A 57242-nucleotide genomic window follows, 5' to 3' on the forward strand; every position below is an offset into this window, starting at 1 on the left:
GGTCGAGGGGGACGGACCGCGGCGCAGCCGTGTACCCGGACCACGGGGGCCTCAGCCGGGGTGGAAGGCGACCCGGACGTTGTCGTCGAAGGGGACGATCAGCCCGTTGCCCGCCTCCCAGGTCCAGTCGTGCGGGACCAGGAACATCCGGCCGCCGGCGTAGGCCAGCAGCCTCAGGCCCTCGTAGCGGTAGCGGAACCGCGCCCCCTGCTCCACGTCGGGCAGCACCGTCTCGCGCACCCCGGGCCACCCCAGGTGGAGGCGCTCCGGGGTGTCGAGGACGACCGCCGGACGCCGGTAGAGGTGGTGGGCCAGCTGCTCGGCGTCGGCCGTGCCCTTGTACTGGGCGTAGCCGCCGACCGCCCAGAACGAGCAGAGCACGATGATCGTCACGCTGATGCCCAGCGCGGCGCGCTCCCCGGTCAGCGGGTACGGCGCGCCGGTGCTGCGCACGTACATCATCCGGGCCAGGACCCCGAGCAGCAGCGCGCCGCCGATCAGGAGCGGGGTGCCCATCGGGCCGGCGTCGAACGCCTCGAAGCCGGCCAGGAAGCCGAGCACCAGCAGCGGGACGGCCGCCACGGTGACGGCCAGGCAGGCCCACCGCACCGTCCGGGCGCCGCCCCCGCCTCCCCCGGCCACCCTGGTCGCGAGGTGGTAGACCAGCGCGCCGACCAACGCGCCGACCAGCGCGACCCCGGCCGGGGCGTAGAGCGCGGGGGAACTGCGGAGCAGCAGGTCCTGGGTGACGAAGCCCATCGTGCCGGCGTCGATGCCGAAGTAGCCGTAGAGCGAACTGGTGTAGGCGTAGCCGAAGAAGAAGAGCAGCGCGGCGAGGAGGGTGGTCGGGGCGGCCCAGGTCGCGAGCTTGGCGATCCACTCGCCCCAGGGGCGCGCCTGCGGCTGCGTCGGCCCGCCCGGGGGTTCCTCCTCGACTGGGCTCAGGGGTTGCTCCCGGCGCCGGTGGAAACGCCGCCGTTCGGGCTGGACCCGCCGCCGGGAGTCCCTCCGTCGTAGGACGTCGGTCCGTTGCCGGGGGTGGAGCCGTTGCCGGGGGTGGAGCCGTTGTCCGGGCTGATGACGTCCACCGAACCCGCGGCCTCGATCCGCTTGGTGGAGTCATCGGCCGTCACGGTGAGGCACACGGTCCGGCTCGTGGTCCCGGGCTTCCACTGCGGGAGCTGGAACTCGACCTGACCGGTCGTGCCGTCGGTCACCTGGACCTGCTTCCAGGGAGGGCTCGCGTACGCCGAGCTGCCGCAGTCGGCGACCTTGCTGATCGTGGCCGGGAAGCTGGTCCTCGACGGGAAGGACAGGCTGATCAAGGCGGTGTTGTCGCTGCCCTGGACGTTCGCCGAGGGCTCGCCGGCGTTCCGGAATCCGCCCTCGTTGCCCTCGTCCTTGGTCCGCTGGTCGTCCGGCCGGCCCGATCCGCTGTTCTGACCGTTCTGCCCGGCCTGGGTGGCGCCGGCCGACCCGGAGCCGCCGCCACCGCCGCAGGCCGCGAGGGCCGGAACGAGCAGGACGGCCACCGGCCACCGGGCCACTCGGCGGTTCCTGCCGCCTCCGAAGTGCCGGGTCCCGGGCATGCGTTCTCCCATCCGCTCAGCGAGCAGGGGCCGCTCGGCCCCGCCGCACGGTAGCCGTGCGCCCACGGCCCGGCGCGCCGCCGCGCCGCCCCCGGCCGGACCCGCCATCCGTTCGGGGCAACCCGGACGGGAGCCTCCCTGGCATAGAGTCGGACCGGAACGGACGAACCGTCAGCAGACCGGAAGGACCCGACCCGTGAGCACGGACACCCGCCCGGTACCGGAGCTGGCCGCCGAGGCCGTCGAGCAGTGGCGGGCCGAGGAGGCCGAGCTCGTCGACCTGCTGGCCCGGACGCAGCGCGGCGTCGGCGGCGTCGCCGCCTTCCGCCTCGGCCCGACGCCGACCGTCCTGGTCACCGACCCGGCCGCCGTGCAGCACGTCCTGGGCCGCCACCCGGACCGGTACGTCAAGCGCTCGCACCGCGCCCGGATGCTGGTCGGGGACGGCGTGCTGTCCGCCACCGGCGACGCCTGGAAGCGTCAACGGCGGCTGCTGCAGTCGCAGTTCACCGGCACCGGGATGCGCCGCTACGAGCGGCGGATCGCCGCGGCGGCGCGCCGCACCGCCGAGCGCTGGGAGGGGTACCGCCGCAGCGGGGAGACCTTCGACGTCGGCGAGGAGATGCGCGGCTTCGCCCTGGACACCGTCTGGCGGGCGCTCACCGGACTGCCGATGGACGACCGGACGGATCACGAACTCCGCTCGGTGGAACGGGTGGTGGCTGCGATGCCGACACTGCCGACCAACGCGGCGGACGCCCGGGACGCGGTCGCCGGGGACCTGGCCCGGATCGACGCGGTGGCGCACGCGGCCATCGACGCGGCGCGCTCGGCCGGCCCGGCCGAGGAGCCCGGCGTGCTCCGGGTGCTGATCGAGGCGGGCGAGCAGTACCCCGAGTACACCGACCGGCTGATCCGCGACGAGCTGGTCACCCTGCTCGTCGCCGGCCACGAGACCACGGCCACCACGCTCACCTGGCTCTTCCTGCTGCTCGACCGCCACCCCGGGGCCCGGACGGCCGATCCGCAGGCGCTGGTGAGCGAGACGCTGCGGCTCTACCCCTCCGCCTGGCTGCTCCCCCGGCACGCCGTCGAGGACGACGTCATCGCGGGGCACCGCATCGTCGCCGGGACGGACGTGCTGGTCTGCCCGTACCTCACCCACCGCGACCCGGCGCTGTGGCCCGACCCGGAACGCTTCGACCCCGCCCGCTTCGCCCCCGGCGCGGACCGCCCCGGGCAGCTCGGCGCCTACGTCCCGTTCGGCCTCGGCGCCCGCGCCTGCCTGGGCACCCAGTTCGCGCTGCGCGAGACCACGGCGCTGCTGGACCTCCTTCTGCCGATGGGGCCGTTGGCGTTCCGGTCGCGACCGACGGGGGCGGCGTACAGCATCACCGTGCGGCCGGACGGGCCGACGCCGGCCGTGCTGGGCTGAGGCCTTTCGCGGTGCGGCGCCGGGTGTGGTGCCGTCCGGTTGCGGGCTGTCCCACTGTCGACCGACCACTCGTCTCGGCATAGGCTGATCCGCGCCCGAACGGACTTTCGTCCGATCGTCGGGCCGGCGGGCCGGCATGCCTGAGGGGGCGAGCCCGCCGCACACGATGGATCGCAGGGGGGACGGGGCCATGTCCGGAGAACGGAAGAACGACAGGTACGACGAGTACGACCAGCGCGACGCGGACCGCGGACACGACGGGCAGGACGGGTTCCTCCAACAGGACGGGCTCCCCGGGCACGACGGCTACGGTGCCCACCGGGAGTACGACGAACTCGCCGACGACGACAGCGCGTACGACGCCTACGACGAGGACGGCGAGGACGACGACGAGGCCCCGCGCGGCTCGACCACGCGCCGGGTCGTGATGGTGGCGGCCGGCGGGGTGTTCGCCGCCCTGCTGGCGGTCGGCGGCTACGGCGCCTACAACGTGATGAACGCCGTGACGGACAACGGCCCCTCCAGCGGCCACCAGGGCTCCGGCACCGTGGCGAAGGCGCCACAGGACCCGCCGACCGCCGAACAGGCCGAGTCGGCGGCCAAGGAATTCCTGGCGGCCTGGAGCCGCGGCGACATCACGGCCGCGGCCGGCCTGACGGACCGCCCGGAGTCCGCCCGCGCCGCGCTGACCACGTTCCACGAGCAGGTGGGCGCCCGCTCGCTCGCCCTGACCGGGACGGGCCGCGCGCCGGCCGACGGCCCGAGCGAGCCGGCCCTCGGCTTCCGGGTGAAGGCGGAGTTCGAGGGCACCCCGGACGCCTGGGAGTACGACAGCGTACTGAGTTTCGTCCGCTCCCAGGACGGGCGGGCCGTGGTGCGCTGGAAGCCGTCCGTGATCCATCCCCAGCTCACCCCGGGCAGGAGCATCGGGGTGAAGGCGATGCCCAACCCGGTGTCCAAGCCCACCGACCGCAAGGGCCGGCCGCTCGACACCTTCCCGTCGCTGCGCGCCGTCCTGCCCCAGATCGCCCCGCCGGACGGCGCCGACGCCGTCACCGGACGGGCCGTGGTGCTCTCGGACGGCAGCGGTGGCAAGCCGGAGCAGCTGTTCGTGCTGACCCCGCCGAGCGCCCCGCAGGTCAAGCTCACCCTGGACGCCGACCTCCAGCAGGTCGCCGAGGACGCGGTCAAGCAGCAGTCGGCGAACGGCAATCCGGCCTCACTGGTGGCCATCCAGCCGAGCACCGGCCACATCCTGGCGATCGCGAACGCCCCGCAGGGCGGGTTCAACCGCGCGGTCGCGGGCGGCCAGCCGCCCGGCTCGACGATGAAGGTGATCACCTCGGCCGCCCTGCTGCAGGCCGGGGTGAGCCCGGACACCGTGGTGCCCTGCAAGGACACCACCTACTCCCCGCGCGCCTGGCACAACGACGAGCGCGGCGACTTCCCGTCCTACACCCTCACCGACGACTTCACCCACTCCTGCAACACCGGCTTCATCGACAAGGGCCTGGAGAAGCTCCAGCCCGGCGCCCTCGGCCGGGTGGCCCGGGAGCAGTTCGGCCTCGGTCTGGAGTGGCACATCGGCATCCCCAGCCGGGACGGCACCATCCCGGCCCCCGGGAACAAGGACGAGGCCGCGGCCCAGTACATCGGCCAGGGGCAGATCCAGGTCAACTCGCTGCTGATGGCCTCGGTCGCCGCCACCGTGCAGAACGGGACGTTCCGTCAGCCCGTGCTGCGCGAGGACGCCAAGCGCGTGACGGCACCCGACAAGCTCCCCGCCGACGTCGCCCGGGACCTGCGCGCCATGATGGCCAAGACCGCCACCCAGGGCACCGCCCGTACCCCGATGGCCGGCCTGTCCGGCCAGATCGGCGCCAAGACCGGCACCGTCGAGGCGGGTGGCCAGGCCAACAACAGCTGGTTCATCGCCTACCGCGGCGACCTCGCTGTCGCCGCCGAGGTCGAGGGCGGCGGGCACGGCTTCAGCGCGGCGGGCGTGGCCGCGGCCCAGGTGCTGAAAGCGGGCGGCAAGGGCTGAGCCGGCGGCCGACGGCCACCAACCCGGACCGAGGACGGCCGCCGACCTACGCCTTCGCCGTGGTCGGCGGCCGGTAGTCCGCCCCCAGGCCCATCCGGTCCATCAGATCCCGCATCAGCATCTCGAACATCGGCTCCTGGTCGACGATCAGGGGTGCGAAGTGAGCGAAGACCTCCAGCGCCACCTGGCCGTAGATCGAACGCCAGCAGGAGAGCATCACGACCACCGCACCGAGCGGCATCTCCACCCCGGTCGCCGCGCGGTACGCCGCCATCTGTTGCCGCAACAGCGGCTCGAGTTCATCGTCGGCCAGCACCGGATAGGGGCGGGCGTTCCAGAGCTGCACGAACACCGGGCCCCAGACTTCGGAGAGCCGGCGGACCCAGTCGCTGGTCATGTCCGTCTGGGCATCCGCCGCAGCGGCCGTCGGTGTGCCGAACAGCAGGTTGAACTCCTCGCGGTGGGCGAGCGCCCAGCGGCGGAAGGACCGGGTGGGGGCGATCAGCCGGGCCGCAAAGTCGGTCTCGGGCTCCGCGTCGACCGCCGCCTGGAGTTCGAACGCGAGGTGGGCGACGATGTCGCGGGCCGTGTGCCGGACAATGTCCGCCAGGTTCTCGAAGTGCCGGTAGAGCGCCGCCGGGGTGACCTGCACCCGCCGCGCGATCTCGGCGAGGCTCAGGGCGTCCACCCCGTGCGTCGCGATGATGTCCCGTGCGACGGCCCGCACGTCCTCCGACATCTGGAGGCGGAGCCGGTCGCGCCGCGTCAGCGTGTTCATCTTCCCGCTCTTCCCAGGCCTCGACGATCGCACGTTCGAATGCGTCGTATGGTACCGACCTCGGGGCCGGACATGTCGTGGCCCGGCCCCGCGTGGCCCCGCCGTCAGGCCAGGGTCACCGCCACGACCCCGGCGGTGACGTAGAACAGCAGGAACAGCACCGGGATCCACAGCTCCACCAGCGTGAGCGGAAGGTACTGCCTGATCGTCTTCCCATCCCCGAGTTCCACCCACTCGGCATCGTACGCGCGGGCCGGCAGTCGCTCTTCCAGTGCGCCGATGACCCGGTACTTGGCCCGGTTGAGCTGCCGGTAGGAGGCGATGAGGAGGATCCAGGCCACGCACTGCCCCATCGCCACCAGGCCAGCCACCACCAGCCCCCAGGTCGGCAGCCCGTGCAGGACGCTGCCCCGGACCGCGCCGACCGCCGCCAGCAGGGCCGCATTGACGGTCAGGAAGAAGGTGTTGGTCAGGCTCCGGCGGGCGCTGATCCGGTCCGCCATCTCCACATACAGCTTGTACTGCTCCAGGACGGCCGCCTGGTACTTCTCGCCCGCCGAACCGTAGTCCTGCACGCCGACCCGGCTGTTCCACAGCCTCGCGTCGAGCGCGGTCGGGGTGATAGGCGACACCTGGCCGGGCATCACCACGCGGGCACCTCCGCCACCGTCCCGCCTTCCGACGCGAGTTCGCCCTCGACTTCGCTCACCCGGATGTCGAACAATCCCGGCTTGCTGCGGGACGGCCTGACGTCGTCGACGACGACCAGGACCCGCCGTCCCTCCGTCAGCCGGCCGGCCTCCAGTTCCCCGCGCAGCAAGGGCGACATCCTCCGCGCGTGCAGCAGGGCCAGCGTGGGCAAGTCCGGGTAGCCGTCCAGCCTCACGAGCAGGTACGACTCGAAGGGACGAACCACGGTGGCCCCCTGCCGGTCCCCGACCCGGGGGTACTCGTCCATGGACGGGGCCTGGGGCGGGACAACAGGGGCGGAGATGACAGCCGGCTGCGGGTGCGCGGCCGCGATCTCGATACGCTGCCGCATCCGGTCGACCCGCCGGATGACGACGGGAACCTCGTCGTTCTGCTTCAGCCCCGTCGCCTCGTGCTCCCGCAGCCGGGAGCGGCCGCCGCCGGGCAGCTCCACCCAGACGCCCTTGTTGTTCAGCTCGTACACCCGCGCGGTGAACCTGGCGCTGCGCTGGTACGTGCGCTCCCACTCGTCCCAGGGGTCCTCACCCTCCTGCTGCGTGAAGACGAGGGTATTGTCCCGGTACACGAAGAAGCCGTCGACCTCCCTGCCGACGAAGAACCTCGTCGACATGTGGTCAGGGATGTCCATCTGATAGCTGACGTCCCGTTTGTGCATCTCCGCGATCCGGCGCGGATTGCGAACGTCGCGGACGCGGATGTGGTCCTCGCAGACCTCCTCGACCCTGGCCCTGGCCCGCTGACGGTCCTCCGGCGTGTAGGGCCGCAGGTCCATCTCCGGCACGCGCCGCTGTCGACGCAGGGCCTCAACCTCCGTTTGCAGGCTGTCCTTCAGGTCCATCAGGCCCCTGGTGTTCCACACGTACCACACGACGCGGAACTGGCCTCGAACATTGGTGGGCACCTCGGCCCCCTTGTGTGCGATCACCACCACCCGTTTCCGCAGACACAGCGCCCAGGCCAGTTCCATGGCCACGGAGGTCGACGGAACGGACAGGTCGACGACCACGATCCCCGCCCGGTCGATCCCAGACCAGGCGACGTCCAACGCGCTCTCGGTGGTGCCCGGAACCTTGTCGGCGCGCTCGGCGCGCATGTCCCACTTCTCAGCCCACTCCGCGAAGTAGCCCTGGTACAGGTCGTCGAAGTTCTCCAACCGGCCGTCCGGCAGCGGCTTCTCGTCGTACGGCATCGCGAAGAAGACCATGTCCTCCTCGACGGACCCTTGACGGCGCAGATCCAGTGTCAACGTCCCCTCCCGACTTCCTGATGGTCAGTTACAAAGTAACGGGTATTTACACCCTGCGGCAGGGGCCACGCAATGCGGAGGGCGAGAATCCGGCGCGGACCGCCCGCGTGCGCGCCGGGGCGCGTGCGCGGGGGCGGCGGCCAGGACAAGTACGTCCAGCCAGTGGCAAGTTCGGCGGTGCACACCGGGAACGGCCGACTGTCCGGACCAAAGGCCTGGCCGCGCTCGGGCATGGTCGGCTCTATCGTTCGGCCTCCTGATCCGGCGTCACCGACTCCTGGCGGCGGGTGCCGTCAGGCCGCTTTCGGGGGCTTCGCGACAGCCGCCCGTTCGTGCGTGCGGCTCAGCCGGTACCTTCGCCGTGGGTCAGGCGGAGGTTCCGCAGGCCGGGGAAGGGCGGGGTGTGCTCCGCCTCCCGGTCGGCGATCAGGTCGGCCGACTGCCGGGCGCCCATGGCGCGGAACGCGGCCTTGCGCTCCTCGTCGGCCTCCTCCTCGCCCGGGTAGAGGACGACGTGAACGGCGTCGCCCTCACCCTCCCAGGTGTAGCTGCGGTACGGGGGGATCCGGGGCCCGTCCGTCGCCTCGGGCTCGTCGGCCATGGGGAACCTCCGGTGGTCGTCCGCGGGTGGTCTGCCGCCATGGGCAACGAGTCGGGAGCAAGAAGGGCCCGGCGCTGCGGCACGATTCCCCCGTCCGGTACGGATGCTCAGCTGCCCGTGATGCGGAAGACGGGGTAGCCGGGGGCGACCCGGAGCAGGTCCTCGGCCGGGGCGTCCGGGCCGATCCCCTCGAAGAAGTAGCCGACCTCCCACTTCCAGCGGCGCAGGTAGGCGCGGAGCACCTCGGACTTGTCGGCGTCCGGGAGTTCGGTGGCGCGGAAGACCTCGGTGCGGCGGCCGACCCGGAGTTCGCCGGTGCCGGCCGCCCGGAGGTTGCGGACCCACTGGGTGTGGCCGCGCGGTGCGACCAGGTAGCGCTCGCCCTCGTGGGTCAGCAGGTTGACGGGGGTGGTGCGCCACTCGCCGCTCTTGCGGCCGCGGACGGCCAGCACCCGGGAGCCCCAGAGGCTGACGCCGGCCTTGGTGAGGGCGGCGACCATGCCGTTGAGCAGCTTTCCGGTGGCGATGCCGAGGCGGGTGGTCGGCATCAGCAGACGGGTGGTCGGGCTGGGCAGGTGCTCGGCGCGGGACATCGGGGCTCCTCGATTCCGTGATTACTGCTTCTTTTCGAGAGCACTGCTCTCTCTTCGGCGCCTCCAGCATGGCACCGGCGGGCCGATGAGACAAGAGCAGTGCTCTCACTCGTGTGCAGCGCTCCGACCTGTGGCAGGCTGTCCCCATGCCAGCGATCCGGACCGCCCGCGAACGGGCCCGCGAGGAACTCACCCGCGAGATCAAGCAGGAGGCCCGCCGCCAACTCGCCTCCGCGGGCGCCCAGCAGCTGTCGCTGCGCGCCGTCGCCCGCGAGCTGGGCATGGCCTCCTCCGCGCTGTACCGCTACTTCGCCAGCCGCGACGAGCTGCTGACCGCGCTGATCATCGACGCCTACAACGAACTCGGCGACGCCGCGGACCGCGTTCTCGCCGCCACCGGAGCGGGTACGTCACGGGACCGCTGGCGGGCCCTGTGGACCGCCACCCGTGACTGGGCCCGGGCCAACCCGCACGAGTTCTCGCTGGTCTTCGGCACCCCCGTACCGGGCTACGCGGCACCCCGGAGCACCGTCGAGCCCGCCGCCCGGCTGCCGCTCGCCCTCCTCGGCGTGGTCCGCGACGCCGAGCTCCGGCCCACCCCGCCCGGCCCGCCGCCGCAGGGCGCCCTGCCCGAGCAGCTCACCCGGCTCACCGCGGACTTCGCCCTCGGCCTGCCGCCGCACGTCCTCGCCCGGAGCATCGGAGCCTGGGTGCAGTTGATCGGCCTGATCGGCTTTGAACTGCACGGCCACCTGGTCGGGTCGATCGACCCGGCGGACGACTTCTTCGCCTGGACCACCGAGCAGACGGCCGACGCAGTCGGACTCTGAGCACGATCGGACACCGAGGACCGGGACCGGGCCGCGACGGACAGGACCGGGCTCCGAGAGGTCGGAGGCGGGGAGCAGCCTCACCGGGCCGGACGCACCCGGCCCGCCCGTGCCTCCAGGTACCGGCGCTCCGCGAGGCTCGCGGTGGCCCGGGCGGCGCGCCGGTAGTACTCGTACGCCCCGGCCGTGTCGCCGGCCCGCTCCAGCAGGTGCGCCCGGACGGACAGCAGCCGGTGGTGGCCGGCCATCCGGGTGTCGGCGTCCAGGGTGGCGAGGAGGGCCAGGCCGGTCTCCGGGCCCTCGGTCTCGGCGAGGGCGACGGCCCGGTTGAGGGTGACCATCGGGTTGGGCGCGATCCGCTCCAGGATCAGGTACAGCGCGTACACCTGCCGCCAGTCGGTGTCCCCGGCGGAGGCCGCGTCGGCGTGGGTGGCGGCGATCGCGGCCTGGAGCCGGTACGGGCCGAGCTCCGGACCGGCCAGCGCCTCCTTGACCAGCGCCGTTCCCTCCTCGATCAGCGCGCGGTCCCACACCGTGCGGTCCTGCGCGGCCAGCGGGACCAGGTCACCGGAGGCCGTCGTCCTGGCCGCGCGGCGGGCATGGGTCAGCAGCATCAACGCGAGCAGCCCGGCCACCTCGCCGTCCTCCGGCAGCTGTGCCCGCACCATCCGGGTGAGCCGGATCGCCTCGCGGGCGAGATCGAGGCGGTGCAGCTCCCCGCCCGAGGAGGCGGTGTAGCCCTCGTTGAATATCAGGTAGAGCACGTGCAGGACGACCCGCAGCCGTTCCTCGCGCTCGTCCGCCGGTATCCCGCCCTCCGACAGGGACCCACCGGGCAGCTCGAACGAACCGCCGGCGGCCCTGATCCGCTGCTTGGCCCGGCTGATCCGGGCCGCCATCGTCGCCTCCGGCACCAGGAACGCGCGGGCGATCTCGGCCGTGGTCAGCCCGCCGACCGCGCGCAGCGTCAGGGCCGTCTGCGAGGCGGCGGTCAGCGCCGGGTGGCAGCACAGGAACAGCAGGAGCAGCGTGTCGTCGGTGTCCGGCACCTCCTCCGGCACCACTTGGGCGGCCGCCGTCGCCCGCTCCCGCTCGCGTCGCGCGCTGTCACCGCGCACCTGGTCGATCAGTCGCCGCGAGGCGACCGTCACCAGCCAGCCGCGCGGGTTGTCCGGCACCCCCTCGGAGGGCCACTGCACGGCGGCGGCGAGGACGGCCTCCTGCACCGCGTCCTCGCACCCCTCGAAGCGGCCGTACCGTCGTACCAACGTGCCGAGGACCTGCGGCGTGAGCCCACGCAGCAGGTCCTCGAAGTCCGGTGCTGTCATGCCTCCAAGTGTCCGTCGGAGAACATCACCTGTCGCACTTCGACGCCCAGGCCCTCGATCGCGGTGTCCGGGATGCGGGCGGCCAGTTCGATCGCGCGCTGCCTGTCCTCGCAGTCGATCAGGTAGAAGCCGCCCAGGAACTCCTTGGCCTCCAGGAACGGTCCGTCGGTCACCACCGGCTGGCCGTTGCGCACGGTCACCACGGCGGCCTGCGACGGGTCGACCAGCGCCTGGGTGAGGATCAGCTCGCCGGACTCCTTCAGATCCTCGATGAACCGGCCGTGTCCGGCGCCGATCGCCGCCTTCTCCTCGTCGGTCAGGGCGTCCAGCACGGCCGGGTTGATGTGCAGGCTGATCAGGAACTTCATCTCGTCCTCCTCGGGTGTGCGGCCCCGGCGGGGCCGCCTTCGGCCGGGTGTCGGTGCGGGCGCCGCGGTCTTGACGTCCTCCGACGGAGAATCTCCCACGGATTTCCCGCCCCGCTCCGTCGCGCCACCCGACGGCCGGGCGAGCGAAGGCAGGCGACCGACCGCCGGAACCCGGGAGCGCGACGCCGAGAAACCGCGCGCCGTACCGGAGTTCGAGATGGCCCGCCCGTAGCCGACGGGTGCAACCGGACGGCTGCCGGGAGGCCGGTTTCCGTACGCCGACCGTCCACTTAACGGGACGCCGGTCCCTGATAGCGTCGACCGTGACGCCGCGTCACCACGGCGCTGCACCACCGACGAAACGAGAGAGGGTCACATGGCCCCCAGGACGATCCGCCGAGCCGTCATCCCCGCCGCCGGGCTCGGCTCCCGCCTCCTGCCGCTGACCAAGGCCACGCCGAAGGAGATGCTGCCGGTCGGCGACAAGCCGGTGATCGAACACACCGTGCGTGAGCTGATCGAGAGCGGCATCACCGACATCACCATCGTCGTGAACGGCGACAAGGGCCTGATCCAGGAGCACTTCCGTCCCAACCCCGTCCTGGTCGAGCAACTGCGCCGGGACGGCAAGGCGGCGTTCGCGGACGCGGTCGAGGAGGTCGGCGAACTGTCCCGCAAGGGCCACATCAGCTACCTCTACCAGCACGGCCCGTACGGCAACGGCACCCCGGTGCTCAACGCCGCCCGCCACTTCGGCGACGAGCCCTGCCTGGTGCTCTGGCCGGACGACGTCTTCGTGGCGGAGGTCCCCCGCGCGCAGCAGCTGATCCGGGCGTACGAGCAGACCAACGCGCCGGTGCTCGCGCTGATGCCGATGGCGCCCGAGGACTCCTACCGCTACGGCGTGCCGGTGGTGAAGGAGGACCTCGGCGGAGGCTCGCTGCGGATCACCGGCCTGGTCGAGAAGCCGAAGCCGGCCGACGCGCCCTCCGCGTACGCGGCGATCGGCGGCTACGTCATCACCCCCGGCATCGTCGACGAGCTGCGCGAACTGACCCTCCGGTGGCACGAGAAGCCCGAGGACGAGGTCTACCTGACCGACGCCATCAACGCCTACGCGGCCCGGCGCGCGGTCTACGGGCAGGTCATCGACGGCACCTGGTACGACACCGGCAACCCCGCCGCCTACCTGCGCGCCCAGTTCGCCGCCGCGCTCGCCAACCCCGAGTACGGCCCCGAGCTGCGCCGGCTCGCCGCGGAGCTCTCCCCGGCCGCCGCCCGGTAGAGCGGCACGGGACGGCCCGTACCCGGTCGCCCGGGCACGGGCCGGCACCGGGCGCCTTCCCGGTCAGTAGTCCGGCAGGTCGAAGGCGAGCGCCGCCTGGAAGGCCGCCTCCAGCTTCGGGTCGGTCTGTCCGAGGTTCGCGACGCTCTCGGACCGGGCCTTCCGGTCCCCGGTCAGCTTGAGGATCGCCTGGTTGGCGGCCACGTGGTCGCGCAGCCGCCGCTCGTAGGCGGGGTAGGCCGTGTGGTGGTCGCCGTCGGCCGCGTGCAGTTCACCCGCCAGGACGTAGGCGGCGGTCAGGGCCACGCTGGTGCCCTGACCGGTGGCCGGGGAACAGCAGTAGCCGGCATCGCCGAGCAGGACGACGCGGTCCTCGGACCAGCGATCCATCCGGATCTGGGCGATGACGTCGTAGTGGAAGGCGTCGGTCTCCCACATCGCCTGGAGGAAGCGCGGCAGCTCCCAGCGCGCACGGGCGGAGCGCTCGGCCACCAACCGGCGCTGCCGGGCGGGGTCGCGCGGGAGCATGCGGTCGAGCGGCTCGTCGGTGTGGAAGCCGACGAAGACGCGCAGTTCACTGTTGTCGCGGACGGTCATCGCCATGCAGAACCAGTCGGGGTCGTCGCCGGCCTGGTGGGCGACCTCCCAACGGTCGAGGCCGAGGTGGTTGGGCGCGCTCCAGACGGCGAGGTAGGTGCCGATCGGGTTCAGGTAGTCCGTTTCGGGGCCGAAGACCAGGCGGCGGGTGTTCGAGTGCAGGCCGTCGGCGCCGACGACCAGGTCGAAGGACCGCTCGGTGGCGCTGCGGAACCTGACCTCCACGCCCTGCGGGTGCTGCACCAGGGTGTCGATCGCGTCGTCGAAGCGGTACTCGACGCCGGGCCCGGCGGGTGTGCCGTTCTTCTCCGCTCCGGCGATCAGCTCGGCGAGCTCGTCGCGCAGGATCTCCACGTCCGGGCCGCCGACCGGCCCGCCGCTGGCCGTCCACTCGGTGGTGCGGCGCAGCTCGTGGCCGTCCGCGTCGACCACCGACATCCCGCGCAGACCGGTCCGGCGGGCTCGGACCTCCTCCAGCAGACCCATCCGCTCGACCACCGTCAGGGCAGTGCCGCGGATGTCCACGGCCTGCCCGCCGGCACGCAGCGAGGGGGCCCGCTCCACGACCGTGACGCGGAAGCCGTAGCGGTTCAGCCAGTAGGCGAGGGCGGTGCCGGCTATCCCGGCGCCGGAGACCAGGACGGAGGTGGTGCGGGTGCCGGAGTGCGGTCGGATGCTGTTCGACATGGTGACCTCCCACGAGTTTCGCTCTTTCAACACCAGCGTGGGGCAGGCCACTTGCAGGACACGGACAGGACGCAGGCACGGCACTGTCACCGCCGGCAGGACACCGGCGCCGCGCTGACCGGACGGTGGCGTCCCGCTCTCCGAATGGGAACCCCGGCGCACGGCGCCCGTCAGTCACTCCCTAAGGTCGGTGCCATGCCGAGAACCACACCCCCACGCCCGCTCGACATCGAGGCGCTCTTCCCCGAGCTGGCCCGGCATCGGGGCACCACCACCCGGCTCCACCCGCGCCCGGGACGGCCGGACGCCTCGGCCAGCTCCGTCGGCGGCCCGCTGCTGTGGCCCTCGGACGAGCCCTGGCCGGTCTGCACCGACCCCCACCCGCATGCCCGCGGCCGGCGCCCTGCGGACATCCACCGCTCCCGGGAGGTCCTGGCGGCGGCCTGGAACCGCGAGCAGGACCCCGGTCCGACGGACGGGGAACGGCAGCTGCTCGACGAGCTCGGCCGCCGCCACCGCGTCGAAGGCGCGTCCGCGGACGACCCGTTGCCGCTGATCGGCCTCGCGCAGTTCTACCGGCGGGACATCCCCGACCTGCCGGCCGGGCCGGACGACTGCGACCTGCTCCAGGTGTTCTGGTGCCCCTTCGACGCCCACGGCCCGGGCCGCACGGGCATGCTGCTCGACCTCCGCTGGCGCCGCTCGTGGGAGGTCACCGAGGTCCTGGCGTCGCCCCCACGGCCGGAGGTCGTCGGCTTCGACGGGTACGTGCCCGAGCCCTGCGTGCTGCACCCCGAGCAGGTGACCACCTACCCGTTCGCCGGCCTCCTCCCGGAGGACCTGTGCGCCCGCATCGGCGCCTGGGAGGAGGCCCGGGAGGAGGAGGCCGAGGGGGACGGGGAGGACGGGGAGGACGCCGGCCCGCCGCTCTACCAGTACGACCTGTCCATCCCTCCCGGCTGGCGCGTCGGCGGCTTCGCCTCCTGGCACAGCACCGACCCGGCCCCGATGGACTGCCACAGCTGCGCGACCCCGATGCACCTGCTGCTGACCATCGACAGTTCGGAGTGGGACGGCGGCAGCGGCAGTTGGCGGCCGTTGGAGGACCAGGCGTCGGCGGACCTCCACGACGCCTCCACGCCGACCGAGGTCACCGTCGGCCGCTGGGGCGAACTCAACGTCTTCGCCTGCCCCGCCGACCCTCGCCACCCGCACCGCCGGAGCATCCAGTAGCCGGGAGTCTTCACGACGTCCGACGAAACCGCGCACTCGCCCACCCTGCGCACCGGTCTCCTGACGGCCCGGATCCACCGGCTGACCACCGTCACGCCCCCCGCAGGGCCCCCTCCACCACACCCGGCTGACCGCTTCGCGGCGCGTCGGCGTCCTGCCGTCACCGTGCGGTGGACGGTGTGTCATGAGTCTGCAACAGCCCTCCGACCAGGCGCGATAGGAATTGCCCAGGCACCGGAGCGCCCGTATGGTGCTCGGACGCCGTCGCGCGGACGGCTCGGGGGACGCACGAGGGGTGAACCATGGCGCAGGGGTCGGGGTACGCGATCCAGGCCGGCGGGGCCGAGGGACAGGCGAAGGCGCTGGACAAGGCGTCCGGGGACGAGGGGACGATCGGGACAGCGATCAGCGATCCGGTGTGCTACACCCCGGACGTGTTCGGGGGCGAGGACGTCGATCCGGCGTACCGGAACTTCAGCACCGCCTGGCAGGCGGAGACCGCGACGATCAAGAGCGCGCTGAGCGAGCTGGCGGGCAAGGTGCGGGGTTCCTCCGCCGGCTACCAGTCGGCTGACGGCGCCGTGGTGAAGGACCTCGCGGCGGCCTCGGGCAGCGGCGGGTACCGGCCCTTCGGCTGAGGCCCGGCGGGCGGGAGCGGGGCAGACGGAAGTCCCGGCAGGCAGGAGCGGGGCAGACGAAGTCCCGGCAGGCGAGCAGCCTTACGGATGAGCAGCCGAGCAGCTGACGAGCGGCCGGCGAGCAGCAGCAGGAACGACACCACGGGCAACGGGAACAGGGGGCGAACGAGCCGCCATGGCAGGCGAATCCACCACGCAGCGCTGCAAGGCGCTGAGCGACCGGCTGAAGGACGTCCGCGAGGCGGACAGCAAGAACGAGCTGATCTCCGCGATCAGGGGCGCGCTCGCGGTCCACGCACCGGTCGGGGACCCGGGCACCATCGAGGCCACCGGCAACCGCTACAAGAACGCGGCCGCCGACTCCAACCAGCTCCACCAGGACGTCCTGGCGGTCGCCACCTCCGGGCTGCCGGACGTCTGGACCGGTTCGACGGGTGCCAAGGCCGCCGAGGTGGTGGCCGCCGCCGCCCGCGCCGTCGACCAGCAGACCACATCGCTCCACAACGGCGGGATAGCCCTGCTCCACCTCGCGGACGCGCTGCGCACCGCCCAGGGCCAGGACGGCGCCGCGAGGTCCGCGCTCCAGCAGGTGCTGAACTCGCTGGGCAGCGAGGACGGCTGGTTCGACGACTGGTTCGAGGGCGACGACGAGGAGGCGGCGCGCAAGAAGGCACAGCAGGCAGCCGTGCCCCAGGTCGACGCGATGCTGAACGCCGCCAAGCACGCCGACGAGGCGGCCCGGGCGGCGGCCCGTGACCTGAACAAGCTGGCCTCCGAGGCCCGGGCGGGCAGGATGAAGACCAACGGGGTCACCGCCGCCGACAAGCTCGTGCTGGCCGAGACCTCCGGTCCGGACGGTCCGACCGAACTGAACGAGCTGTTGACCGCCAACGACATGAAGCGGTCCGGCGAGTACCTGGACAAGATGAACGACAAGGACCGGGCGGACTTCGAGAAGCTGCTCGCCGACTCCAAGTCCCCGCAGGAGCGGGCCTATCTGATGAAGGCGCTGGCGGCCGGTCACAATCTGGACGAGATCCGCGCCTTCCAGGGCAAGATCCACGGCAAGGACCCGGAGTGGCTCCGGACGCACCTGACGCCCGTCCACACCGAGGACGAGGACACCTCCAGCGGCGGGGTCAACGACGACGGCTCCAACAGGAACACCGACCCGGTGACCTTCGACGGCGCCCGCTGGCAGCAGGCGGACACCGAGGGCACCTGCGTCGCCTCCTCCACCGTCACCGCCCGGGCGATGGTCGACCCGCTCTACGCGCTGGACCTGACCGGCGGCCCGTCCGGCCAGGAGGACGACCCGGCGGCGTTCCAGCAGCGGCTGCTGGCCGAGCAGCACCGGGTGCACCAGGAGGGCGACGGCGGCAAGGACTGGGACGGCATGGGAGCGGACGGCAAGGAGAAGGTGCTGGAGAAGGAGGTCAGCCCGCACACCGGCGCCGACTTCGACTACAAGAAGATGCCGGACTCCGACGCCCGGCGCGAGCTCCTGCCGGACATCGAGAAGGCGGTCGCCGACGGCAAGCCGGTGCCGGTCGGGGTGGAAGGCTACGACAAGGACGGCAAGCGGTCGGGCCACGCCATGATGATCGTCGGCCAGGAGGGCAACATGCTGCAGATCTACAACCCGTGGGGCACCACCACCTGGGTCAGCGAGGACGACTTCGTCAACGGCCACATGGACGGGGCCTCCGACAACCGGCTGCCCACCGCCTACGCCGTCCACCTGCCGAAGTGACCGGGGTGGTACGGATGTCCACGAGGAGGCCGGTCCGGGCGGTGGCGCTGGCGGCCGTCCTGGCGGCCGGCCTGACGGCCTGTGGGCAGGACGGGCCCGACCGCGGCCGGGTGCTCGGCGCGGAGGAGCGCTCGGTCAGCCTCGCCGTCGGCGAGCGGTTCACGATCGCCGTCCGGGACAACACCTCGGCCGGCGACCGCTGGAGCGTCGTGGACCCGAAACCGGACGCCGCGGTCGCGGCCGCGGTCGACGAGAAACTGGAGCTCCCGGAGGAGTCGAAGACCTCGGACGGTGTCGGCGGCACCCGCTTCTACACCTTCGAGGCCAAGGGCCGCGGGACCACCGCCGTCACCCTCCTCAACTGCTTCCGCGGCTACTGCAACCTCCCCACCCCCAGCGACGAGAACAGGAAACCGGTCGTGCGCAACACCTACACGGTGACGGTCCGATGAGCCCCGAGGACCGCTTCCGCCCCAGGACCGACGACGAGCTGCGGCAGCTCGACGTGTCCGCCATGCTCCGCTACGGCCTGGCCTTCGCCGGCCCGCACCGGGCCGCACTGTTCGGTGAGGGCGCCGTCGCGGCGGCGCTGGCCGCCGACCGCCTCGGGGTACTCCCCCGGTCGCTCGCCTTCCTGGCCGAGGTGGTGCGCAGCGGCGGTGCCCGCTACGCCGCGGACCTCGCCGAACCGCTGCCCGGAACGGAGCCGGCCCGGCTCGCCCGCGACTGGCTGGGCTCGGCGGCCACCACCGTCACCACCGTCGACGGCGACCAGCTGCTCGCCCGCTGGCTGGACGCCGTCGCGGAGATCCTCGGCCTGCGCCGGGACGTCCGTGGTGGAGCGGGCGGCTGAGGAGCGGCGCGATCTAGACTCGGCCGTGCCGGCGGCTCCGGCAGACGGTCGGCGGCAGGGTCCGCCGACCGCCGAGGACGAGAGAGACGAGCCCCCATCGTGTCGAAGCCGAGCGCGTGGCAGCCGAACCCGTCGAGCCCGAACCCGTCTCGCGCGCCGGGCCCGTCGAACGCGGCGCCGGTGATCCGCAGCGGCGTCCGCGGGTCCTTCGCCCACGGGGTGTTCCACGAGCGCCACCCGAAGCTCGTCCGGCAGGTGCTCGACGCGCTGCCGTACGGGCCGCGCGAGCGGGCGGCGGTCGAGCGGCTGCTGGTGGAGAGCACCACCGGGGTGCTGGAGCCGCTGGGGGCGGACGCTCCGGACGGGACGCGGTGGCTGGCCTGGGGCGAGGGCCTGTGGGGCAGGCCGTGGGCCGAGGCGCCGTTCCTGTGGGCGGAGAGCTACTTCTACCGGCGGCTGCTGGAGGCCACCGGGTACTTCCGGCCCGGTGTCTGGCAGGGCGTCGATCCGTTCGCACCGTTCAAGGCCGCCGAGCTGGGCGGGCCGGCGGTGGACGAGGAGCTGGCCGCGCTGGACGGGCTCGACGGGCTGCCGGAGGACCGCCGGGCAAAGGCGCTGGTGTCCTCCGCGCTGTGGGGCAACCGGGCTGACCTCAGCTTCCGGATCACCGCGGGGGCGCAGGGGGCGACGGCCTCCGACCTGGCCGCCGACGACGGTGCGCTGCTGCGAGCCGCGCTGGAGCGGGCCGGGAGCACGGGCGGACCGGTCTGCGTCGTCGCGGACAACGCGGGCCGGGAGCTGCTGCCGGACCTGGTGCTGATCGACCATCTGCTGGCCCACGGTCTGGCGGCACGGGTCGTGCTGTACGTGAAGCCGCAGCCGTACTTCGTGTCGGACGCGACGATGGCCGACGTCCTCGCCGCGCTCGGGCGCCTTCGCACCGCATCCTCCCCGGCCGCCGGGGCGGTCGGCGGGCGGCTGTGGCGGGCGCTGGGCGGGGGTGAACTCGTGGTCCGGACGCATCCGTTCTTCTGCGCCCCGCTGCCGTTCCACGACCTGCCCGCCGATCTGCGGGCCGAGTTCGCCGGTGCGGCGCTGACGATCGTCAAGGGGGACCTCAACTACCGCCGCCTGGTCGGTGACCGGCTCTGGCCCCCGACCACGCCGTTCGCCGAGGCGGTGGGGCACTTCCCCTCGGCCGTCGCGGCGCTGCGGACGCTGAAGTCGGACGTGATCGTCGGCCTCGACGCCGCCACCGTCGCCCGGCTCGACGGAACCGGGACGCCGTGGCGCACCGACGGGCGGCACGCCGTCGTCCAGGTCGACCCGCGCGCATAGGGCCCACCCCCTCGCAAGACGTTACTGCTTGACAGGGTGCGTAATACTGTAACGCGCTGGTACGCCCGCGGACCCCGGCCTCGCGGGCCCGTCGGGCCTCCCTCTCCCCGCAGCTCGGAGCACCACATGCACCCCTTCCTCGACCATCCCGGGCCGCTCGCCTTCGCGCACCGGGGCGGTGCCCTCGGGCGCCCCGAGAACTCGCTCGCCGCCTTCGAGGCCGCCGTCGCGCTCGGCTACCGCTACCTGGAGACGGACGTGCACGCGACCGCCGACGGCGTGCTGGTGGCCTTCCACGACTCGCGCCTCGACCGGGTCACCGATCGCACCGGGGCGGTGGCGGAGCTGCCCTGGGAGGCCGTCAGGCGGGCCCGGATCGGCGGGACGGAGCCCGTGCCGCTGCTGGAGGACCTGCTCGGCGCGTTCCCCGGGGCCCGCTTCAACATCGACGTCAAGGCCGCGCCGGCCGTCGGGCCGCTGGTCGAGGCGATCCGCCGGACCGACGCCTGGGACCGGGTCTGCGTCGGCGGCTTCTCCGACACCCGGCTCGCCGCCGTCCGCGCCGCCGCCGGCCCGCGGCTGGCCACCTCGCTCGGCCCGCGCGAGGTGGCCCGGCTGCGGCTGCGCTCGCTGGCCGAATCGTTCCTGCCGACGTCCGCTCCGGGGCCGCTGTCCCGGCGCCCGGGAACGCCGTTCGCCGGGCTCTGCGCGCAGGTGCCGGAGCGGCACCGGGGCGTCCGGGTCGTCGACCGGGCCTTCGTCCGCACCGCCCACCGGCTCGGTCTCCAGGTGCACGTCTGGACTGTGGACGATCCCACACGGATCAGGGCTCTCCTCGACCTGGGTGTGGATGGCATCATGGCCGATCGCATCGACGTCCTGCGGGACGTCCTCGGCGAGCGCGGCTGCTGGACGGACGGCAGTAACGGCTCCAGCACGGTGATGGGAACCCCATGAGCAGCACGAACTCGGCGACACACCTGCCGGACGACCCACCGACCGACCCCACGGCCGCCACCGACGACGGACGGTCGCTGCGCCGGATGCAGTTCGGCTGGTACATCAACGACTGGGCCAACGCCGCCTTCTCGGCCACCGTGCTGACGGTGTTCCTCGGCCCGTACCTGACCAGCGTCGCCAAGGACGCCGCCGACGCGGCCGGTGACGTGCACCCGCTCGGCCTGTCGATCCGCGCAGGATCGTTCTTCCCGTACACGGTCTCCTTCTCCGTGCTGCTCTCGGTCGCGGTGATGCTGCTGACCGGCACCGTCGCCGACCGCACCGGCCGGCACAAGGAGCTGATGTGCGGCTTCGCGTACGTCGGCTCGCTCGCCACCATGGGGATGTTCTTCCTCGACGGCGACCGCTACCTGCTCGGCGGCGCGCTGCTGGTGGTCGCCAACATCTCGTACGCGGTCTCGGTCGCGCTCTCCTACGCCTACCTGCCCGGCCTGGCCTCCCCCGACGAGCGCGACAAGGTCTCCTCGAAGGGCTGGGCCTACGGCTACGCGGGCGGCGGACTGCTGCTGATCGCCAACCTGGCGCTGTTCCAGGGCCACGACGCGTTCGGCCTGGACTCCGGCACCGCCGTGCGGATCTGCCTGGCCTCGGCCGGGCTGTGGTGGGCGCTGTTCACCATCGTCCCCATGCTGCGGCTGCCCTCCCGGGCCGGCATCGCCCCCAGCCGCGCCGCGGACCGGACCAGGGACGGCGAGCCCGCCGCCGGCAGCCTGCGCGAACTCGCCCGCACCCTGCGCGGCATGCGCGAGCACCCGCTCACCCTGCTCTACCTCGCCGCCTTCCTCTGCTACAACGACGGCATCCAGACCGTCGTCTCCCAGGCCTCGCTCTACGGCAGCGAGGAACTCGGCATGGACCAGACCTCGCTGGTCACCGCCGTACTCCTGGTCCAGGTCGTGGCGATCGGCGGCGCCCTGCTGCTCGGCCGGATAGCCCACCGGTACGGCGCCAAGCGGACCATCCTCGGCTCCCTGGTCGGCTGGGTCGTCACCCTGGCCCTCGGCTACTTCATGCCCGCCCACCAGCCCGCCTGGTTCTACGTCCTGGCCTGCATGATCGGCCTGGTGCTCGGCGGCAGCCAGGCACTCTCCCGCTCCCTGTTCTCCCACCTCATCCCGCCCGGCAAGGAGGCCGAGTACTTCAGCTTCTACAAGGTCAGCGACCGCGGCACCAGCTGGATGGGCCCGCTCGTCTTCGGCCTCGCCTACCAGATCACCGGCAGCTACCGCTCGGCGATCATCTCGCTGCTGGTCTTCTTCGTCATCGGCTTCGCCGTGCTGCTGAAGGTCCCGGTCCGCCGTGCCATCGAGGCCGTCGGCAACCCGGTGCCTGAGCGGCTCTGACGGTCCTGACGGTCCGTGGTACCAGCCGGGCCCAGGCGGCGCATCGGCACGACCCGCTGATTCGGCCTCCACCTCCGTGGGTGGAGGCCGAATCGGCTTGGGGCAGCGGACGGCGGCTACCCGCCCGCCGTCGGCGTCAGCAGCCGATGTAGCGCATGGAGACGCTGGTGAAGTGGGCGCCCGAGGGGGCGTAGAGGGTGATGGCGCGGGACTTGCCCTTGCCGCCGGCCCAGTCGCTGTCGACGTGGCCGCCGTTGGAGAGCTTGCCGCGCACGTAGGGACAGCGCCCGTCCGCCTTGGTGTCGTGCACCGTGCCGACGAGCTTGGCGTGGTTGTTGCACGTCTTGCCGTTCGCGTAGCCCTCGCCGGAGCTGATGCTCCAGTTCTGGGTGCACGAGTCGGCGGGCGGCGCGGCGTGGGCGCCGGTGACCGGAAGGAGCAGGGCGGCGAGGGTCAGAGCGGCGACGGCGGCTCCGGGGACGGCGAGACGGCGCTTGGACATGGCGGTACCTCCACACGGGGTGCACGGTGGACATCCGGGCCGGGGCATCGGGCGGCGCGCGACACACGACACGCGCGGCACGTTCGACCGCCCGCCCTCGGCCGTCCATCGAGCGTGACGTATTCGAACGACCGTCGTCAACGGAGGAGGCGGGCGCGGGCGACGGCCTACCGCCCCTGGGGTGCCGGGGCGGCACGGGCGACCCAAAGGCTACGTCCCGCACCATGGGGGTGGGGTCGACGGCCCGGATCGGTGTACGAACTCAGCGCTGGGGTTCGGCCATGGCGGCGCCGGGGACGGCGACCGGTACCCGGCGGCGCCCCTGCCCCCTCCGCGGGTCTCAGATCCGTTCCCCCTTCTGCGCCCGGTGGGCGGCGACGCGCACGCGGGTGGCGCAGCGCGGGGTGCAGTAGCGCTGCGGGGTGCGGCGGCCGGTGTCGATGAAGAAGCGTTCACAGCCCGGGGCGGCGCAGCGGCCCCAGGCGCAGCCGCCGCGTTCGCTGAGCCACAGGCCGAGGGCGAGAGCGGCGGTGGAGAGCAGCCAGTGGGTGAGGCCGGCGTCGGCGGGCGCGTGGGTGTGCAGGGACCAGGGCCGGCCGGGGAGGCGGACCAGTCGGGGGCGGGCCGGGTGGCGGTCGAGCAGGGCGTTGATCAGCTCGGCGGCCCGGTCCGGGTCGTCGGTTTCGAGGACGGCGATCACCTCGGCGGTGGCGGTGCGCAGTTCGCGGGCGTCGGCGTCGGTGAGCCGGAAGGGCGGGCCTCCGTGGCGGTCGAGGAGGGCCTGGAGTTCGGCGGCGCCCGCGTCGGGGTCCTCGCGGACGGTGTTCGCGAGTTCGGTGAGGAAGTGGAGCCCGCGGGGGTTGCCGCCGCCGCCGTCGCCGTCGCTGTCCTGGGGCTGGGGCTGGGCCATGGGGTCGCCTCGAAACGTCGGAGAGGTGTCGTCCACACCATGGTAACTTCAAAATATCCCGGAAGGCGTTACTGAGGAGTGGTGGCATGCGATTCCCGGAGACCACGTCCGTGCTCGTCGTCGGCGGAGGCCCGGTCGGCCTGACCCTGTCCGTCCTGCTGTCCGGCCACGGCGTGCCGCACCTGCTCGTCGAGGCGCACCCGGCCACCTCGCACCACCCCAAGGCCCGTGGGGTGTCGGCGCGTTCGATGGAGGTCTTCCGGCGGTGCGGCCTGGAGACGGAGGTCCGGCGGGCCGGTCTCCCGGCCTCTCAGGTGTTCTTCTACCGGGGCCGCGACCTGGTCGACCCGGACTTCGTCCGCACCGGTGTGGCGGCCGGCCAGGCGGAGGGCGCCGAGCGCACCCCCTCGCCCGGGCTGATCTGCTCGCAGGACGCCCTGGAGGCCGTCCTGCTCCGACGCGCCCGCCAACTCGCCCCGGACGGCGTCCGGTTCGCCACCCGGCTGCTCTCCTTCACCCAGCAGGACGGACACGTCCGGGCCCTGCTGGAGGACCGGCACACCGGCGAACGCCACACCGTGCGCGCCGACTGGCTGGTCGGCTGCGACGGCGCGTCGAGCACAGTCCGCGAGACGGCCGGGATCGCGATGGCGGGGCCGACCGGCCTCGGCCACTTCCTCAGCATCCGCTTCGAGGCACCGCTCGGCGAGGTGGTGGCCGACCGCGCCAGCGCCTCGTACTTCCTCACCGAGCCGGGCCGCGGCGGCTTCCTGGCCGTCGACAACGACCGGCAGTGGATCTACCAGCACCCGTACGACCCCGAAGACGCGGACACCGCAGCCCTGCCGGCCGACCACCAGGCGCTCGGCCGACTCGTCCGGGAGGCCGCCGGGCTGCCCGGGCTGGCGGTCACCGTCCGGGACACCATGACCTGGCGAATGGACGCCCGCCTCGCCGACACCTACCGCCGCGCCCGGGTGCTGCTCGCGGGCGACGCCGCCCACGTGGTGCCACCGACCGGCGGGCACGGCATGAACGCCGGAATCGGCGACGCGGACAACCTGGCCTGGAAGCTCGCGGCAGTCACCGCCGGGACGGCCGGCGAAGCACTGCTGGACACCTACGAGACCGAGCGCCGCCCGGTGGCCCGGCAGGTCATCGACGTCTCGCTCGCCAACTCCCGCGCCCGCACCGGCTACCGGATCGACGACGAGCTGCTGCTCACCGCCGCCTACCGCTCGACGGCGGTCCTCGCCGACCCGGGCGGCCCCGAACGGCCGCCGCTGGACCCCGAGCACGAACACCCCGACGGCGCGCCCGGCACCCGACTCCCCCACCTGCGGCTCGCCGGCCCGCCCGGGGCCGCGTCCACCCTGGACCTGGTCGAGCCCGGCTTCACCCTGTTCACGGCCGGGGAGCACGCCTGCTGGCAGCGGCAGGCGGACACGGCGACGGCGGCAGGACTGCCCGTCACCGTGCACACCCTGTCGGCTCCCGGCTGGTCCGAGGCCACCGGCCTCCCGGCGGCCACCGGAGCCCTCCTCGTCCGCCCGGACGGCCACATCGCCTGGCACTCACCGCAGCCGCCCACCGGCGACGGGCAGGTGCTCGCCGCCCTGCGGCGGGTGCTGTCGGCGGAGCAGGGGGCGGTCCGTACGGCCCGGGTTCCGATCGCGGGCCGGTTCGGCTCCGGGGCGTCGTGATCCGCCGGCCGGTCGCCGGCGCTACGAACAACTGGTGCCGCCTGGAGAGCACTTGACAGGCAGGGGGCCGGATCGGCCACCGCCACTGCCGGTGATGCGCCTCAGTTCCTCGCGTGGCGGATCTTCAGCCGGCCGAAGCCGGTGGTTCCGGTGATCCGGATCGTCGGGTTGCCCACCGAGGGACGGCGGGGAGGGGTGTAGCGCACGTCCTTCCAGCCTCCCTGGAGGCCGTCGATGTCGACGACGGCGTCACGGGGGACGGTGATCCTGGCGCTGCCGGTACCGAGTCCCAAATCGATGTCGATCACCGGGTGTTCGATGAGCGCCTTCGACAGGTCCAGGTGCACCCGGCCGAACGCCGACACCACCTTGAAGGTGCGGGGAACCCGCCAGGGACCGCGGCGCACGAGGCGCCCGCTGGCGGCGGCGATGGTGGGGGTGGTTTCCGGGTTCGGCTCGGGGAGCGAGGCCAGGGACGGTGCGAGGTCGGCGTGCGTCCTGGCGGTGAGCACCCGGTGGAGGCGGTCGTCCATCTCCTCGTGGGAGATGTGCCCTTCGGCGAACGCCTCTTGCAGGCGCTGCACGGCCTTGTCGCGTTCGGCGTCGCTGATCGGCGGATTCTCAGGGAGAGCGGTCACCGTCTCACTCTAACTTCCGTTCCGTGGAAGGATCATGGCGCCCACCCGTGTAAGCCTGCCGGATGGGGCCCGGCCGGCTCGACCGGTCCCAGGTAGGACAGCGCGCGACACCTCCGACGGATGCCCCGGCAGGGACCCCACCGGCAGGCTCGATTCCAGGGCGGCGATGCGCGCCTGCCCCTGGAGGGAAGCAGCCCATGTCCGACGTGACGACACATCCGCGCACTCCGGGATTCGGCATCCGCTCGGCGGCCGCGTTCCTGGCCGCCGCCGCCATGCTCGGCGCCGGCGCCGCCCCGAGCTTCGCCGCATCCACCGCCCGGCCGACGGGCCCCGTCCAGTCGACGGGCGAGGACCGGGAACTGCCCCCGGACACCGCCGAGGCCACCGCGCTGCGCACCACGCTGCAGGGCATCGTCGACGCCGGTTCCTCGGCGGCCGTCGGCGAGGTCCGCCAGGACGGGCGGACCGTCTGGCGCGGGCAGGCGGGCGTCGCCGACCTGGCCACCGGCGCGCCGGTACCCGCGCACGCCCGGTTCAGGATCGGCAGCGTCACCAAGACCTTCGTCGCCACCGTCGTGCTCCAGCTCTCCGCTGAACGGCGGATCGGCCTGGACGACCCGATCGAACGCCACCTGCCCGGCGCGGTGCCGAACGGCGCGGCCATCACCGTCCGCCAACTGCTCAACCACACCAGCGGGTTGTACAACTACACCGACGCTCCGGGCCTGGACCCGCAGGACGAGGCCCAGTACCGCAGCTGGCTGGCCGGACCGCGCTGGCACACCTACCAGCCGACCGAACTGCTCGCACTCGCCAACGGCAACGCCCCGTACTTCCCGCCGGGGCAGGGCTGGCACTACTCCAACACCAACTACCTGCTCGCCGGCCTGCTCGTCGAGAGGATCACCGGCCACTCCTGGCAGCGGGAGGTCGACCGGCGGGTCATCCGGCCGCTGGGACTGCACGACACCACCATGCCCGGGCAGTCGCCGCTACTGCCCGGCCCCCACGCCCAGGGGTACGTGAAGCTCTCGACCGGTCCGGTGGACGTCACCGAACTCAACCCGTCCGTCATGGGCGCCGCCGGGCAGGGCATCTCCAGCGCCGCCGACCTCAACCGGTTCACCGCCGCCCTGCTGGACGGCCGCCTGCTGCGGCCCACCGAGATCGCCGAGATGACCAGGACGGCGGACGCCGGACCGGGACGCGGATACGGGCTGGGGCTGGCCCGGTTCGACACCCCGTGCGGGGTCTTCCGGGGCCACAGCGGAGACCTCCCCGGCTACTCGACGATGGTCGCCGGCACCGCCGACGGCCGGCGCCGACTCGTGCTCTCCCACAACCCGTACGACCGCTCCGACCCGCGCGCGGCCAAGGCCGCCGTCACGGCCTTCCTCACCGCGGCCGCGTGCGGCACCGGGTTCGTCCGGGTGGTGCGGTGATCTGTCGCTGCCCACTCGGCGTCAGCCGGATGCCTCTCCGCGTCGACGGACGAGCGCGGACCAGGGGCCGTGCGAGGACGGCCTCGCACCAGTCGGCCGTGCGGTGGGCCGCTTCGGCAGGGCTGCCGGACGTGCCGAACGCGAACTCGGTGGGCTCGTCGGGAAGGGTGAAGCACTGGTTGTGGAGCCTGTCGCCACGGACGCCGGTGCCGTCGAAGTGACACCCGATGGTCAGGACGCCCCGTCCGCGCACCGGGTCGTCGATGTCCAGGTACGCCGGCAGCTGACCGTACGGGGTGTGCGGTGCGACCAGGACCACGCAGCTCAGGGGATCCACCGGCCAGGACCGCGCGCGAGCCGCGAGAGCGTCCGTGAACTCGCGCTGCACCTCGGTGAAGCCCTCGTCCTCGTCGTACTCGAACCCGGTGTAGTCGCTCGCGGCGCCAACCTACCGGAGGGTCCGGGACCCCGGCGTCGGCCGGGTGGTCAGCGGCCGGTGGTGACGACCATGCGGAAGCGGGCCCGGCCGCCGGCCATCCTGGCCACCGCGGCGGCGGTCTCCTCCAGCGGCACCTGCTCGATCCACGCCCGCACCCCGGTGCGGGCCGCGAAGCGCAGGGTGTCCTCGATGTCGACGGCGGTGCCCGAGGAGTGGCCGTAGACCTTGCGGTCGCCGCTGATCAGCTGCAGCGGGCTGATCGCGAGCCGATCGGGTGAGACGCCGACGATGACCAGCTCGCCCCGCCGGCCGAGTCCGTCGACGGTGGCGGACATGGCGTCGGCGTTGGTGACGGTGGCCAGGACGACCTTCGCGCCGCCGAGCGACCGCAGCGCCTGGGCGACGTCACCGGCGGTGCTGTCGATGTAGTGCTCGGCGCCGAGCTCGTGCGCCAGGGGCTCCTTCTCCGCACCGCGGGCGATGGCGACGGTGCGCAAACCCATCGCGCGGGCGAACTGGACGCCCAGGTGGCCCAGCCCTCCCAGGCCCAGGACGGCGACGGTGTCACCGGGCCGGGCGTCGGAGCGGCGCAGGGCGTTGAAGACGGTGATCCCGGCGCAGGCCAGCGGCGCGGCCTCGGCGGCCGTCAGCTCGCCGGGGATCGCGGCCAGGGCCATGGCCGGAACGACGACACTGTCGGCGTAACCGCCGGGGTAGGCCGCACCGGGGACCTGCAGCTGGGGGCAGTGGATGCCGTCGCCCGAGCGGCAGGCGTCGCAGCGTCCACAGCTGCCGCCGTACCAGCCGACGGCGACCCGGTCGCCGACCTTCCAACCCTCCACCCCCTCGCCGAGGGCGTCGATGCGGCCGGCGATCTCGTGACCGGGGGTGACCGGGAAGGTCGTGCCGGGCAGGGCACCGGAGGCGATCAGCAGGTCGGAGTGGCAGACGCCGCACGCCTCGACGGCGATCCGCACCGCCTCGGGCCCGGGCTCGCGGACCGGGACCTCGGACAGCTCGGGCGCCGCACCCGGGGCGGCGATCCGCACGGCGCGCTGCAGGCCGTCGGGGGAGGGAGACGAGGTGGCAGCCATGGTGGAGAACCCTTCTGTACGGAATCGAGGCGGCGCGGTGCCCGCACCCGCCGCTCCCACCAGCTTCGTACGTCCGCCACCGTTTGTCCGCACACGGCCGCTCCGGCGACGGACGCGCCGCGGCTGCCCCGCGCGGTCGCGTCAGACGGCGTCCGATGCGCTGCTGACGTGGCAGAGTGCGGCGCGCAGGTCGTGGACCGCCTGCTCTGTGCCACCAGGGCGTGCAGAGACAGCACGATGTCGTCGGGGCCACCCGTCAGCCCGGCCGGCCATAGGACCTGGGCCCGTTCTTCCGCGGCGTGGACACCGTCTGCGCCGCACATCCGCATGGCGTGGAACACGGGTCTTCCCCGCGAGCTGCGAGCACCGGCAGCCGGCTCATGCCATCGTCGCCCTCTTCCAGCGCCCAACCGGGCAAGCCCGCTCCGTCAACAGACTTTGAGTCGTTCCAAGAACTCCTGGACGCCGTCGACCTGGCGGTAGGGCTTGAAGGCGGGCGCAAGGTCGCGCACAAGGGCGACACACCGTGGGGCTCCGATGCGTGTGGCCAGGTCCAGCGACTCCCGGGTGACGGCCAGCGCCTGTTCGATGTCGTTGGATTGCAGGTAGCCGCCGGCCTGGTACGTCAGGAAGATCCCGCGTGTCTTGTCGCGGGAACGGGGCAGCATCGCCATGCCATCGGCGATCCGGACGTGCGCTTCCTCGGTGCGGCCGAGGTCGAGCAGGCACTGACCGGAGTCGACGGCAAGGTCTGCTGGGCTCATCCACGCACACCAGTCCGGGGCGGGGTCGACGGACTCCGCCCCGAGCGCGGTCTCGGCCTCCGACAGGTCGCGGAAGCAGGCAGTGCGCTCGCCCAGGGCGGCGTGCGCCCTGGCCCGGCGCAGCAGCAACAGCGACCTGGCGGTCGGGTGCCGCGTTCCGGACAAGGCGTATCCAAGCTGATCAACGGAGACCTTCGGTTCGCCGAGCCAGTTCGACTGATAGGCGAAGTCTGAAAGCACTCCGGCGCCGTGGTCGCGGTCACCCGCGGCATGGGCGGACTGCAGGGCGGCTCCCCAGAGCTTGCCGGCCGCCCAGTGCCGGCCGTGGTCGAAGCGGTACCAGCCGCAGGTGGTGGCCAGGGAGGCGGCCAGCAGGTGAAGGCGCCGGCCGGTGGTCTCGCTGTGGCGGCCGGCGGCGATCAGGTCGGTCACCGTGGCCAGCTGGGCCTCCATCAACCGGACTGTGTGCTGACGTTGTTCGGTCGGCAAAGCCGTCAACTGCTTGCCGGTCACTTCCAGCCAGTCCACGAGTTCGTCGTCCACCCGTCTGCCGTCCAGCGCGGAGGTGAGACGCTCGGGCTCGATCGTGGCCCACTGAGCGGCGAGTCCCGCCAGAGAAACGGCACTGTACGTCATGAAGGTGCGGCGGTCCATGAGAGCTCTCTGTGCGTCGTGGAGTGCTTGGACGGTGTGGGCGGAACCCAACGACAGCGGCTCGTCGCGCCCGGGCAGCCAGTACGGCCAGCCGTACGCCTCCGTCTCCGAAGCCGTGACGCCGAAGACTTCGGCGATGAGGAGCTGGGATTCGACGTTCGGGGTCTTGCGCCAGTTCTCCCACCGGCTCACGGCGGTTTTGTCGGCACCGGAGCGCAGCCCATGGCCGCGAGCGGCTCTGTCGAGGTGGGCGGCGAGGTCTCCCTGAGACCAGCCGCGCAGTCCACGCGCATAGGCAAGGGGGTGCCGGATCGGGTCGTCCACGGGCCAATCCCATCATCGACAGTGACCGCGATCCTACCGCCAGCATGAGCGGGACAACTCCGGGACTACGGACAATGCCTGTTCAGTGAGGGTGAGTTGCGATGTACTCGCAATACACCGAAGAACTTCCTTCACAAAGACGGAAACGGAGGCACAGAACAGATGACGCAGACGCTCGCACCGTGGGGCACGCAACGAATGGAGCCGTACGCGGCCACCACCACGGTCCCGACGTACACGCCCGTGATCGACCCCGAAACGCAGATCGCGGTCATCGTGGACGAGCACGGCCGGACGGTCGAGCTGGGCAGCCACGGCACCAGCACGAGCGGCCTGACGCCCACTACCACCACCCCCGGTGACGGGTCCGGTCCAGGAGGTGCGACCGACGCGGACAGCACCGAGTCGTACGACCAGGACCAGAGTTCCGGCTGATGGGTGACAGCAGGTCGGTACTGGTGCTGACCAACTCTTATGACGTGACAGCGGACGTGGTGTTGCGGATCCTCGCCCAACGCCGGATTCCCGCAGTCCGCCTCGACCCCGGCGCCGACCTGCACGCGGATGCCTCGCTGACCGCCACGTACCGCACGAGCGAACAGCGGGGCACCCTTCGCACGGCAAGCCGGAAACTCGACACCACCCGGATTCGCTCCGTCTGGGTGCGCAGGCCCTCGCCCTACGAGGGGCCATCCGGGTTGAGCGGCCAGGACCGCCGGTTCGCCGCAGTGCAAGCGCTGTGGGGAACGGGCGGCATCCTGGCGTCTCTGCCCGACGCGTACTACGTCAACCACCCGTGGAACAACCGGGCCGCCGAGTTCAAGCCCGCGCAGCTCTCGGTCGCACGACGCTGCGGGTTCCTGGTGCCCGACACGGTGATCACCAACGACCCGGGCGAGGCACGGAAGTTCGCCACTCATCAGCCCTGCGGGGTGGTCTACAAGCCGCTGTGGAACACGCCCTACCGCGTGAACGACCAGCCGCACGGTGTGTGGGTCCGAGAGGTGCACGCGGCCGAGATCACCGACTCCGTGTCCGTCTGCCCGCACATGTTCCAAACCAGGGTCGACAAGGTGTTCGACGTGCGGGTGACCGCCGTGGGCGGCCGAGTGTTCGGGGTCCGGATCGACAGCCCCGATCTCGACTGGCGCCACCGCCAGAACCTCATGACGTGCACACCGATCGAGGTACCGAGGTCGATGGCGCGTGCGATCGTCGCCTACCTCGCCGAACTGCGTTTGACCTACGGCGCGTTCGACTTCGCGGTAACCACCGCCGGAGACTGGTACCTCCTTGAGTGCAACCCGAACGGCCAGTGGGCGTGGCAGCCGGCGGAGACCACCGCGGCAGTCGCCCACGCCATCGCTGACCAGCTGGAGAAAGGCCCCGACACGTGAGCACAGCAGCTCGGCTTCGCGCTTCCCTGGCGGACAGACTCACCGAGGACGGAACCCTCACGGAACCCGAGTGGAGCAGCGCCGTCAGGGCGGTGCCCCGCGAGCTGTTCACGGGCTCCTACTTCCTGCCGGTGGCAGGCAGCGTCCCCACCGGCTACCGCCCCGTCCGGGAGGGCGAGCCCGGATGGCTGGAGGGGGTTTACTCCGACGAAACGCTGATCACTCAACTCGACGGCCGCACCAGGCCGGACGACGTGACCGAGGGGACCGTGCACGGTTCCCCGTCGTCGTCGTCCACCCTGCCATCGCTGGTGTTGCGCATGTGGCAGCAGCTCGGCGCCGAGGCCGGACACCGGGTGCTGGAAATCGGCACGGGAACCGGCTACTCGACCGCCCTCGGCGCGCACCGTCTCGGGGACGCCGATCTCACCAGCATCGAGTACGACCCAGCGGTGGGCGGGGCCGCCGCGGCGGCACTCAAGGCAGCCGGTTTCGCGCCCCGCCTGATCATCGGTGACGGGCTGCGCGGCGACCCGGACGGTGGGCAGTATGACCGGCTCATCGCCACCTGCTCGGTCCGGTACATCCCGCTCCCGTGGCTGCACCAGGTCAAGTCAGGCGGACGAATCCTGGTCACCCTGTCCGGGTGGAGCTACGCCAACGCCCTCGCGCTGCTCGATGTGACCGGCCCCGGACAGGCCACGGGCCGGTTCCTGCCCGGCTACACCAGCTTCATGATCGCCCGGCCCCACGACCGGCCGCCCCGCCCGACGCCGGCCCTGCTCCCCGGGGAAGAGCGCCCGAGCCGGATCGACCCCGCGAAGCTCGACGACTGGACCGGCGGTTGGGTCGCACAGCTCGCAGCGCCCTCGGCCGAACGCATGGGGCGGGGCGCGAACCAGATCCTCTGGGACGTGTCCACCGGTTCGCAGGCCCGGACGGCCCCCGACCCCAACGGTGGATGGACCGTCGTGCAGCGCGGTCCCGTCCGTCTGTGGGATCGGGTCGAGCAGGCGGTGCACCGCTGGCAGGCCGCCGCCGAACCGCACCAGGAGGGATTCGGCATCACGGTCTCGGCCACCGGTCAGCGGGTATGGCTCCGGACCGAGGACGGGCCCGGCTGGGACCTACCGATCTGACGCACGGCGGTCCCGACCGGGGGTTCAGGCAGTACCGCCGTTCGAGTACCGGCGGCCGAACAGCACAACGCCCGCGCGGCAGACGAACTGTCGGGATACTCAGTGGCGGTGGTGGTTGTCGGGCTGGGCGGGGTCGCCTGGGTGCTCCAATCCCTCGACCAAGGTGAGGCGTCCGGCACGTTCGTGGTCGAGCCAGCGTACGAAGGCGGCGCGGCGTGCGGCGGCCTGTAGGGCTGGGGTGGGGTCGGGGGGCTCCGGGGTCGTGGTGGTGGCGAGGAGAGCGGCCTTCCACGGGCCGGCGGTGACCCACGCGCCGGGTGGGGCGGTACGGAGGGCGTCGGCGAGGGCGGTCGGGAGGGTGGCGGGATCGGCCTCCAACTCGCCGTCGGGGAGGGCGAGGTGCCAGCGGACGGACGGCGGGCGGGTGGTCATGGTGCGGTAGTGGGCGATGTCCTCGGGTGAGGGCTCGATGGTGGCCGTCACATCGTCGTGGACGGCGCGGACGGCTGCGCTGCCCTCGTAGGCGGCCGCCGTGATGGAGCCGAGTTCGACGGCGGCCTGTTGGTCGAGGTGGGCGGGGGTCGACGGCCCGACGGAAAGGTTGCGCTCGGCGGTCACCGCCTCGCAGAGGGCCTCGGTCAGCAGTACCTGGGCGACCCACCTGGTCAGCTGTCGGTCCTCCGAACTGCCCGGCTGTGGCAGGGCGGTGGCGCGCGGGCCGTTCCGCAGGGCGGTCAGGCGGTGGTCGAGGGCGGCGCGCGGGAGGGGGCGCCCGTCGAGCAGGCCGAGGGTCATGCCTCGACCGCCAGGGCGACGGTCGGGGCGTACTGGCAGCGGCCGAACCACATCACCTTCGCCAGGGCCCAGTACGAACCCGGATCAGTGGTTTCGGGGACGGTGATGGCGAAATCGGCCACCGCGGTGGAGCCGGCCGGGACGGCGAAGCCGCGAACGGGCTCCGCGATCGCCTCCCAGGTGCCCCACGGCGAGACCAGTTGCAGCTCGCCGCGGATCTCGCCCTGGGTGCGGTTGGTGAGGGTGAGCGCGAGGGTGGTGCGTCCGCCGGGAGCGACTCGCAGGGTCTCGTGCGAGACCTCGACGTCCAGGCCGGTGTCCCGTCCGGTGGTGGCCTTGGTGCCCTGGGCGGCCGTCCAGTCCTCGGGGGCGTCGCCGGGGACGGGCAGCAGGTCGGGCAGGTCGCCGACGGCGATCGTCACCACGTCCTCGACCTTCTGGCCGTCGTGCTCGATCCGGACGGCTGCGAAGTACAGCCCCGGCTCGGACCCGGCGGGCGGGGTGAGGGTGACCGGGAAGCGCAGGTGCCCGTCCGCCTCCAGCCGGTACGGGCGACTGCCGAGGCTGGTCGTCCAGCCCTCGGGCGGCAGCACGACGGCCGTGCCCTCGGCCGCCGCGTCCCGCAGCTGCGAGGAGAGGGCGACCGAGAGCGTCACCGGCTCCCCCGCCGTCCGCAGCAGTCCGGGCGAGGCACCGACGGACACCGGGAGGTAGCCGAGCGGTGCCGGGCCCCGGTTGTGGAGCCAGTAGCGGGCGTGGACGGGCTGGGCGGGTTCCGCCGTCGGGCCGAGGTCCGTTCCGGCTGCCGGAGCGGTGACGGCCGGGGTCGCGAGCAGGGTGGCGATCTTCGAACCGGCGAGGTCGAGAGCGCAGCCACCGGAGGGAAGCGGCCGTTCCAGCAGGTCGGCGGCCCGGACGTCGCCCAGGCCGAGCGCGCCGCCGAGCTGTGCCGTCCGCCCCAGGCCGGTCGACTCCATCAGCCGGACCGCCAGTTCGGGACCGACCGGCGCCGCCGAGCCCTGCGCGATGGGGTTCCCGGCCGGCTTGAGCGCGCCGAGCAGCACCTCGCGCTGCGGTTCGACCCGCAGCCAGGACAGGGTGGCCGGCAGCGGCCCCTCCTGCGCCGGTGCGATCCGGGCGTACAGCGGGTGGTTGAACTCCTGGCCCTGGGCGGGCAGCGTCTGGTCCCGCCAGTCGCCCTCCCCGCCCACCAGCGCGTAGCTGAACTCGTGTGTCCAGTGCTGGAGTTGGAAGGAGGCGCCGTCGGGCAGGGTGCGCCGCGGCGGGTCGATCCAGACGCCGGACGGCCAGCCGGTGCAGGAGCGCATCAGGGACAGGTGCAGTGCGCCGGTCGTGTCGACGGCGAATCCGGGCAAGCCGAAGCTGAGCAACGCCACGGTGTGGTCGGCGAGCTGCTCCGTGACGGCCGACGGGCAGACGGCTTCGATCCGGGCGTCGCCCAGGTCCTCGACCAGCGCCGCCACGTCCGCTACGACGAGCGCCGGCAGCGCCCGCAGGTCGCGCAGATCGGCGTCCGGACGCCAGACCTCGGCGAGCGGCGTCAGGGCAGGCACCCACACCGCGCCGTGCGCCTTCAGGACGGCCGCGTACTCCTCCCCCGCCGTCGAGATCAACTCCCGTGCCGCTTCGTTGACTTCCGGCCCGCCGACCACGATCCGGAAGTCCGGCAGGTTGGAGTCCACGGCCAGCCAACCGTACCGCGCCCAGTCCGCCCCCGAGGTGGTGGCGGTGACCCCGACCCGGGCGAGCGCGACCACCAGTGGACGGGCGTCGGCGGCGTCGTCCAGTGTGGGGACGACGACCTCCGCCACTCCGAGGGCACGCGAGCCGACAACCGAGCCCACCGGGTCGGTGAGGTCGACGCGCGCGGTGGCGCCGAGTCCGAACCAGGTGTTGGCCGGGTTGTCCAGGGTCCATGGCGCCTCCGCCGAGTCCACGTCCGGCATCGCGAAGCCGCGCCCGACGACCGCGCCCGCGACCTCGCTGACCGGCAGGCCGCCGGGGACGTCCACCGGGAAGCGCAGCCGCAGCAGCCGGTCGGCGCCGGAGTAGTCCACCACCCGGGTGCGGCAGTCCACCCGGTCCAGGCCGTGCCAGAGCGTGACGGTCTGCTCGTAGCGGACGCCGTCGACCACGCCCTCGACCACCAGGCGCTCGCCGAGCGGCCCGGTCTCCCGGCGGACCGACGCCTCGCCGTCCCCGGAGCCCAGCACCGGCCCGCTGGGCACCAGGTGCCAGGGGCCCTCGCCGAAGTCGGGGTGCTGCGGGTACTCCTCGTACACCCGCAGCTCGTTGCCGATCCGGCCGTGCTGGATCAACTCCCGTTCGTGCCGCAGGTCCCGCACCGAGGTGAGGCCGCCGCCGCGCGCCGGATCGGCGGTCACCCGGTACCGTCCGTTCCCGATGGTCACGCCCGGGGCCGCCGTCCACGGCGCCTGCGCGTCCCCCTCCACCAGCCGCCAGGTGCGCCAGCCGAGCGCGGGCACATCGGTGGCCAGGAACCGCAGCGTTCCCCGGTCCACGGCGCTCGGCACCGCCTCGCCCCGGTCGTCCAGCACTCGCACCGACCGTACGCCGTCGGGCAGTTCGACCGTCACGAGGCCGGTCCGGTCGAACGAGAGCGTGTTGGTCACCACCACCGCCGACCCGGCCCCAGCCGTGGAGATCCGCGCCGTGAGCGCGTCCAGTGCCGCGTCCCGCACGCCGGATGCCAGGTCGTACGCCTCCCGCCAGCCGCCGAGCAGGTCCAGGTACACCTGGTCGGACTCGGAGCCGGTGATCGCGTCGTGGTGTGCGCCGTAGGCGAGTTGGCGCCAGACCTTGTCGAGGGCGGCGGCCGGGTAGCGGCCGAGGCCGTGGACGGTGGCGAGCGTGGCGAGCTTCTCCGCGTCGACGGCCGCGACCTCGCCGGCCCGTTGGGCCTGTTTGGTGTCGATGTAGGAGACGTCCTTGCCGGTGTACACCGGGTTCATGTCGCGGGTCTGCGGGCTGGGACGCCGTCCGGTGGCGGCGAGTTCGGCCCGGACGGCGTCGAGGAAGTCCCGCGGGGTGGCGCAGACGAAGCGGGGCCAGAGGTACTTGGCGGCCCAGGAGCGGTGGATCTCGGTGACCCACTTGTTCGGCGGGGTGTAGTCCGTCCCCACCGGCAGCAGCAGGTTCTTCGTCGCTCCCACGGGCTTGAGCTTCCGGTACAGCTCGTAGACGGCCTGCTCGGCGGTGGCGAGGTCGGCCGAGGAGTCCATCCACCAGCCGGCCGAGTAGTGGTGCGGCATGTAGTGGGTGAGCACGCCCTCGCCACCGGGGGCGATCCACTCGAACTCGCTCGGGAACTGCATCACCCGGGCGTCGTCCTTGGCCTCGCGGAAGTTCTTCTGGATCGGGCCCCACTGGTGGAACGGGCCGCGTGCCCAGGCGCTGCCGGTGAGGCCGGCCGCGGCGAGGTGGCCGGGGAACTGCGGGTCGTGCCCGAACACGTCGAGCTGCCAGGCGGTTCGGGGGTCGCCGCCGAGGATGCCGCGCTGGTAGCCGATGCCGTGGACGATGTTGCGGATGGTGGTCTCGGCGCCGGTCAGATTGGTGTTCGGCTCGTTGTAGGTGCCGCCGACGAGTTCGGCCTGGCCGCGTTCCAGCAGCTGTCGCAGCGTCTCGCGGCGCTCCGGGTGCTGGTCGAAGTACGGCTTCAGGTAGTCGACTTCGGCGAGCACGAACTTGTACACCGGGTCCCGCAGGGCGAGGTCCATGTGTGCGTCGACGAGCGCGAAGCCGTTGCGCTCCCACAGGGGCCGGGTGGTGGCGTCGGCGGAGAGCAGTTCCCACGGGGAGGTGTAGGCGGCCTGGGTGTTCCACCAGACCGGGTCGTAGTGGAAGTGCGAGACCAGGAACATCGTCCAGCCGGGCTCGGCGACGTCCACGCTCGCCTCCACCACGGCATCCGAAGCCACGACGGTGACGGGCAGTCGGTCACCGGGCGTGGCGTCGGTGATCTCCAGCGGGACCTCGACCAGCCCCGTGCCGGTCGCCTCGCCGCGGACACCCGGCCCGGTGACGGCGATCCGGGCGGCCGGGCCCTCCAGGGTGACCCGCAGCACTTGACGCGGGGCGTCCTCGGGGCCGACGAACAGGTCGGTGCTCTCGACGGCGGTGATGGTGACCGGCACGGGGGTGCTTCCTTTCCGACGAGGGGCTACGCGCCCCAGGCCTCGAACTCGTAGATGCGGGCGGCCGGGTCGGTGGTCTGGGTGGGTGCGGTGATCACCAGCCGGACGTAGCGGGCGGTGGTGTTCACCGGGTGGGTGGTGGTGCCGGCCGTGTTGCCGGTGACGTCCGCGACGGTCGTCCAGGGGTCGCTCGCGCCCGACCGGACCTGGACGGCGAAGTCGCGGGTGTTGTAGGAGGCGCTCTCGCCGCCCGCCGAGGCGTGCTTGACCACGAACGTGGACAGCTGCTTCGCCGAACCGAGGTCCACCTCCAGCCACTTGGCGGAGGTGAGGGTGCACCACTTGTCGCCGGTCCCGCCGCCGACGCTGCCGTTGACGGCCTTGGCCGGGCCCTCGTTGGCGTTGCACTGGCCGGAGGCGGTGGCCGGGCGGTTGAGCGCCAGGTTGGTGGAGGTCGGCGGGGTGCCGTTCCAGCTCACCGTGGTGGAGGCGGCGGTCGAGCGGCCGTAGGTGGTGGACACCGCCTCGACGTCCAGCGTGGTGGCGTTCTCGCCGCCGGCCCGGTCGAGCCGTCCGACGAAGTACGCGTCGTTGGGCGTGGCGCCGAGGAAGGTGCGACTGCCGTCCGCGTTGCGCCGGTACACCTCGTAGTGGTGCACGTTGCCGCCGGGCGCCGCCGTCCAGGACAGCCGCAGGGACTGGCTGGAGCCGGGCGTCACGTCGCTCGCGCCGAGGACGGTGAGGCCGGCCGGTGCCGCCGGGGTCTGCACCGAGCCGTCGTAGAGGGCTACTTGGCCGACCCGCAGGTCGTATGCCGGGTCGCTGCCCTCGGCCCGCAGGGCGATCTGGGCGACGGTGCGGCCCGCGTACGGGGAGAGGTCGAGGGTGTGCCGCTCCCAGCCGGTACCGGAGTTGGCGCCGACGTCGATCGTGGTGAAGCTGCTCGGCGCGTCGGCGAAGGAGATGGCGGCCTTGAGCTTGGTGGGCCCGGCGGCCGGGGTCTTGACCACCAGGTCCAGCTTGGTGTTCGCGGCGACCGGCAGCGTGGTCTGGTACAGCCGTACGGTGTTGGCGGCGTCGAGCGTTCCGCTCAGCCGCAGCGAGGAGCCGCCCTGGTAGGCGTCGGTGAAGTCGACGGACGGGGTGATCCGGCTGCCGGCCGACTCCACCACCCAGCGGTAGGTGGGCGGGACGTCCTGGAGCGAGAGGTTGTTCCAGCCGCCGGTGGCGACCCGGGTGCCGGCCGCGTTGTAGAAGTCGCCCTGCCCGGTGTCGAAGTTGGTGACGAAGGGCTTGGCGGTGATCGGCGAGGACTCGGCGACGTAGCCGGCCAGGCCGGGCCAGCTCGCCGAGAGGTCGATCCGCGACGGGTCGTCGGCGGCACCGACCCAGTAGCGGGCGTCCTTGGCGTAGAAGTCGGCGCGGTCGGTGGCGGACTTCCAGGTCCACTCCGGGCGGTAGAGGCCGAGCGAGGTGGTGTGCGGTTTGCCGGCCGGGAAGAGGGTGTTCCAGTCCACGCCGGTGTTGTAGCCGTTGGCCTCGGTGTCGATGCCGGAGTAGAGGTCGTACTCGCTGCGGCCGAGCTGCCGGGCCAGTGCCCGGGAGGAGTTCAGGCCGCTCGCCGACCAGTTGAAGTTCAGGAACATCGAGTCCGCGGTGCGCTTCGAACCATCCTGCAGGAAGGGTGAGTTGGCCGAGGTGAGGGCGTTCTGCCAGTTGACCGAGCCGGAGGTGGTCATCGCGTCGTACCACATGAACTCGGTGCCGGTCTGCGCCTTGGTGTACTGCATCAGGTTGCGCAGTTCGCCCGCCAGGGACGAATCGCCGCCGCCGGTCTCCTGGTTGATGAACCAGCCGTCGAAGCCGTAGTACTGCGCGGCCTGGGCGAGCTTGTCCGCGACGGGGTAGCGGCTGCCGGACTTCTGGACGAAGTCGCGCACCCACTGGAGCTGGCCGCCGTACGCGCCGGGCGGGAAGAAGACCGTGCCGTAGACCTTGACGCCGTTGCGGTGGGCGGCGTCGATCACGGTCGGGTTGGGGGCGAGGATCAGGCCCTCGCCGGCCGAACCGCCCCAGAACACCAGCTTGTCGACGTACTGCCAGTAGCCGAAGGCGTAGTAGTTGGGGTCGGCGGAGCCCTGCGAGGGGTTGTTGGAGGTGGGGCCGAAGGAAACCAGCGAGGCGATCCTGCCCTCACCGGTGCGGGCGTTGGGGTTGGCCCGCAGCGCGGGGTCGCTGGTGCGCGGCTGGAGTGGCACGCGGGAGCGGTTGAAGCGGGCGTCCGGGTCGGTGGCCGGGTCCCAGTTCAGGATGCTGTTGGGGTACCAGTACGAGGCGAAGGGCTGGCTGCCCGAGCCGACGGTGGCTGCGGGGGCCGCGGTCGGTGTCGGGCCGGCCCAGGCCGCGGGGGTGACGGTCAGCGCGGCCGTCGCGAGGGCGGCGCTGAGCAGCAGGGGGAGGCGTCGTGACATGCGGTGGCTCCGATCGAGCGGAGGAGGGTGGGGGCGGGCCCACCGTCGCGGACGGGGGCCCGGCTGCATGCGGGCGTGCCGGTGCTGGATCGAGTGGAGGCCGCACCGCTGCCGGGCTTCCTCGCCGGACGGGAAGCGACGGGGGTCGGGACGGGCAGCGGGCGACGGGAGCCGGACGAAAGTGCGGCGGAGCACGCCGAGCCGGGGGCCCGCTCGGCGCTGCGAGGCTAAACCGGTTCAGGACCGCTGTCAACGATGCGCGCAGCATCCACCCCTGCGGGGGAACCGACGGGGGAACCGGCAGCCGAACCGACGGTGGAACCCGAGGGGGAGCCGGCCGGCGTGCCTCTCGGCGGCGAGGTGGACTCCCGTACCGTCAGCCGCGGCGTGGGCATCTGGAGGTCCCGGCCGGGCCCGGCCTCGTCCAGCGCCGCCAGCAGGCTGCGCGCCACCTGCTCGCCGAGCGCGAAGGTGTCCCGGCTGAGCGCGGTCAGCGGGGGGTGGACGATCCGGGCGAGCACCGAGTCGTCGAAGGAGACGATCGACAGCTCGCCGGGCACCGCGACGCCCATCTCCCCCGCCACGCCCAGCCCGGCGACGGCCATCACGTCGCTGTCGTAGACGATGGCGGTGGGCCGCCTGGCCCGGGACAGCAGGGTCCGGGTGGCGGCCGCGCCCTCGGCGTCGCTGAAGTCGGTGGGCACCGACACCGCTTCCTCCAGCCCGAGCCGGCGCGAGGCGTCGCGCAGCGCGCGGATCCGCCGCTGGGTGTGCTGGAAGTGCGGCAGCCCGGCGAGGTGGGCGATCCGGCGGTGCCCGATGGCGGCCAGGTAGTCGACGATCGAGAGCATCGCCTCCCGGTCGTCGGCCCAGATCCGCAGCTGGTTGCCGCCCTTGCCGGGCCCGCCCAGCACGACGGCGGGCAGCCCGAGTTCGTCCAGCACCGGCAGCCGCGGGTCCCTGACCTGGAGGTCGACCACGATGAAGCCGTCCACCCGGTGCTCGGAGGCCCAGCGCCGGTAGACCTCGATCTCGGCGGCGGTGTCCTCGACCACCATCAGGTGCAGCGCGATCGAGCTGGCCGAGAGCACGGCCTGGAGCCCGGACAGCAGCTGGCTGAAGAACGGCTCGACACCGATGGTGCGGGCCGGCCGGGCGATCACCAGGCCGACGGCGTCGGCCCGGGCTCCGCCGAGGGCGCGCGCGGCGCTGTGCGGGCGCCAGTTCATCTCCTCGGCGACCCGCAGGATCCGGGCCCTGGTCGCCTCGCTCACGCCCGGCCGGCCGTTGAGCGCGAAGGACACCGCGCCCTTGGAGACACCGGCCTGGCGGGCGATGTCGGCGATCGTCGGTCTGCCCACAGAACCCGACCCTTCTCTTGACATCCAAGTTTAGGCGGGAGCATAGTCCCTGGCATAGCTAGACCGGTTTAGTTGGTCAGGTTCCGGAACCAGGCACAACCCCCGTTGCGCCTCCGTTGCGCCACCCCGTTGACAGAACCCCGGGGAACAGCCCCGGGAAACCCCCGAGCTCGGCACGATCCCCCACCCACCCCCAGGACCGGGAGACCCTCATGCGAAGAATCTGGGCGGCACTGACCACGACGGCGCTCGCCACCGCCGCACTCACCGGCTGCGGACTCGGCTCCGGCGACAGCAAGAGCAGCGACGCGGTGGCGAGTGCGGCCGCCACCGGCGAGGTCAAGGGCAGGGTCTCGCTCCAGACCTGGGCGCTCAAACCGAAGTTCACCGACTACATGCAGGGCGTGATCGACGGCTTCAAGAAGAAGTACCCCGGCGTCGAGGTCGAGTGGCTCGACCAGCCCGGCGAGGGCTACTCCGACAAGGTGCTCAGCCAGGCCGCCGCCGGCACCCTGCCCGACGTGGTCAACCTCCCGCCCGACTTCGCCTTCCCGCTGGTGAAGAAGGACGTCCTGCTGGACGTCGCCAAGGCCGACCCGAAGCTCGCCGAGGAGTACGTCGCCGGCGGCGTGAACGCCTACCGGTTCAACGGGCACCAGGGCACCTTCGGCTACCCGTGGTACCTCAACACCGATGTGAACTACTGGAGTTCGGAACTCCTCACGAAGAGCGGCCTGGACCCGCAGAAGCCCCCGGCCAGCCTGGACGAACTGATCGCCCAGGCCCGGGTGATGAAGGAGAAGTCCGGCGGCCAGACCTACCTGATGAGCCGCAAGCCGGGCATCGGCGACCTGTACAACATCGGCGTGAAGATCATGTCCGACGACGGCAAGGCCTTCACCTTCAACACCCCCGAGGCCGCAGCGCTGCTCGACAGGTACCGCGACGCGTTCAAGGAGGGCCTGATGCCGAACGGAGTGCTGACCGACACCTACGCCGGCAACTCCAAGCTCTTCAGCTCCGGCACCGCGGCCTGGACCACCGGCAGCGGCAACTTCATCACCAGCCTCGCCACCGACAACCCGACCCTCGCCCCGAAGGTCGTCCCCTCCACCGCGATGGGCACCCCGCCGCTGTACGTCCAGGGCCTGTCCATCCCGAAGAACACCAAGAACCCGGCCGCCGCCGTGGCCCTCGCCCGTTGGGTGACCAGCCCCGAGAACCAGGCCGCCTTCGCCCACCTGACCAGTGTCTTCCCGTCCACCAAGGCCTCCGCGAACGACCCGTTCTTCAGCAAGAGCGACGGCACCAACGCGGGCGACGCCAAGGTCATCGCCTTCACCTCGCTCGCCAAGGCCGAACTGATCCAGCCCGTCGAGGTGGACGACGCGATGGGCACCGTCATCAAGCAGCAGTTCGCGCTGGCCATCAGCGGCGAGACCAGCTCCAAGCAGGCGCTGGACACCGCCGTCGAGCAGTGCAACAAGCTGCTCAAGGGCTGACCCCCAGCGCGCGCACGGGCGGCCCCCGCGGCGCGGCACCACGCCCCGCGGCAGCACGCCCCGCGACGCGCCGCCACCCCGTACCGGCGAAGCGGCGGGCCTCCCCCACGCCCGCCGCTCCCCGGGAGTCACCCGCACCACCCCCAGGCCCCAGGAAGGCGATCGCATGACCCACCGGCGCTGGTTCACCCCCTGGCTGCTCGCCGGGCCCGCGATAGTCTGGCTGGCCGTCTTCAACCTCTGGCCGGCCGTCAACACGGTGATCCTGTCCTTCACCAACGCCAAGCCGCTGGGCGGCGGGCAGTTCACCGGCCTGGAGAACTACGGCCGGCTGCTGGACGACGAGCAGCTCGCCGACGCCCTGCTCAACAGCATCGTGTTCATGCTGGTCTGCCTGCCCCTGCTGACCGTCCTGCCGCTGCTGCTCGCGCTGCTCGTCCAGCGCAGGATCCCCGGCATCACCTTCTTCCGTACCGCCTTCTACACCCCGGTGATCGCCTCCGCCGTCGTGGTGGCACTGATCTGGGGCTGGGCGCTGGACGACCGCGGCCTGGTCAACGGCCTGCTGCGACAGACCGGGCTGGCCGACTCGCCGGTCTCCTTCCTGACCGACCGTTGGCTGCTGCTGTTCAGCGCGATCGCCCTGACCGTCTGGAAGGGCCTCGGCTACTACATGGTCATCTACCTGTCCGCCCTCGCCAACGTCCCGCGCGAGCTGCACGAGGCGGCGGCCGTGGACGGTGCCGGCCCGGTCAGCCGGTTCTGGCACGTCACCCTGCCCGGGGTGCGCCCGACCATGGTCCTGATCTCCGCGCTGATCTCGGTGAGCTCGCTGCGCGTCTTCTCCGAGCTGTACGTACTCTCCAACGGCCTGGGCGGCCCCGGCGGGCGGGACATGTCCGTGGTGATGCTGATCCAGATGTACAGCCGCGGGTTCAACGGCCACCTGGGCTACGCTTCGGCGCTCAGCCTGCTGCTGTTCGTCATCACCCTCGGCCCGATGCTGTTCCTGATGCGGCTGAACCGGAAGGCGGCCTGACCCCATGACCACCGTCCGCACGAAGGCCACCGAGCCTGCCACCGCGACCGGGCCCGCCAGGCCCCGCAGGCCCGCCCGGGGCTTCAACACCCCTTCCTCCGCCCAGACCGCCGCCCGCTACCTGCTCCTGGTGCTCGTCCTGCTGCTGGTCATCGGCCCGTTCCTGTGGCAGCTGTCCACCTCCCTCAAGGGCCCCGCCGAGGACGTCTACACCCGTACACCGAGCTTCCTGCCCGACCAGCCCACCCTCGGCAACTACGGCAGGGTCGCCGAGGTCATCCCGGTGTGGACCTACGCACTCAACTCGGTGATCGTCGCCGCGGTCTGCATCACCGGCAACGTGGTCGGCTGCACGCTGGCCGGCTACGCGCTCGCCCGGCTGCGCTTCCGCGGCGCCAAGCTCGTCCTCGGCCTCTTCCTCGCCACCCTGATCCTGCCCGGCGAGGTCACCATCGTCTCCCAGTACGTGCTGGTGCGCAGCCTCGGCCTGGCCGACAGCCTGGCCGGCGTCGCGCTGCCCGGCTCGATCGCGATGCTCAACGTGCTGCTGATGCGCACCGCGTTCGCCGCCGTCCCGGCCGAGCTCGACCAGGCCGCCCTGGTGGACGGCGCCACCGTCTGGCAGCGGCTGTGGCACATCGGTCTGCCGAACGTGCGCGGCATGCTCAGCGTGATCGTGATCTTCACCTTCATCGGTGCCTGGGACGACTTCCTGTGGCCGCTGATCGTGCTCAACGACCCGCAGAAGTACACCCTCACCGTCGGGCTCCAGTACCTCGACGGCACCTTCTCCGCCAACCCCCGGCTGATCGCGGCCGGCACCATGATCGCCTTCCTGCCGATCGTCGTGGTGTTCGGCGTCTGCCAGCGCTTCTTCTTCAAGGGTGTCGAGGAGGGAGCCGTCAAGGGATAGCCCACCGTCCGTACGCCCCGCACCCGTTGAGAGAGCCATCGCACATGACTGCCACCCCGCAGGCCCCGCGCTTCGGCGTCAACTACACCCCCAGCGCCGGCTGGTTCCACCACTGGCTCGACTTCGACCTGGACGCCGTGCGCGCCGACTTCGACTCCATCGCCGCCCTCGGGCTGGACCACGTACGGGTGTTCCCGCTCTGGCCGGTCTTCCAGCCCAACCGCACCCTGATCCGCCCCCGCGCCGTCGAGCAGCTGACGGCCCTGGCGGACGCGGCCGGCGAGCGCGGGCTGGACGTCGCGGTGGACGGCCTGCAGGGCCACCTGTCCAGCTTCGACTTCCTCCCGTCCTGGACCCGGACCTGGCACCGGCGCAACATCTTCACCGACCCCGAGGTGGTCGACGCCCAGGCCGCCTACCTGCGCACTCTCGCCGGGGCGCTGCGCGGGCGGCCCAACTTCCTCGGAATGACGCTCGGCAACGAGATCAACCAGTTCTCCGGTGCCCCGCACCCCGACCCGGACCGGGCCACCTCTGCCGAGGCCGAGGCCTGGCTGCGCCGGATGCTCGACGCCTGCGAGCAGGGCGCCCCCGGCCGGCTGCACCTGCACGCCTCGTACGACGCGGCCTGGTACCTGGACGAGCACCCGTTCACCCCCTGGCACTCGGCCCGGATCGGCGCCGCGACCGCCGTGCACTCCTGGGTGTTCAACGGCACCGCCCAGCGCTACGGCGCGCACTCCACCGCCACCGCGCAGCACGCCGCGTACCTGGTCGAGCTGTCCAAGGCCTGGGCGGACGACCCGGCCCGTCCGGTCTGGCTGCAGGAGGTCGGCGCGCCCGCCCCGCACATCGCCCCGCAGGACGCCGCGCGCTTCACCGGCGCCACCGTGGAGGCCGTACTGGACTGCCCGGACCTGTGGGGCGTGACCTGGTGGTGCTCCCACGACGTGGACCGCTCACTCGCCGACTTCCCCGAACTGGAGTACAGCCTGGGCCTGTTGACCACCGACCGGACGGTCAAGCCGGCCGGCGCCCGGCTCGCCGAGGCCGCCGCCGAGGCCCGCCGGTCCTGGCAGCCGCCCACGCCGCGCAGCACCGCCGTGGTGGTCGCCACCGGCGACGAGGTCACCTCGCCGCGGCGCTCGGTCTGCGGCCCCGGCGGTGCGGTGTACGAGACGTTCATGCGCCTCGCCGAGGAGGGCGTCCGCCCGACCGCGGTGCTCGCCGAGCGCGCCGAGGACCGTGCGCACCTCGCGGCGCGCGGCATCACCGAGGTGGTCCACCCCACCGGCGTACGTTCTCCCTAGCCCATCCGTCTCCCCCTCGGCCCCGTAACCTCGGCCCCGCAACCTCAGCCGAGAACCAAGAACCGCAGCCACGCACCCTCAGCCACGCAACGGAGCCCGCTGACATGCACGATGACCGTACCCTGGTCGAGTCCCGCCTCAAGCGCGTCCTGGACGAGCGCATCCGCCCGGCCGTCTACCCCGAGTCCGTCCCGCTGGAGGTCGGCATCTGGACGGCGCCCGGCGAGCCCGTCCCGGTCGCCGAGGGGCTGGCCGCCCCGCCCACCCCGATCGCGGTGGGCGACGCCTGGGGCGCGCCCTGGGGCACCAGCTGGATCACCGTGACCGGCACCGTGCCGCAGGCCTGGGCCGGGCGCACCGTCGAGGCGCTGATCGACCTGGGCTTCGACGCCAACATGCCCGGCTTCCAGTGCGAGGGCCTGGTCTACCGCCCGGACGGCTCCCCGGTGAAGGGCCTCAACCCGCAGAACCAGTGGGTGCGGATCGCCGCCCCGGCGGCCGGCGGCGAGCAGGTGCTGCTGCACGTCGAGGCCGCCTCCAACCCGGTCATCCTGGACTACCATCCGTTCCTGCCCACCGAGCTCGGCGACAGGGAGACGGCCGGCGACCAGCCGCAGTACAAGCTGGCCCGGATGGACCTGGCGGTGTTCGACGAGACGGTCTGGCAGCTCGTGATGGACCTGGAGGTGCTCGGCGAGCTGATGGCCGAGCTGCCGGTGGAGAGCGCCCGCCGATGGGAGATCCTGCGCGCGGTCGAGCGCTGCCTCGACGCGGTCGACCTCCAGGACGTCAACGCCACGGCAGCGAAGGCCCGTTCGGAGCTGGCCGGGGTGCTGGCCGCGCCCGCCGTGCCGTCCGCGCACCGGATCAGCGCGATCGGCCACGCCCACATCGACTCGGCCTGGCTCTGGCCGCTGCGCGAGACCGTCCGCAAGGTGGCCCGCACCACCGCCAACATGACCGCGCTGCTGGAGGACGAGCCGGACTTCCGCTACACCATGTCCCAGGCCCAGCAGTTCGCCTGGATCAAGGAGCACCGTCCCGAGGTGTACGCCCGGGTGCGGAAGGCGGTGGCGGAGGGCCGGTTCGTCCCGGCCGGCGGCATGTGGGTCGAGTCCGACACCAACATGCCGAGCTCGGAGGCGATGGCCCGGCAGTTCGTCCACGGCAAGCGGTTCTTCCTGGACGAGTTCGGGGTGGAGAACCACGAGGCCTGGCTGCCGGACACCTTCGGCTTCACCGGCGGCCTGCCGCAGATCATCCGCAACGCGGGCTCCAAGTGGCTGCTGACCCAGAAGATCTCGTGGAGCCAGGTGAACCGGTTCCCGCACCACACCTTCCTCTGGGAGGGCATCGACGGGACCCGGATCTTCACCCACTTCCCGCCCGTGGACACCTACAACTGCTCGATGAAGGGCAGCGAGATCGCCCACGCGGCGAGGAACTTCAAGGACAAGGGCGTCGCCCGGCACTCGCTCGCCCCGACCGGCTGGGGTGACGGCGGCGGCGGCACCACCCGCGAGATGGTCGCCAAGGCAGCCCGGATGAAGGACCTGGAGGGCTCGGCCACCGTCCGCTGGGAGAACCCCGCCGAATTCTTCGCCAAGGCCGAGGCCGAGTACCCGAACCCGCCGGTCTGGGTCGGCGAGCTCTACCTGGAGCTGCACCGCGCCACCCTGACCAGCCAGGCCAGGACCAAGCAGGGAAACCGGCGCAGCGAGAACCTGCTGCGCGAGGCCGAACTCTGGTGCGCCACCGCCGCGTTGCGCACCGGGGCGGCCTACCCGTACGAGCAGCTGGACCGGATCTGGAAGACCGTCCTGCTGCACCAGTTCCACGACATCCTGCCCGGCTCGTCCATCGCCTGGGTGCACCGCGAGGCCGAGGCGACGTACGCGGCGCTGGCCGGGGAGCTGGAGGGGCTGATCGACGCGGCCCAACAGGCGCTGGCCGGGGCGGCCTCCGGCGGGCGCGAGCTGGTGTTCAACGCGGCGCCGCACACCCGCTCGGCGGTGCCGGCCGGCGGGGCCGCGGTCGCCGCCGCGACCGGACCGGAGTGCACCGTGGCGGAGCGGCCGGAGGGCGGCTTCACACTGCGCAACGGCCTGCTGGAGGTCGTCGTGGACGCGGACGGCCTGATCTCCTCGGTGGTCGAGCTCGCGACCGGCCGGGAGACCGTCGCGCCCGGCAGCCGGGCCAACCTGCTCCAGCTGCACCCCGACTTCCCCAACATGTGGGACGCCTGGGACGTGGACCAGTTCTACCGCAACACCGTCACCGACCTGACCGGCGTGGACTCGCTCACCGCCGACCGCACCGCCGAACTGGCCTCCGTGCGGATCGCCCGCTCCTTCGGCTCCTCCACCGTGGTGCAGACCCTCACCCTGCGGGCCGGCGAGCAGCGGCTGGACATCGACACCGTGGTCGACTGGCACGAGACCGAGAAGTTCCTCAAGGCCGCCTTCCCGCTGGACATCCACACCGAGCGCTACGCCGCCGAGACCCAGTTCGGCCACCTCTACCGGCCCACCCACACCAACACCAGCTGGGACGCCGCCAAGTTCGAGGCCTGCAACCACCGCTTCGTCCACCTCGACGAGCCCGGCTGGGGCGTCGCCCTGGTCACCGCCTCCACCTACGGCCACGACGTCACCCGCACGGTGCGCCCCGGCGACGGCGGGACCACCACCACGGTCCGCTTCTCGCTGCTGCGCGCTCCGCGCTTCCCCGACCCGAAGACCGACCAGGGCCTGCACCGCTTCCGGCACGCCCTCGTGCCGGGCGCGGCGATCGGCGACGCCGTCCGCGAGGGCTACCGGATCGGCCTGCCGGAGCGGCGGGTCACCGGCAGCGCCGAGCAGGTCGCTCCGCTGGTGCGGCTGGACAACGACGCCCTGGTGGTGAGCGCCGTCAAGCTCGCCGACGACCGCAGCGGGGACCTGATCGTCCGGGTCTACGAGGCGGGCGGCGGCCGTGCCCGGGGCCGGCTGACCACCTCCTTCCCGCTGGCCGGCGCCGTCCCCTGCGACCTGCTGGAGCGGCCCTGGGACGGCACCCGCGGCGAGGTGGCGGTCGAGGACGGCGCGGTGCGCCTCGCGCTGCGCCCGTTCGAACTGGTCACCCTGCGGCTCAGCGCGGCCGGCTGACGGGCGGCCGACCGCCCGTCTGATCTACGCTGTTCGGCGCCTCGGCCCCCGCGGCCGGGGCGCCGACCCCATCGACCGCTTTGGAGCCCACCGTGCCCGTCACCCCGCTGTTCGCCGCCCTCGACATCGGCGGCACCAAGATCGCCGGGGCGCTGGTCGACGGCGACGGCCGGCTGCGGCACCGGCTCCAGCTGCCCACGCCGGCCGCCGAGCCGGGCACGGCCGTGCTCGCCGTGGTGCACCAGGTGCTGGCGCAGCTCGCCGGGACGGCGGACTGGGCCGCCGTGACGGCCGTCGGGATCGGCAGCGCCGGCCCGGTCGACCTCGCCGGCGGCACCGTCAGCCCGGTCAACATCCCCGGCTGGCGGAGCTTCCCGCTGGTCGCCGCGGTTGCCGCACACCCGGCTGTGGCAGCCCGCGCGCTGCCCGTCCACCTCGCCGGGGACGGCGTGGCGATGGCCGCCGCCGAGCACTGGCAGGGCGCGGCCCGAGGCGCCGACAACGCGCTCTGCCTGGTGGTGTCGACCGGCGTCGGCGCCGGGCTGGTGCTCGACGGCGCGGTGCGTCCCGGCCCCAGCGGCAACGCCGGCCATCTCGGCCACATCACCGTCGAACTGGACGGGGAGCCCTGCCCGTGCGGCTCGCGCGGCTGCCTGGAGGGCCTCGCCAGCGGCACCGCGATCGCCCGCCGGGCCCTCGCCGCGGGCTGGCAGCCCGCGGACGGCGACCGGACGGCACGCGCCGTCGCCGCCTCCGCCGCCGCGGGCGACCCGGTCGCCCTCGCCTCCTTCGACCGCGCCGCCCAGGCGCTGGCCGCCGGGATCGCCGCCACGGCCGCCCTGGTGGACCTCTCCCGGGTCGTCATAGGCGGCGGCGTGGCCGGTGCCGGGGACCTGCTGTTCGCCCCGCTCGCCCGCCATCTGGACCGCTACGCCGCCCTCTCGTACATCCGCGGCCTGGACGTGCGCCGCGCCGAACTCGGCACCGACGCCGGGCTGATCGGCGCGGCCGCGCTCTGCCGCTGAGCATCCCCGGAGCCGCCCGCATGCCGCCGCTCGGCCCCCTGCCGTTCGCCCTCCTGCAGAACCCGGTCCGCCGCTACGCCTGGGGCTCACCCACCGCCATCCCCGCGCTCACCGGCACCGCCCCCGACGGCACCCCGCAGGCCGAACTCTGGCTGGGCGCCCACCCGTCGGCGCCGTCCCTGCTGTCCGGCGACGCCGGCCCGCAGCCGCTGGACCGGCTGATCGACGCCGACCCGGACGGCATGCTCGGACCGGACACCGTACGGCGGTTCGGCCCGGCGCTGCCGTTCCTGTTCAAGGTGCTGGCCGCCGACCGGGCGCTCTCCCTCCAGGTCCACCCCACCCGCGCCCAGGCCGAGGCCGGGTACGCGGCGGAGCAGGCCCGGGGCGTTCCGCCGGACGCGCCGGAGCGGGTGTTCAAGGACCGTGGGCACAAGCCCGAACTCATCTGCTCGCTCGGCGACTTCGAGGCCCTGTGCGGCTTCCGGCCGGCCGCCGCCACCGCCCGGCTGCTGGACGCCCTCGGCGTGCTCTCCCCCTGGGCCACCGCGCTGCGCACCCGGCCCGTCGAGGCCGTGCTGCCCGAACTGCTGCGCTCCGGCCTTCACGCCGACGCCGCCGAACTCGCGGCCGTCACCGACTCCCTGCACCGGACGGCGGCGGCCGGCGGACCGTACGCCGCGAGCTGTGCCGCATACGCCCGCCTCGCCGCGGAGTACCCCGGCGACCGGGGCCTGCTCGCCGCGCTGCTGCTCAACCATGTCCGGCTCACCGCCGGGCAGGCGCTGTACCTGGACGCCGGGGTACCGCACGCCTACCTCCGGGGCGTGGGTGTGGAGTTGATGGCCAACTCCGACAACGTGCTGCGCTGCGGGCTCACCCCCAAGCACGTCGACGTGGACGGCCTGCTGGCGGTCACGTCCTTCCGCACCGGGGAACCCGAGGTGCTGGTGCCGCGCCCGCTCGGGGACGGCACCGGCGTCGAGGTGGAATTCCCGTCGCCCGCAGAGGAGTTCAGGCTCTCGCGGCTACGTCCCGGCGCCGCCTCCGTCCGGGTCGACCTCCCCACCCCGCAGATCCTGCTCTGCGTCGCCGGGCAGGCCTTGCTGCGGGCGCCCGGCGGCGCCGGACTCCCGCTTCCGGCGGGCGCGTCGGCCTACCTGCGCCCGGGCGCCGGACCGGTCGAACTGACCGGCCCGGGCGCGGAGCTGTTCCGGGCCACCACCGGGTAGCGGCGCACGACGGCCGCTCGAACGTGCTCAGGCCCGTGCCGGGTGTCCGAACAGCAGGTCGTAGCCGTCCGGGAGCTGCTCGATCACCCGGTCCAGCAACTCCCCCGGGACCAGGTCGGCGACCGTGCTGAGCACGGCCCCGATGTCCCACTGCGCCGTCGCCGGGGTCGCCCCGTCGATCCAGCCCACCACGGCCTGCACGAAGCGCTCGGCGGTCAGCGGCTCGGCCGCGGGCCCGGCGTCGCGCAGCAGCGAGGCGTAGGTGACGGGCAACGCGTCGGCGAGTTCGCCCCGCTCGGACCCCACCAGGTGCTCGCCGAGCAGGGCCAGCACGACCCGGGCGGCGTGATCCGCCTCAGCCTCACCCCGGTACTCGCCGCGCTCGACGACGCGGGCGAGGAAGTCCTCCCAGGAGATGGTCATCGCGTCCTCCTTCCGGTCGGCGGGCTCCGGCCGGACCGGCGGCGGCCTGCTCGCCCTGGGCCTGGAGGGAGGTCGCAGCCTGTGACCACCGTGGGGCGTACCGGTGCCCATGCTGCTCAGCGTAACTCGCCACGGCGCCTTCGGAACCGGCCCTCTCCCTCGGTACGACGGGCTCGGTACGGCGGGACCGTCGGGGCCGTGGAGGCCGAGGAGCCCTGGAACGCCACGGAGGCCGGGAATGCCGGGGACGCAGGTGAGGCCAGGGAGACCGGGGGTGCCGGGGACGCAGGCCGGGCGGACCGACGCCCTTGTCGATCACGTCACCGGCCCGGGACGGCGGTTCACCCCGCCGAGGCGTGGCACCGCCGACGCGGCCGCCGGGGCGGCGTCACCATGCCGGCGGCCGCACCGGCCGGTACGCGCTGCGCCGGGGCCGTCGCACTCACCGCTGCCGCCGAGGCCACCGCCGTGGCGGCACCCACCGCCGTCACGGTCGGCACGGTCGTCGCCGCGGTCACCGTCGTGGCCGCCAGGAGCGCCTGGGCGCGGGCCGCGTCCGCCATAAACGCCGAGAGAAAGATCCGCTCGGCCGGGCTGAGCGCCCGTGAGCGGCCGGATTCGCGGTCCCGCGCGACCACCACGGTCCGCGCCCGCATAAAGGTGATCCGATCCCGGCAGACATTCACCTCGACCTGCGCGGAACTCCGTCCGAGCCGTTCCACGACGAGCCGCACCGACAACGGTTCGGGCTGGTGGTGCAACTGTTCCAGGTAGTCGATCTCGTGCCTGGCGATAATGAACCCGAACGGGAACAGTGATTCCCGCACAGCGATTTCGTGATGACGGAACAGGTCGTAAATCCCCTCCTGGACGTAGCCGACCAGACGGGCGTTGTTGATGTGCCCGTTCTCGTCGACATCGCTCCACCGGGTGGGGCAGGACAGCACGTGCACGCCCGGTCGCTCCGCGCTCACTGCCGGGTCAGCCCGGCAGCGGCGGGGAGCAGCGCGCGCTGCAACCTGGCGTAGTAGCCGGAGTGTTCGGCCGCCATGCGGGCCGCGGTCCACCCCTCCTCGGCAGCCTCGGCGGCCGCCTGGACGACCAGACTGTCCAGCACCGCGTCGACCGCGCGGCACAAATCGTGAACGGCCGCGAGCCGCTCGGTCACATCCGCTCCGCTCCCGGCGTTCCGGGAGGGGAAGGCTGCCAGTGATTCCATCGCGAGCTGAAGGTCGTCGACTCCATCCGGCCGGCTTTCCGCACGGAAATTCCGCATGTTTTTCTCCATGACTCATTCGGCCATTACGGCCCAGTAGCTAGCGTTCGATTACACCGGATCGGCGTCGACCCCCCGACCCCACGACGCTATCCCAGCCGACCGGGGTCGACGGATGGTTTGCCGACCGCGACGGGAAACTGACCTCCATCGGAGTAGTTTGTCGGTGTACACAATATGCCCCATCAGCCGAATGCCGTCCGCAATTCGGGTGGTATCTCCGACGCGCGCCCCCAGATCGTCCCCCTGGGGTCCAAAATCTGCTACCAGCCACTCCACCACCTCGCCTTGTACAGGTGCGTGCCGCGCAGCGACCGCGCTCCCTCCGGCCGGTGCAGGGTGATCACCGAGGTGCACCAGTCGCACGGAGCCGCGTGCTCGGGCACCACCGTGAGCAGCCGGCCGGTACCAGGCTCGTCACCGACGCTCTTGAGGTCCCGCTCGGAAGCCGGATCTGCCAGTCGCACGGCGGCGAAGCGGTCGGTGGCGGGGTCGTAGCACCACAGGCCGGTCAGCGTGGTCACCCAGAACCGCCCCGGAGCCGCCAGCACGGCGGCCAGGTCGTGCCCGCCACGGCCGGGCAACGGGCTGCTCCGCGCCGCGGTGAGGGTGGGTGCGGCCGGGGTTCCGCCGACCCGCAGCGCGGTCAGCGCCGTGTCCCCGAGCACCCAGAGCAGGCCGGTCCGCCCGTCCCAGTGCACCCCGTGCGCACCCGGCAGCGGGAACTCCGCGTACGCCGCGGCCCGCGGGCTCTGCGACGCCGCGTACAGCCGCACCCAGCCGCCGGCGCTCGCCGCCACGGCCACGTTGCCGTCCGGCAGCAGCTCGATGCTGTGCGGGTTGACGGCCGTCCCCAGGTCCGCCGCCCAGTGGATGCGGTTCGTGGTGGTCTCCACGACGGCCGCCAGCCCACCGGAGGCGGTCGTCAGCAGATACCGGCGCCCTTGCCGGACCCGGGACTTCACCTCGTCCGGGTTCGTCCAGCTGCGCGCGGGCGTCAGATCCGCCAACTCCGGTGCCCGGTCCGCACTCCAGCCCCAGACCACCGGCAGCCGGTCCGGGCCGCGATAGGCCATCAGCTCCTCGGCACTCTGCAACACCAGCACACTGCGCGAGGCCTGGTCCACGACCGCGACCTGCCGACCGGGCGACCCGGCCCACGCGCCGCTCCCGGGCGCGCAGAGCAGCAGGGCGACCACAAGGGCCGGCAGTGTTCTCCTCAGCACGCCTTCACCGTCCGTGCTGCGGGCCCGCTCCGCTCGGCGGCGCGTCCGAACGGCCGATCGGCGCGGCGGCTGCTCCGGCCGGCCCCGGTCACCGAGTCCGCCGCCAACGGCGGCGGATCCGCCTCGTTCACCGTCATCCGCACATCGTGGCGCGACGCTTGCACCGACGACCGCCGCGACACGGTCCGGCGCAGCGGCCTGACCGCCGACCGTGCTCGTTCCGCGTCCGGGGATTCAGCGTGCGGCGATCGGCCCTGGATTCGGCATCCGGCGACTCGGCGATCGGCGATTCGGCACCCGGTGGCTCAGCGCCCGGCGGCTCAGCGCCCGGAGACGAGGTCCGCGACCCGGGCGATCGGCGAGGTGGTGGCCCGGCCGGCCGCCTCCTGCCGGTCGGCGGCGTGGTACGCGGCGTACATCGCGTGCACGCCCAGCCAGCGCAGCGGCTCCGGCTCCCAGCGCCGCACGGTGTGGCCCACCCAGGGCAGCCGGGTCAGCTCGGTGTCCCGGCCGAGCACCAGGTCCCGCAGGGTGCGACCGGCCAGGTTGGTGGTGGTCACCCCGCTGCCGACGTACCCGCCCGCCCAGCCGAGCCCGCTCACCCGGTCCAGTTCGACGGTGGCGCACCAGTCCCGGGGCACGCCCAGCACGCCCGCCCAGGCGTGGTCGATCCGGGCGTGCGCGGCAGCCGGGAAGAACCGGTCGAGGATCGCCCGCAGCTGGCGCACCGTCTCCACCTGGGTGCTGCCGTCCGAGTCCGTCCGCGAGCCGAACCGGTACGGCACACCCCGCCCGCCCAGCGCGATCCGGTCGTCCACGGTGCGCTGCGCGTACATGTAGGCATGCGCGAAGTCGCCCAGCACCTCCCGGCCGTGCCAGCCGGTCTCCGCCCAGAACTCGGCGGGCAGCGGCTCGGTGGCGACCATCGCGGAGTTCATCGGCAGCCAGGTCCGCTTCTCGCCGCGCAGCCCGGCGGTGAACCCCTCGGTGGCCCGCAGCACATGGTCGGCGGTGACGGTGCCGTACGAGGTGACGGCGCGTGGCTTGCGGTAGCCGGAGCCGGGCAGGATCGCGGTGACCGCCGTCCCCTCGTACACCTCGACGCCCAACCCGCGCACGGTGCGCGCGAGGCCCCGGGCAAGCCTGGCGGGCTGGATGCGGGCCCCGTACGGGCTCCAGCAGCCACCGAGGGCGCCGTCGACGTCGATCCGCTCCCTTGCCTCCTTCCCGCCGAGCAGCTCGACGCGCCCTTCCCCGTAGGCCCGCTCACTCTCGACGTGGGCGCGCAGTCGCTCCAACTGCGGCTTGCTGCGGGCCACTTCGAGCACGCCGCCGCGGACGATGTCCGCCTCGATCCCCTCGGTGGCGGCAGTGTCGACGACCTCCCCGACCGCCTCGTCCATCATCCGCTGCATCGCGGCCGCCCGCTGCTGCCCGTACCGCTTGGCGAACGCACCGCGCCCCGCGAAGCCGTTGTACAGCCAGCCGCCGTTGCGGCCGGAGGCGCCGTAGCCGCAGAAGCGCTGTTCGAGGACGGCGATCCGGAGGGAGGGGTCGGCCTTCTTCAGGTAGTACGCCGTCCAGAGCCCGGTGTACCCGCCGCCGACGATGCACACGTCGACGTCCCGGTCCCCCGGCAGCCCGGGCCCCGGCTCGGGCACCCCGTCCGCCGCGTACCAGAACGACACCTCGCCGTTGACCGCCGCCACCGGAAACCTCCCACACCCTCGCTGACCTGCCCGGACGCTACCTCCGGAGCTTCGGCACCAACCACCCCTCACACTGCAAGGATCGCCGTCCCGGATCAGCCACTCTGTCAGTCCCGCAGCAGTTCCAGGGCTCGCGTCCAGCTGTACGAGCCGGGCGCGAAGTCCGCGATCCGCACCCCCATCCGCCGCAGCTTCGCCAGGCTCTCCTCGTACGCGGGGTGCGCCGCCTGCGCCGCGCTCAGACACGGCTGCACGGCCACCGGAACGCCCCAGCCGTACGACTCGCAGAGAATCCCCAGGGCGAGGGTGTCCGAGATCCCCAGGGCCCACTTGTTGATCGTGTTGAAGGTGGCCGGC

The 57242-nt window shown here is 72.8% G+C and carries 49 protein-coding genes (1 of these 49 running past the window's edge); 24 read left to right on the top strand and 25 right to left on the bottom strand.

The window, feature by feature from the left end; genetic code table 11:
* Window positions 1–51: 51 nt before the first annotated feature.
* Both ACFU7Y_RS01380 and ACFU7Y_RS01385 read right to left on the bottom strand, forming a co-directional pair.
* On the bottom strand, window positions 52–759 hold the full coding sequence (locus ACFU7Y_RS01380) for a hypothetical protein (RefSeq protein ID WP_380765942.1): 708 nt from the start codon (window positions 757–759) through the stop codon (window positions 52–54).
* Window positions 760–941: 182 nt separating this feature from the next.
* Window positions 942–1547: a hypothetical protein gene (locus ACFU7Y_RS01385; protein WP_224278431.1), complete on the bottom strand. Its 606-nt coding sequence runs from the start codon at window positions 1545–1547 to the stop codon at window positions 942–944.
* 238 nt (window positions 1548–1785) lie between these two features.
* On the opposite strand from ACFU7Y_RS01385, the gene ACFU7Y_RS01390 reads away from it, so the two are divergent.
* The gene (locus ACFU7Y_RS01390; protein WP_224278433.1) at window positions 1786–3024 is read left to right on the top strand and encodes a cytochrome P450; all 1239 of its coding nucleotides are present in this window, start codon (window positions 1786–1788) and stop codon (window positions 3022–3024) included.
* 190 nt (window positions 3025–3214) lie between these two features.
* Window positions 3215–5068, top strand: coding sequence for a penicillin-binding transpeptidase domain-containing protein (locus ACFU7Y_RS01395; protein ID WP_380765943.1), 1854 nt, complete (start codon window positions 3215–3217; stop codon window positions 5066–5068).
* A gap of 46 nt (window positions 5069–5114) precedes the next feature.
* Here ACFU7Y_RS01395 and ACFU7Y_RS01400 read toward each other — a convergent pair whose 3' ends face one another.
* From ACFU7Y_RS01400 to ACFU7Y_RS01420, 5 genes are all read right to left on the bottom strand, one after another.
* Entirely contained in the window at window positions 5115–5846 is a 732-nt protein-coding gene (locus ACFU7Y_RS01400) for a TetR/AcrR family transcriptional regulator (RefSeq protein ID WP_380765945.1), read from the bottom strand.
* A 104-nt stretch (window positions 5847–5950) separates the two neighbouring features.
* Entirely contained in the window at window positions 5951–6490 is a 540-nt protein-coding gene (locus ACFU7Y_RS01405) for a hypothetical protein (RefSeq protein ID WP_224278463.1), read from the bottom strand.
* Entirely contained in the window at window positions 6490–7803 is a 1314-nt protein-coding gene (locus ACFU7Y_RS01410; protein ID WP_224278439.1) for a hypothetical protein, read from the bottom strand. The genes ACFU7Y_RS01405 and ACFU7Y_RS01410 overlap by 1 nt, the downstream gene beginning before the upstream one ends.
* A 343-nt stretch (window positions 7804–8146) precedes the next feature.
* Window positions 8147–8404, bottom strand: coding sequence for a hypothetical protein (locus ACFU7Y_RS01415; RefSeq protein WP_380765947.1), 258 nt, complete (start codon window positions 8402–8404; stop codon window positions 8147–8149).
* 107 nt (window positions 8405–8511) lie between these two features.
* Window positions 8512–8952 carry a nitroreductase family deazaflavin-dependent oxidoreductase gene (locus ACFU7Y_RS01420; RefSeq protein ID WP_224278465.1) on the bottom strand — a complete coding sequence of 147 codons (441 nt, stop codon included), beginning with the start codon at window positions 8950–8952 and terminating at the stop codon, window positions 8512–8514.
* Window positions 8953–9143: 191 nt separating this feature from the next.
* Between ACFU7Y_RS01420 and ACFU7Y_RS01425 the strand changes: the two genes are divergently transcribed.
* Window positions 9144–9827, top strand: coding sequence for a TetR/AcrR family transcriptional regulator (locus ACFU7Y_RS01425; protein ID WP_380765948.1), 684 nt, complete (start codon window positions 9144–9146; stop codon window positions 9825–9827).
* Between the two features lie 80 nt (window positions 9828–9907).
* On the opposite strand, the gene ACFU7Y_RS01430 is transcribed toward ACFU7Y_RS01425, so the two are convergent.
* A complete protein-coding gene (locus ACFU7Y_RS01430; protein ID WP_380765950.1) occupies window positions 9908–11155 on the bottom strand; it encodes an RNA polymerase sigma factor in 1248 nt (415 codons plus the stop codon).
* Complete coding sequence (locus tag ACFU7Y_RS01435) at window positions 11152–11523, bottom strand: YciI family protein (RefSeq protein ID WP_224278447.1); 372 nt, start codon at window positions 11521–11523, stop codon at window positions 11152–11154. The genes ACFU7Y_RS01430 and ACFU7Y_RS01435 overlap by 4 nt, the downstream gene beginning before the upstream one ends.
* Window positions 11524–11899: 376 nt before the next feature.
* Here ACFU7Y_RS01435 and ACFU7Y_RS01440 point away from each other — a divergent pair, with 376 nt between their 5' ends.
* Entirely contained in the window at window positions 11900–12808 is a 909-nt protein-coding gene (locus tag ACFU7Y_RS01440) for a UTP--glucose-1-phosphate uridylyltransferase (RefSeq protein WP_224278449.1), read from the top strand.
* Between the two features lie 63 nt (window positions 12809–12871).
* On the opposite strand, the gene ACFU7Y_RS01445 is transcribed toward ACFU7Y_RS01440, so the two are convergent.
* A complete protein-coding gene (locus tag ACFU7Y_RS01445) occupies window positions 12872–14092 on the bottom strand; it encodes an FAD-dependent monooxygenase (RefSeq protein WP_380765953.1) in 1221 nt (406 codons plus the stop codon).
* A 195-nt stretch (window positions 14093–14287) separates the two neighbouring features.
* Between ACFU7Y_RS01445 and ACFU7Y_RS01450 the strand changes: the two genes are divergently transcribed.
* From ACFU7Y_RS01450 to ACFU7Y_RS01485, 8 genes are all read left to right on the top strand, one after another.
* On the top strand, window positions 14288–15325 hold the full coding sequence (locus ACFU7Y_RS01450; RefSeq protein ID WP_380765955.1) for a hypothetical protein: 1038 nt from the start codon (window positions 14288–14290) through the stop codon (window positions 15323–15325).
* Between the two features lie 302 nt (window positions 15326–15627).
* The gene (locus ACFU7Y_RS01455; RefSeq protein WP_224278455.1) at window positions 15628–15963 is read left to right on the top strand and encodes a hypothetical protein; all 336 of its coding nucleotides are present in this window, start codon (window positions 15628–15630) and stop codon (window positions 15961–15963) included.
* Window positions 15964–16138: 175 nt separating this feature from the next.
* Window positions 16139–17716 (top strand): peptidoglycan-binding protein, encoded by a 1578-nt coding sequence (locus tag ACFU7Y_RS01460; protein WP_224278456.1) that lies wholly within the window; start codon window positions 16139–16141, stop codon window positions 17714–17716.
* Between the two features lie 14 nt (window positions 17717–17730).
* Window positions 17731–18168, top strand: a complete 438-nt coding sequence (locus ACFU7Y_RS01465) for a protease inhibitor I42 family protein (RefSeq protein WP_224278458.1) — start codon at window positions 17731–17733, stop codon at window positions 18166–18168.
* On the top strand, window positions 18165–18569 hold the full coding sequence (locus ACFU7Y_RS01470) for a hypothetical protein (RefSeq protein WP_224278460.1): 405 nt from the start codon (window positions 18165–18167) through the stop codon (window positions 18567–18569). The genes ACFU7Y_RS01465 and ACFU7Y_RS01470 overlap by 4 nt, the downstream gene beginning before the upstream one ends.
* Before the next feature lie 180 nt (window positions 18570–18749).
* Window positions 18750–19907 (top strand): damage-control phosphatase ARMT1 family protein, encoded by a 1158-nt coding sequence (locus ACFU7Y_RS01475; RefSeq protein WP_224278461.1) that lies wholly within the window; start codon window positions 18750–18752, stop codon window positions 19905–19907.
* 126 nt (window positions 19908–20033) lie between these two features.
* Complete coding sequence (locus tag ACFU7Y_RS01480; RefSeq protein ID WP_380765958.1) at window positions 20034–20864, top strand: glycerophosphodiester phosphodiesterase; 831 nt, start codon at window positions 20034–20036, stop codon at window positions 20862–20864.
* Window positions 20861–22270: an MFS transporter gene (locus ACFU7Y_RS01485; RefSeq protein ID WP_374119916.1), complete on the top strand. Its 1410-nt coding sequence runs from the start codon at window positions 20861–20863 to the stop codon at window positions 22268–22270. The genes ACFU7Y_RS01480 and ACFU7Y_RS01485 overlap by 4 nt, the downstream gene beginning before the upstream one ends.
* A gap of 136 nt (window positions 22271–22406) precedes the next feature.
* Here the strand turns inward: ACFU7Y_RS01485 and ACFU7Y_RS01490 are convergent, their stop codons facing one another.
* Window positions 22407–22772: a hypothetical protein gene (locus ACFU7Y_RS01490; RefSeq protein ID WP_224276553.1), complete on the bottom strand. Its 366-nt coding sequence runs from the start codon at window positions 22770–22772 to the stop codon at window positions 22407–22409.
* Between the two features lie 340 nt (window positions 22773–23112).
* Entirely contained in the window at window positions 23113–23682 is a 570-nt protein-coding gene (locus tag ACFU7Y_RS01495) for a CGNR zinc finger domain-containing protein (protein ID WP_224276551.1), read from the bottom strand.
* 86 nt (window positions 23683–23768) lie between these two features.
* On the opposite strand from ACFU7Y_RS01495, the gene ACFU7Y_RS01500 reads away from it, so the two are divergent.
* Window positions 23769–25385, top strand: coding sequence for an FAD-dependent monooxygenase (locus tag ACFU7Y_RS01500; protein WP_224276549.1), 1617 nt, complete (start codon window positions 23769–23771; stop codon window positions 25383–25385).
* Window positions 25386–25486: 101 nt separating this feature from the next.
* On the opposite strand, the gene ACFU7Y_RS01505 is transcribed toward ACFU7Y_RS01500, so the two are convergent.
* Window positions 25487–26023 carry a DUF1707 domain-containing protein gene (locus ACFU7Y_RS01505; RefSeq protein WP_224276547.1) on the bottom strand — a complete coding sequence of 179 codons (537 nt, stop codon included), beginning with the start codon at window positions 26021–26023 and terminating at the stop codon, window positions 25487–25489.
* A gap of 197 nt (window positions 26024–26220) precedes the next feature.
* Here ACFU7Y_RS01505 and ACFU7Y_RS01510 point away from each other — a divergent pair, with 197 nt between their 5' ends.
* Window positions 26221–27468, top strand: coding sequence for a serine hydrolase (locus ACFU7Y_RS01510; protein WP_224276545.1), 1248 nt, complete (start codon window positions 26221–26223; stop codon window positions 27466–27468).
* 486 nt (window positions 27469–27954) lie between these two features.
* Here the strand turns inward: ACFU7Y_RS01510 and ACFU7Y_RS01515 are convergent, their stop codons facing one another.
* Both ACFU7Y_RS01515 and ACFU7Y_RS01520 read right to left on the bottom strand, forming a co-directional pair.
* Window positions 27955–29001, bottom strand: coding sequence for an alcohol dehydrogenase catalytic domain-containing protein (locus ACFU7Y_RS01515; RefSeq protein ID WP_224276543.1), 1047 nt, complete (start codon window positions 28999–29001; stop codon window positions 27955–27957).
* A gap of 428 nt (window positions 29002–29429) precedes the next feature.
* A complete protein-coding gene (locus tag ACFU7Y_RS01520) occupies window positions 29430–30743 on the bottom strand; it encodes a helix-turn-helix transcriptional regulator (RefSeq protein WP_224276541.1) in 1314 nt (437 codons plus the stop codon).
* A gap of 162 nt (window positions 30744–30905) precedes the next feature.
* Between ACFU7Y_RS01520 and tgmA the strand changes: the two genes are divergently transcribed.
* The 3 genes from tgmA to tgmC are packed head-to-tail and all read left to right on the top strand — an operon-like array spanning window position 30906 to window position 33279.
* Window positions 30906–31178 carry a putative ATP-grasp-modified RiPP gene (gene tgmA, locus ACFU7Y_RS01525; protein ID WP_224276539.1) on the top strand — a complete coding sequence of 91 codons (273 nt, stop codon included), beginning with the start codon at window positions 30906–30908 and terminating at the stop codon, window positions 31176–31178.
* Entirely contained in the window at window positions 31178–32140 is a 963-nt protein-coding gene (tgmB, locus tag ACFU7Y_RS01530; RefSeq protein ID WP_380765962.1) for an ATP-grasp ribosomal peptide maturase, read from the top strand. Before tgmA ends, tgmB begins: the two co-directional genes overlap by 1 nt.
* Complete coding sequence (gene tgmC / locus ACFU7Y_RS01535) at window positions 32137–33279, top strand: ATP-grasp peptide maturase system methyltransferase (protein WP_380765964.1); 1143 nt, start codon at window positions 32137–32139, stop codon at window positions 33277–33279. The genes tgmB and tgmC overlap by 4 nt, the downstream gene beginning before the upstream one ends.
* 99 nt (window positions 33280–33378) lie before the next feature.
* Here the strand turns inward: tgmC and ACFU7Y_RS01540 are convergent, their stop codons facing one another.
* The 4 genes from ACFU7Y_RS01540 to ACFU7Y_RS01555 all read right to left on the bottom strand — a co-directional run bounded on the left by ACFU7Y_RS01540 (window position 33379) and on the right by ACFU7Y_RS01555 (window position 42084).
* Window positions 33379–34074 carry a hypothetical protein gene (locus tag ACFU7Y_RS01540; RefSeq protein WP_380765966.1) on the bottom strand — a complete coding sequence of 232 codons (696 nt, stop codon included), beginning with the start codon at window positions 34072–34074 and terminating at the stop codon, window positions 33379–33381.
* A complete protein-coding gene (locus ACFU7Y_RS01545) occupies window positions 34071–38252 on the bottom strand; it encodes an NEW3 domain-containing protein (protein ID WP_380765968.1) in 4182 nt (1393 codons plus the stop codon). The genes ACFU7Y_RS01540 and ACFU7Y_RS01545 overlap by 4 nt, the downstream gene beginning before the upstream one ends.
* 26 nt (window positions 38253–38278) lie before the next feature.
* A complete protein-coding gene (locus ACFU7Y_RS01550) occupies window positions 38279–40723 on the bottom strand; it encodes a discoidin domain-containing protein (protein ID WP_224276529.1) in 2445 nt (814 codons plus the stop codon).
* A 227-nt stretch (window positions 40724–40950) separates the two neighbouring features.
* Window positions 40951–42084: a LacI family DNA-binding transcriptional regulator gene (locus ACFU7Y_RS01555; protein WP_380765970.1), complete on the bottom strand. Its 1134-nt coding sequence runs from the start codon at window positions 42082–42084 to the stop codon at window positions 40951–40953.
* Between the two features lie 212 nt (window positions 42085–42296).
* On the opposite strand from ACFU7Y_RS01555, the gene ACFU7Y_RS01560 reads away from it, so the two are divergent.
* From ACFU7Y_RS01560 to manA, 7 genes are all read left to right on the top strand, one after another.
* The gene (locus tag ACFU7Y_RS01560; RefSeq protein ID WP_224276525.1) at window positions 42297–43586 is read left to right on the top strand and encodes an ABC transporter substrate-binding protein; all 1290 of its coding nucleotides are present in this window, start codon (window positions 42297–42299) and stop codon (window positions 43584–43586) included.
* A 166-nt stretch (window positions 43587–43752) separates the two neighbouring features.
* Complete coding sequence (locus tag ACFU7Y_RS01565) at window positions 43753–44625, top strand: carbohydrate ABC transporter permease (protein WP_380765972.1); 873 nt, start codon at window positions 43753–43755, stop codon at window positions 44623–44625.
* Window positions 44626–44629: 4 nt separating this feature from the next.
* Window positions 44630–45538 carry a carbohydrate ABC transporter permease gene (locus ACFU7Y_RS01570; protein WP_380765974.1) on the top strand — a complete coding sequence of 303 codons (909 nt, stop codon included), beginning with the start codon at window positions 44630–44632 and terminating at the stop codon, window positions 45536–45538.
* 44 nt (window positions 45539–45582) lie between these two features.
* Window positions 45583–46848, top strand: a complete 1266-nt coding sequence (locus tag ACFU7Y_RS01575; RefSeq protein ID WP_380765976.1) for a glycosyl hydrolase — start codon at window positions 45583–45585, stop codon at window positions 46846–46848.
* Between the two features lie 104 nt (window positions 46849–46952).
* Window positions 46953–49994 (top strand): alpha-mannosidase, encoded by a 3042-nt coding sequence (locus tag ACFU7Y_RS01580; RefSeq protein ID WP_380765978.1) that lies wholly within the window; start codon window positions 46953–46955, stop codon window positions 49992–49994.
* A 92-nt stretch (window positions 49995–50086) separates the two neighbouring features.
* Window positions 50087–51019 (top strand): ROK family protein, encoded by a 933-nt coding sequence (locus tag ACFU7Y_RS01585; protein WP_380765980.1) that lies wholly within the window; start codon window positions 50087–50089, stop codon window positions 51017–51019.
* Between the two features lie 20 nt (window positions 51020–51039).
* Window positions 51040–52251 (top strand): mannose-6-phosphate isomerase, class I, encoded by a 1212-nt coding sequence (gene manA, locus ACFU7Y_RS01590; protein ID WP_380765981.1) that lies wholly within the window; start codon window positions 51040–51042, stop codon window positions 52249–52251.
* A 27-nt stretch (window positions 52252–52278) separates the two neighbouring features.
* Here manA and ACFU7Y_RS01595 read toward each other — a convergent pair whose 3' ends face one another.
* From ACFU7Y_RS01595 to ACFU7Y_RS01620, 6 genes are all read right to left on the bottom strand, one after another.
* Window positions 52279–52674, bottom strand: a complete 396-nt coding sequence (locus tag ACFU7Y_RS01595; RefSeq protein WP_224285228.1) for a DUF2267 domain-containing protein — start codon at window positions 52672–52674, stop codon at window positions 52279–52281.
* Window positions 52675–53015: 341 nt separating this feature from the next.
* Window positions 53016–53627, bottom strand: a complete 612-nt coding sequence (locus ACFU7Y_RS01600) for an acyl-CoA thioesterase (RefSeq protein ID WP_380765983.1) — start codon at window positions 53625–53627, stop codon at window positions 53016–53018.
* Window positions 53628–53644: 17 nt separating this feature from the next.
* Window positions 53645–53962: a hypothetical protein gene (locus tag ACFU7Y_RS01605; RefSeq protein ID WP_224283292.1), complete on the bottom strand. Its 318-nt coding sequence runs from the start codon at window positions 53960–53962 to the stop codon at window positions 53645–53647.
* Window positions 53963–54213: 251 nt separating this feature from the next.
* On the bottom strand, window positions 54214–55176 hold the full coding sequence (locus ACFU7Y_RS01610) for a DUF6528 family protein (protein WP_224283291.1): 963 nt from the start codon (window positions 55174–55176) through the stop codon (window positions 54214–54216).
* A 320-nt stretch (window positions 55177–55496) separates the two neighbouring features.
* A complete protein-coding gene (locus ACFU7Y_RS01615) occupies window positions 55497–56885 on the bottom strand; it encodes an FAD-binding oxidoreductase (protein ID WP_224283290.1) in 1389 nt (462 codons plus the stop codon).
* A gap of 107 nt (window positions 56886–56992) precedes the next feature.
* Window positions 56993–57242: the 3' portion of a flavoprotein gene (locus ACFU7Y_RS01620; protein WP_380765987.1), read on the bottom strand. Its footprint extends 248 nt past the window's final position; 250 of the gene's 498 nt are visible here — the last part of the coding sequence; the start codon falls outside the window, past its right edge; it ends in the stop codon at window positions 56993–56995.

Origin of the sequence: Kitasatospora sp. NPDC057542 (genome assembly GCF_042801945.1) — a bacterium.
In the GTDB taxonomy this organism is placed as follows: Bacteria; Actinomycetota; Actinomycetes; order Streptomycetales; family Streptomycetaceae; genus Kitasatospora.

Excerpts from the sequence above, each read along its gene's own strand:
- ACFU7Y_RS01540 (WP_380765966.1), bottom strand. The coding sequence starts at position 34,074 with ATGACCCTCGGCCTGCTCGACGGGCGCCCCCTCCCGCGCGCCGCCCTC.
- ACFU7Y_RS01380 (WP_380765942.1), bottom strand. The coding sequence starts at position 759 with ATGGGCTTCGTCACCCAGGACCTGCTGCTCCGCAGTTCCCCCGCGCTC.
- tgmA (WP_224276539.1), top strand. The coding sequence starts at position 30,906 with ATGACGCAGACGCTCGCACCGTGGGGCACGCAACGAATGGAGCCGTAC.
- ACFU7Y_RS01495 (WP_224276551.1), bottom strand. The coding sequence starts at position 23,682 with ATGGCCCAGCCCCAGCCCCAGGACAGCGACGGCGACGGCGGCGGCGGC.
- ACFU7Y_RS01565 (WP_380765972.1), top strand. The coding sequence starts at position 43,753 with ATGACCCACCGGCGCTGGTTCACCCCCTGGCTGCTCGCCGGGCCCGCG.
- ACFU7Y_RS01470 (WP_224278460.1), top strand. The coding sequence starts at position 18,165 with ATGAGCCCCGAGGACCGCTTCCGCCCCAGGACCGACGACGAGCTGCGG.
- ACFU7Y_RS01595 (WP_224285228.1), bottom strand. The coding sequence starts at position 52,674 with ATGACCATCTCCTGGGAGGACTTCCTCGCCCGCGTCGTCGAGCGCGGC.
- ACFU7Y_RS01420 (WP_224278465.1), bottom strand. The coding sequence starts at position 8,952 with ATGCCGACCACCCGCCTCGGCATCGCCACCGGAAAGCTGCTCAACGGC.
- ACFU7Y_RS01560 (WP_224276525.1), top strand. The coding sequence starts at position 42,297 with ATGCGAAGAATCTGGGCGGCACTGACCACGACGGCGCTCGCCACCGCC.
- ACFU7Y_RS01570 (WP_380765974.1), top strand. The coding sequence starts at position 44,630 with ATGACCACCGTCCGCACGAAGGCCACCGAGCCTGCCACCGCGACCGGG.
- ACFU7Y_RS01400 (WP_380765945.1), bottom strand. The coding sequence starts at position 5,846 with ATGAACACGCTGACGCGGCGCGACCGGCTCCGCCTCCAGATGTCGGAG.
- ACFU7Y_RS01550 (WP_224276529.1), bottom strand. The coding sequence starts at position 40,723 with ATGTCACGACGCCTCCCCCTGCTGCTCAGCGCCGCCCTCGCGACGGCC.
- ACFU7Y_RS01490 (WP_224276553.1), bottom strand. The coding sequence starts at position 22,772 with ATGTCCAAGCGCCGTCTCGCCGTCCCCGGAGCCGCCGTCGCCGCTCTG.
- ACFU7Y_RS01405 (WP_224278463.1), bottom strand. The coding sequence starts at position 6,490 with ATGCCCGGCCAGGTGTCGCCTATCACCCCGACCGCGCTCGACGCGAGG.
- ACFU7Y_RS01465 (WP_224278458.1), top strand. The coding sequence starts at position 17,731 with ATGTCCACGAGGAGGCCGGTCCGGGCGGTGGCGCTGGCGGCCGTCCTG.
- ACFU7Y_RS01415 (WP_380765947.1), bottom strand. The coding sequence starts at position 8,404 with ATGGCCGACGAGCCCGAGGCGACGGACGGGCCCCGGATCCCCCCGTAC.
- ACFU7Y_RS01440 (WP_224278449.1), top strand. The coding sequence starts at position 11,900 with ATGGCCCCCAGGACGATCCGCCGAGCCGTCATCCCCGCCGCCGGGCTC.
- ACFU7Y_RS01425 (WP_380765948.1), top strand. The coding sequence starts at position 9,144 with ATGCCAGCGATCCGGACCGCCCGCGAACGGGCCCGCGAGGAACTCACC.
- ACFU7Y_RS01500 (WP_224276549.1), top strand. The coding sequence starts at position 23,769 with ATGCGATTCCCGGAGACCACGTCCGTGCTCGTCGTCGGCGGAGGCCCG.
- ACFU7Y_RS01605 (WP_224283292.1), bottom strand. The coding sequence starts at position 53,962 with ATGGAGAAAAACATGCGGAATTTCCGTGCGGAAAGCCGGCCGGATGGA.
- ACFU7Y_RS01460 (WP_224278456.1), top strand. The coding sequence starts at position 16,139 with ATGGCAGGCGAATCCACCACGCAGCGCTGCAAGGCGCTGAGCGACCGG.
- ACFU7Y_RS01450 (WP_380765955.1), top strand. The coding sequence starts at position 14,288 with ATGCCGAGAACCACACCCCCACGCCCGCTCGACATCGAGGCGCTCTTC.
- ACFU7Y_RS01515 (WP_224276543.1), bottom strand. The coding sequence starts at position 29,001 with ATGGCTGCCACCTCGTCTCCCTCCCCCGACGGCCTGCAGCGCGCCGTG.
- ACFU7Y_RS01580 (WP_380765978.1), top strand. The coding sequence starts at position 46,953 with ATGCACGATGACCGTACCCTGGTCGAGTCCCGCCTCAAGCGCGTCCTG.
- ACFU7Y_RS01445 (WP_380765953.1), bottom strand. The coding sequence starts at position 14,092 with ATGTCGAACAGCATCCGACCGCACTCCGGCACCCGCACCACCTCCGTC.
- ACFU7Y_RS01575 (WP_380765976.1), top strand. The coding sequence starts at position 45,583 with ATGACTGCCACCCCGCAGGCCCCGCGCTTCGGCGTCAACTACACCCCC.
- manA (WP_380765981.1), top strand. The coding sequence starts at position 51,040 with ATGCCGCCGCTCGGCCCCCTGCCGTTCGCCCTCCTGCAGAACCCGGTC.
- ACFU7Y_RS01430 (WP_380765950.1), bottom strand. The coding sequence starts at position 11,155 with ATGACAGCACCGGACTTCGAGGACCTGCTGCGTGGGCTCACGCCGCAG.
- ACFU7Y_RS01480 (WP_380765958.1), top strand. The coding sequence starts at position 20,034 with ATGCACCCCTTCCTCGACCATCCCGGGCCGCTCGCCTTCGCGCACCGG.
- ACFU7Y_RS01435 (WP_224278447.1), bottom strand. The coding sequence starts at position 11,523 with ATGAAGTTCCTGATCAGCCTGCACATCAACCCGGCCGTGCTGGACGCC.
- ACFU7Y_RS01455 (WP_224278455.1), top strand. The coding sequence starts at position 15,628 with ATGGCGCAGGGGTCGGGGTACGCGATCCAGGCCGGCGGGGCCGAGGGA.
- ACFU7Y_RS01395 (WP_380765943.1), top strand. The coding sequence starts at position 3,215 with ATGTCCGGAGAACGGAAGAACGACAGGTACGACGAGTACGACCAGCGC.
- ACFU7Y_RS01510 (WP_224276545.1), top strand. The coding sequence starts at position 26,221 with ATGTCCGACGTGACGACACATCCGCGCACTCCGGGATTCGGCATCCGC.
- ACFU7Y_RS01485 (WP_374119916.1), top strand. The coding sequence starts at position 20,861 with ATGAGCAGCACGAACTCGGCGACACACCTGCCGGACGACCCACCGACC.
- tgmB (WP_380765962.1), top strand. The coding sequence starts at position 31,178 with ATGGGTGACAGCAGGTCGGTACTGGTGCTGACCAACTCTTATGACGTG.